The organism is Aeromonas sp. R2-3 (genome assembly GCF_040908375.1).
GTDB classification, from domain to species: domain Bacteria; phylum Pseudomonadota; class Gammaproteobacteria; order Enterobacterales; family Aeromonadaceae; genus Aeromonas; species Aeromonas veronii.
Map to the genome: position 1 here is coordinate 113,802 of NZ_JBFODP010000031.1, position 55,742 is coordinate 169,543.

62 protein-coding genes (2 of these 62 cut by a window edge) are annotated in these 55,742 nt (G+C 57.0%); 16 read left to right on the top strand and 46 right to left on the bottom strand.

The genetic code is table 11. The features are described 5' to 3' along the window. Both AB5Z02_RS16810 and AB5Z02_RS16815 read left to right on the top strand, forming a co-directional pair. A protein-coding gene (locus tag AB5Z02_RS16810) for a GspH/FimT family pseudopilin (protein WP_179903958.1) crosses the window boundary here: on the top strand, positions 1–152 show its final stretch. The gene continues 379 nt to the left of window position 1, outside the view; only the last 152 of its 531 coding nucleotides appear in the window; its start codon lies beyond the left edge, outside the window; the stop codon is at positions 150–152. Positions 153–250: 98 nt separating this feature from the next. Beyond that, positions 251–778 carry a GspH/FimT family protein gene (locus AB5Z02_RS16815; protein WP_201980486.1) on the top strand — a complete coding sequence of 176 codons (528 nt, stop codon included), beginning with the start codon at positions 251–253 and terminating at the stop codon, positions 776–778. 27 nt (positions 779–805) lie between these two features. Here the strand turns inward: AB5Z02_RS16815 and tapY2 are convergent, their stop codons facing one another. From tapY2 to murJ, 12 genes are all read right to left on the bottom strand, one after another. Then, on the bottom strand, positions 806–1,087 hold the full coding sequence (tapY2, locus tag AB5Z02_RS16820; RefSeq protein WP_043826141.1) for a type IVa secretion system protein TapY2: 282 nt from the start codon (positions 1,085–1,087) through the stop codon (positions 806–808). Next, the gene (locus AB5Z02_RS16825) at positions 1,084–4,746 is read right to left on the bottom strand and encodes a pilus assembly protein (protein ID WP_368216508.1); all 3,663 of its coding nucleotides are present in this window, start codon (positions 4,744–4,746) and stop codon (positions 1,084–1,086) included. The genes tapY2 and AB5Z02_RS16825 overlap by 4 nt, the downstream gene beginning before the upstream one ends. Positions 4,747–4,756: 10 nt before the next feature. After that, positions 4,757–5,194, bottom strand: a complete 438-nt coding sequence (tppD, locus tag AB5Z02_RS16830; protein WP_108614305.1) for a type IVa pilus pseudopilin TppD — start codon at positions 5,192–5,194, stop codon at positions 4,757–4,759. Further along, entirely contained in the window at positions 5,191–6,186 is a 996-nt protein-coding gene (locus AB5Z02_RS16835) for a PilW family protein (RefSeq protein WP_231720235.1), read from the bottom strand. Before AB5Z02_RS16835 ends, tppD begins: the two co-directional genes overlap by 4 nt. Continuing rightward, on the bottom strand, positions 6,183–6,752 hold the full coding sequence (pilV, locus tag AB5Z02_RS16840; RefSeq protein ID WP_231720236.1) for a type IV pilus modification protein PilV: 570 nt from the start codon (positions 6,750–6,752) through the stop codon (positions 6,183–6,185). The genes AB5Z02_RS16835 and pilV overlap by 4 nt, the downstream gene beginning before the upstream one ends. A 3-nt stretch (positions 6,753–6,755) precedes the next feature. Beyond that, the gene (locus AB5Z02_RS16845) at positions 6,756–7,160 is read right to left on the bottom strand and encodes a type IV pilin protein (RefSeq protein WP_231720237.1); all 405 of its coding nucleotides are present in this window, start codon (positions 7,158–7,160) and stop codon (positions 6,756–6,758) included. A gap of 110 nt (positions 7,161–7,270) precedes the next feature. Further along, a complete protein-coding gene (ispH, locus tag AB5Z02_RS16850; RefSeq protein ID WP_201906432.1) occupies positions 7,271–8,206 on the bottom strand; it encodes a 4-hydroxy-3-methylbut-2-enyl diphosphate reductase in 936 nt (311 codons plus the stop codon). Beyond that, entirely contained in the window at positions 8,206–8,658 is a 453-nt protein-coding gene (gene fkpB / locus AB5Z02_RS16855; RefSeq protein WP_005341354.1) for an FKBP-type peptidyl-prolyl cis-trans isomerase, read from the bottom strand. The genes ispH and fkpB overlap by 1 nt, the downstream gene beginning before the upstream one ends. Then, complete coding sequence (gene lspA / locus AB5Z02_RS16860) at positions 8,655–9,152, bottom strand: signal peptidase II (protein ID WP_005340447.1); 498 nt, start codon at positions 9,150–9,152, stop codon at positions 8,655–8,657. The genes fkpB and lspA overlap by 4 nt, the downstream gene beginning before the upstream one ends. Further along, the gene (ileS, locus tag AB5Z02_RS16865) at positions 9,152–12,013 is read right to left on the bottom strand and encodes an isoleucine--tRNA ligase (RefSeq protein WP_368216509.1); all 2,862 of its coding nucleotides are present in this window, start codon (positions 12,011–12,013) and stop codon (positions 9,152–9,154) included. The genes lspA and ileS overlap by 1 nt, the downstream gene beginning before the upstream one ends. Beyond that, positions 12,013–12,987 carry a bifunctional riboflavin kinase/FAD synthetase gene (gene ribF / locus AB5Z02_RS16870; protein ID WP_201953855.1) on the bottom strand — a complete coding sequence of 325 codons (975 nt, stop codon included), beginning with the start codon at positions 12,985–12,987 and terminating at the stop codon, positions 12,013–12,015. Before ribF ends, ileS begins: the two co-directional genes overlap by 1 nt. Before the next feature lie 155 nt (positions 12,988–13,142). Continuing rightward, positions 13,143–14,705, bottom strand: coding sequence for a murein biosynthesis integral membrane protein MurJ (murJ, locus tag AB5Z02_RS16875; RefSeq protein ID WP_064338809.1), 1,563 nt, complete (start codon positions 14,703–14,705; stop codon positions 13,143–13,145). Positions 14,706–14,896: 191 nt separating this feature from the next. On the opposite strand from murJ, the gene rpsT reads away from it, so the two are divergent. Further along, a complete protein-coding gene (rpsT, locus tag AB5Z02_RS16880; RefSeq protein WP_005308808.1) occupies positions 14,897–15,160 on the top strand; it encodes a 30S ribosomal protein S20 in 264 nt (87 codons plus the stop codon). A 49-nt stretch (positions 15,161–15,209) separates the two neighbouring features. On the opposite strand, the gene AB5Z02_RS16885 is transcribed toward rpsT, so the two are convergent. The 8 genes from AB5Z02_RS16885 to rppH all read right to left on the bottom strand — a co-directional run bounded on the left by AB5Z02_RS16885 (position 15,210) and on the right by rppH (position 22,808). After that, positions 15,210–15,512, bottom strand: coding sequence for an ArsR/SmtB family transcription factor (locus AB5Z02_RS16885; protein ID WP_368216510.1), 303 nt, complete (start codon positions 15,510–15,512; stop codon positions 15,210–15,212). A 51-nt stretch (positions 15,513–15,563) separates the two neighbouring features. Then, positions 15,564–16,496: a transcriptional activator NhaR gene (nhaR, locus tag AB5Z02_RS16890; RefSeq protein ID WP_368216511.1), complete on the bottom strand. Its 933-nt coding sequence runs from the start codon at positions 16,494–16,496 to the stop codon at positions 15,564–15,566. Next, positions 16,483–16,890, bottom strand: a complete 408-nt coding sequence (locus AB5Z02_RS16895) for a hypothetical protein (protein ID WP_368216512.1) — start codon at positions 16,888–16,890, stop codon at positions 16,483–16,485. The genes nhaR and AB5Z02_RS16895 overlap by 14 nt, the downstream gene beginning before the upstream one ends. Further along, entirely contained in the window at positions 16,887–18,077 is a 1,191-nt protein-coding gene (gene nhaA / locus AB5Z02_RS16900) for a Na+/H+ antiporter NhaA (RefSeq protein ID WP_005348917.1), read from the bottom strand. Before nhaA ends, AB5Z02_RS16895 begins: the two co-directional genes overlap by 4 nt. Before the next feature lie 223 nt (positions 18,078–18,300). Further along, positions 18,301–19,095 carry a thymidylate synthase gene (gene thyA, locus AB5Z02_RS16905; RefSeq protein WP_005340427.1) on the bottom strand — a complete coding sequence of 265 codons (795 nt, stop codon included), beginning with the start codon at positions 19,093–19,095 and terminating at the stop codon, positions 18,301–18,303. Then, positions 19,095–19,919, bottom strand: coding sequence for a prolipoprotein diacylglyceryl transferase (lgt, locus tag AB5Z02_RS16910; protein ID WP_031227775.1), 825 nt, complete (start codon positions 19,917–19,919; stop codon positions 19,095–19,097). Before lgt ends, thyA begins: the two co-directional genes overlap by 1 nt. Before the next feature lie 67 nt (positions 19,920–19,986). Further along, complete coding sequence (ptsP, locus tag AB5Z02_RS16915; RefSeq protein ID WP_231720241.1) at positions 19,987–22,266, bottom strand: phosphoenolpyruvate--protein phosphotransferase; 2,280 nt, start codon at positions 22,264–22,266, stop codon at positions 19,987–19,989. A 14-nt stretch (positions 22,267–22,280) separates the two neighbouring features. After that, on the bottom strand, positions 22,281–22,808 hold the full coding sequence (gene rppH, locus AB5Z02_RS16920) for an RNA pyrophosphohydrolase (protein WP_005357996.1): 528 nt from the start codon (positions 22,806–22,808) through the stop codon (positions 22,281–22,283). A gap of 733 nt (positions 22,809–23,541) precedes the next feature. On the opposite strand from rppH, the gene mutH reads away from it, so the two are divergent. Together mutH and AB5Z02_RS16930 are read left to right on the top strand one after the other, a co-directional pair. Beyond that, positions 23,542–24,216: a DNA mismatch repair endonuclease MutH gene (gene mutH / locus AB5Z02_RS16925; protein ID WP_042084339.1), complete on the top strand. Its 675-nt coding sequence runs from the start codon at positions 23,542–23,544 to the stop codon at positions 24,214–24,216. 80 nt (positions 24,217–24,296) lie between these two features. Next, positions 24,297–24,620, top strand: a complete 324-nt coding sequence (locus tag AB5Z02_RS16930) for an isoamylase early set domain-containing protein (protein ID WP_005348910.1) — start codon at positions 24,297–24,299, stop codon at positions 24,618–24,620. A 108-nt stretch (positions 24,621–24,728) separates the two neighbouring features. On the opposite strand, the gene rplS is transcribed toward AB5Z02_RS16930, so the two are convergent. The 5 genes from rplS to ffh form a co-directional block, all read right to left on the bottom strand. After that, the gene (gene rplS / locus AB5Z02_RS16935) at positions 24,729–25,076 is read right to left on the bottom strand and encodes a 50S ribosomal protein L19 (protein ID WP_005313505.1); all 348 of its coding nucleotides are present in this window, start codon (positions 25,074–25,076) and stop codon (positions 24,729–24,731) included. A gap of 32 nt (positions 25,077–25,108) precedes the next feature. Beyond that, positions 25,109–25,858 carry a tRNA (guanosine(37)-N1)-methyltransferase TrmD gene (trmD, locus tag AB5Z02_RS16940; RefSeq protein ID WP_005340400.1) on the bottom strand — a complete coding sequence of 250 codons (750 nt, stop codon included), beginning with the start codon at positions 25,856–25,858 and terminating at the stop codon, positions 25,109–25,111. Positions 25,859–25,892: 34 nt separating this feature from the next. Next, on the bottom strand, positions 25,893–26,414 hold the full coding sequence (gene rimM / locus AB5Z02_RS16945) for a ribosome maturation factor RimM (protein WP_005340394.1): 522 nt from the start codon (positions 26,412–26,414) through the stop codon (positions 25,893–25,895). Positions 26,415–26,438: 24 nt separating this feature from the next. Further along, positions 26,439–26,687, bottom strand: coding sequence for a 30S ribosomal protein S16 (gene rpsP, locus AB5Z02_RS16950; RefSeq protein ID WP_005340392.1), 249 nt, complete (start codon positions 26,685–26,687; stop codon positions 26,439–26,441). A gap of 177 nt (positions 26,688–26,864) precedes the next feature. Then, complete coding sequence (gene ffh, locus AB5Z02_RS16955) at positions 26,865–28,241, bottom strand: signal recognition particle protein (protein ID WP_005340391.1); 1,377 nt, start codon at positions 28,239–28,241, stop codon at positions 26,865–26,867. Positions 28,242–28,443: 202 nt separating this feature from the next. Here ffh and ccsA point away from each other — a divergent pair, with 202 nt between their 5' ends. Further along, a complete protein-coding gene (gene ccsA / locus AB5Z02_RS16960) occupies positions 28,444–29,232 on the top strand; it encodes an inner membrane protein YpjD (protein ID WP_005340390.1) in 789 nt (262 codons plus the stop codon). Positions 29,233–29,274: 42 nt separating this feature from the next. After that, a complete protein-coding gene (locus AB5Z02_RS16965) occupies positions 29,275–30,555 on the top strand; it encodes an HlyC/CorC family transporter (RefSeq protein ID WP_368216513.1) in 1,281 nt (426 codons plus the stop codon). A 40-nt stretch (positions 30,556–30,595) separates the two neighbouring features. On the opposite strand, the gene AB5Z02_RS16970 is transcribed toward AB5Z02_RS16965, so the two are convergent. Next, a complete protein-coding gene (locus AB5Z02_RS16970) occupies positions 30,596–31,066 on the bottom strand; it encodes an Rrf2 family transcriptional regulator (RefSeq protein WP_005340388.1) in 471 nt (156 codons plus the stop codon). A 111-nt stretch (positions 31,067–31,177) separates the two neighbouring features. On the opposite strand from AB5Z02_RS16970, the gene hmpA reads away from it, so the two are divergent. Further along, complete coding sequence (hmpA, locus tag AB5Z02_RS16975; protein WP_368216514.1) at positions 31,178–32,371, top strand: NO-inducible flavohemoprotein; 1,194 nt, start codon at positions 31,178–31,180, stop codon at positions 32,369–32,371. Positions 32,372–32,470: 99 nt separating this feature from the next. Here the strand turns inward: hmpA and AB5Z02_RS16980 are convergent, their stop codons facing one another. The 6 genes from AB5Z02_RS16980 to AB5Z02_RS17005 form a co-directional block, all read right to left on the bottom strand. Further along, positions 32,471–33,055: a tetratricopeptide repeat protein gene (locus tag AB5Z02_RS16980; protein ID WP_151286247.1), complete on the bottom strand. Its 585-nt coding sequence runs from the start codon at positions 33,053–33,055 to the stop codon at positions 32,471–32,473. 395 nt (positions 33,056–33,450) lie between these two features. Then, the gene (gene mdh / locus AB5Z02_RS16985; protein ID WP_069554449.1) at positions 33,451–34,386 is read right to left on the bottom strand and encodes a malate dehydrogenase; all 936 of its coding nucleotides are present in this window, start codon (positions 34,384–34,386) and stop codon (positions 33,451–33,453) included. Positions 34,387–34,613: 227 nt separating this feature from the next. Further along, complete coding sequence (gene artM, locus AB5Z02_RS16990) at positions 34,614–35,270, bottom strand: arginine ABC transporter permease ArtM (RefSeq protein WP_368216515.1); 657 nt, start codon at positions 35,268–35,270, stop codon at positions 34,614–34,616. Positions 35,271–35,273: 3 nt separating this feature from the next. After that, on the bottom strand, positions 35,274–35,924 hold the full coding sequence (gene artQ, locus AB5Z02_RS16995) for an arginine ABC transporter permease ArtQ (RefSeq protein ID WP_151286211.1): 651 nt from the start codon (positions 35,922–35,924) through the stop codon (positions 35,274–35,276). A 3-nt stretch (positions 35,925–35,927) separates the two neighbouring features. Continuing rightward, complete coding sequence (locus AB5Z02_RS17000) at positions 35,928–36,665, bottom strand: transporter substrate-binding domain-containing protein (protein WP_019445594.1); 738 nt, start codon at positions 36,663–36,665, stop codon at positions 35,928–35,930. Between the two features lie 24 nt (positions 36,666–36,689). Further along, complete coding sequence (locus AB5Z02_RS17005; protein WP_160881760.1) at positions 36,690–37,430, bottom strand: ATP-binding cassette domain-containing protein; 741 nt, start codon at positions 37,428–37,430, stop codon at positions 36,690–36,692. A gap of 201 nt (positions 37,431–37,631) precedes the next feature. Here AB5Z02_RS17005 and argR point away from each other — a divergent pair, with 201 nt between their 5' ends. Beyond that, entirely contained in the window at positions 37,632–38,102 is a 471-nt protein-coding gene (gene argR, locus AB5Z02_RS17010) for a transcriptional regulator ArgR (protein ID WP_005340378.1), read from the top strand. A 90-nt stretch (positions 38,103–38,192) separates the two neighbouring features. On the opposite strand, the gene AB5Z02_RS17015 is transcribed toward argR, so the two are convergent. The 5 genes from AB5Z02_RS17015 to glnK all read right to left on the bottom strand — a co-directional run bounded on the left by AB5Z02_RS17015 (position 38,193) and on the right by glnK (position 43,588). After that, positions 38,193–39,098 (bottom strand): Dyp-type peroxidase, encoded by a 906-nt coding sequence (locus AB5Z02_RS17015; RefSeq protein WP_064338814.1) that lies wholly within the window; start codon positions 39,096–39,098, stop codon positions 38,193–38,195. A 103-nt stretch (positions 39,099–39,201) separates the two neighbouring features. Then, on the bottom strand, positions 39,202–40,236 hold the full coding sequence (locus tag AB5Z02_RS17020; RefSeq protein WP_219265025.1) for an ABC transporter ATP-binding protein: 1,035 nt from the start codon (positions 40,234–40,236) through the stop codon (positions 39,202–39,204). Positions 40,237–40,318: 82 nt separating this feature from the next. Further along, positions 40,319–41,944 (bottom strand): ABC transporter permease, encoded by a 1,626-nt coding sequence (locus AB5Z02_RS17025; RefSeq protein WP_368216516.1) that lies wholly within the window; start codon positions 41,942–41,944, stop codon positions 40,319–40,321. Positions 41,945–41,983: 39 nt separating this feature from the next. Beyond that, positions 41,984–42,991: a Fe(3+) ABC transporter substrate-binding protein gene (locus tag AB5Z02_RS17030; protein WP_005340374.1), complete on the bottom strand. Its 1,008-nt coding sequence runs from the start codon at positions 42,989–42,991 to the stop codon at positions 41,984–41,986. Between the two features lie 258 nt (positions 42,992–43,249). Then, a complete protein-coding gene (gene glnK, locus AB5Z02_RS17035) occupies positions 43,250–43,588 on the bottom strand; it encodes a P-II family nitrogen regulator (protein WP_005341406.1) in 339 nt (112 codons plus the stop codon). A 201-nt stretch (positions 43,589–43,789) separates the two neighbouring features. Here glnK and arfB point away from each other — a divergent pair, with 201 nt between their 5' ends. Next, the gene (gene arfB, locus AB5Z02_RS17040) at positions 43,790–44,206 is read left to right on the top strand and encodes an alternative ribosome rescue aminoacyl-tRNA hydrolase ArfB (protein ID WP_111901080.1); all 417 of its coding nucleotides are present in this window, start codon (positions 43,790–43,792) and stop codon (positions 44,204–44,206) included. A gap of 29 nt (positions 44,207–44,235) precedes the next feature. Next, positions 44,236–44,727, top strand: a complete 492-nt coding sequence (locus tag AB5Z02_RS17045; protein ID WP_368216517.1) for a methylated-DNA--[protein]-cysteine S-methyltransferase — start codon at positions 44,236–44,238, stop codon at positions 44,725–44,727. A gap of 361 nt (positions 44,728–45,088) precedes the next feature. Here the strand turns inward: AB5Z02_RS17045 and AB5Z02_RS17050 are convergent, their stop codons facing one another. The 4 genes from AB5Z02_RS17050 to tapT all read right to left on the bottom strand — a co-directional run bounded on the left by AB5Z02_RS17050 (position 45,089) and on the right by tapT (position 48,702). Then, the gene (locus tag AB5Z02_RS17050) at positions 45,089–45,514 is read right to left on the bottom strand and encodes a hypothetical protein (RefSeq protein WP_005340360.1); all 426 of its coding nucleotides are present in this window, start codon (positions 45,512–45,514) and stop codon (positions 45,089–45,091) included. A 194-nt stretch (positions 45,515–45,708) separates the two neighbouring features. Further along, positions 45,709–46,482, bottom strand: a complete 774-nt coding sequence (yaaA, locus tag AB5Z02_RS17055) for a peroxide stress protein YaaA (protein WP_368216518.1) — start codon at positions 46,480–46,482, stop codon at positions 45,709–45,711. Between the two features lie 47 nt (positions 46,483–46,529). Continuing rightward, entirely contained in the window at positions 46,530–47,639 is a 1,110-nt protein-coding gene (gene tapU, locus AB5Z02_RS17060; RefSeq protein WP_231720296.1) for a type IVa pilus ATPase TapU, read from the bottom strand. A gap of 28 nt (positions 47,640–47,667) precedes the next feature. Further along, positions 47,668–48,702, bottom strand: coding sequence for a type IVa pilus ATPase TapT (gene tapT, locus AB5Z02_RS17065; protein ID WP_005340354.1), 1,035 nt, complete (start codon positions 48,700–48,702; stop codon positions 47,668–47,670). Positions 48,703–48,741: 39 nt separating this feature from the next. Here tapT and AB5Z02_RS17070 point away from each other — a divergent pair, with 39 nt between their 5' ends. The 5 genes from AB5Z02_RS17070 to AB5Z02_RS17090 all read left to right on the top strand — a co-directional run bounded on the left by AB5Z02_RS17070 (position 48,742) and on the right by AB5Z02_RS17090 (position 51,738). Then, positions 48,742–49,443 (top strand): YggS family pyridoxal phosphate-dependent enzyme, encoded by a 702-nt coding sequence (locus AB5Z02_RS17070; protein ID WP_368216519.1) that lies wholly within the window; start codon positions 48,742–48,744, stop codon positions 49,441–49,443. Between the two features lie 142 nt (positions 49,444–49,585). Then, entirely contained in the window at positions 49,586–50,410 is an 825-nt protein-coding gene (proC, locus tag AB5Z02_RS17075) for a pyrroline-5-carboxylate reductase (RefSeq protein WP_368216520.1), read from the top strand. An 11-nt stretch (positions 50,411–50,421) separates the two neighbouring features. After that, a complete protein-coding gene (locus tag AB5Z02_RS17080; protein ID WP_047436998.1) occupies positions 50,422–50,973 on the top strand; it encodes a YggT family protein in 552 nt (183 codons plus the stop codon). After that, positions 50,973–51,275: a DUF167 family protein YggU gene (yggU, locus tag AB5Z02_RS17085; RefSeq protein ID WP_005340341.1), complete on the top strand. Its 303-nt coding sequence runs from the start codon at positions 50,973–50,975 to the stop codon at positions 51,273–51,275. The genes AB5Z02_RS17080 and yggU overlap by 1 nt, the downstream gene beginning before the upstream one ends. A gap of 43 nt (positions 51,276–51,318) precedes the next feature. Continuing rightward, on the top strand, positions 51,319–51,738 hold the full coding sequence (locus AB5Z02_RS17090) for a DUF4426 domain-containing protein (protein ID WP_005340339.1): 420 nt from the start codon (positions 51,319–51,321) through the stop codon (positions 51,736–51,738). 101 nt (positions 51,739–51,839) lie between these two features. Here the strand turns inward: AB5Z02_RS17090 and AB5Z02_RS17095 are convergent, their stop codons facing one another. The 5 genes from AB5Z02_RS17095 to AB5Z02_RS17115 form a co-directional block, all read right to left on the bottom strand. Beyond that, on the bottom strand, positions 51,840–53,036 hold the full coding sequence (locus tag AB5Z02_RS17095) for a NupC/NupG family nucleoside CNT transporter (RefSeq protein WP_042656242.1): 1,197 nt from the start codon (positions 53,034–53,036) through the stop codon (positions 51,840–51,842). A 182-nt stretch (positions 53,037–53,218) separates the two neighbouring features. Next, the gene (locus tag AB5Z02_RS17100; RefSeq protein WP_005340335.1) at positions 53,219–54,154 is read right to left on the bottom strand and encodes a LysR family transcriptional regulator; all 936 of its coding nucleotides are present in this window, start codon (positions 54,152–54,154) and stop codon (positions 53,219–53,221) included. 82 nt (positions 54,155–54,236) lie between these two features. Further along, positions 54,237–54,773: a glutathione peroxidase gene (locus AB5Z02_RS17105; RefSeq protein WP_076495785.1), complete on the bottom strand. Its 537-nt coding sequence runs from the start codon at positions 54,771–54,773 to the stop codon at positions 54,237–54,239. 58 nt (positions 54,774–54,831) lie between these two features. After that, positions 54,832–55,395 (bottom strand): NnrU family protein, encoded by a 564-nt coding sequence (locus AB5Z02_RS17110; protein ID WP_042053314.1) that lies wholly within the window; start codon positions 55,393–55,395, stop codon positions 54,832–54,834. Between the two features lie 232 nt (positions 55,396–55,627). Beyond that, positions 55,628–55,742, bottom strand: the 3' end of a protein-coding gene (locus AB5Z02_RS17115; protein ID WP_368216521.1) for a glycerate kinase. The gene runs 1,019 nt beyond the window's last position; the window shows 115 of its 1,134 coding nt (coding positions 1,020–1,134); the start codon falls outside the window, past its right edge; it ends in the stop codon at positions 55,628–55,630.

The window sequence follows — 55,742 nt, forward strand, 5'->3', positions numbered from 1 at the left end:
CACAGGCGCTGCGCTTCACCCCAGATGGCACCATTACGTCTGACAGCGAGGTCATCTTTTCACTCTGTGTAAGCGGCGAAAAGGGCGTTCAGATTGAAGTTATGCCTGCCGGGCGTGCCCATAGCCAGGCAAGTGGTGCTGTATGTCCATGACCAGCATTAACTACCGCGAAACACACACGAGCACAAAAGGATCCATTTCAATCCAGTAGCTATGCTTAGAGTCTCCTTTGAACAAGGACTCATACGCTATGGCACGAAATGGATTTACCCTGCTTGAGTTTTTAATATCTGCAAGCCTGACAACCATCCTGCTGACCTTGGGACTGCCGTCATTGGCAAATCTGCTGACATCTACCGACAGCGACATCTACACAAGAAACCTGCAGGACCACCTGATCTTCGGCCAACGGCAAGCTATCACACAGCAGCAACCCGTCACAGCCTGTCTTGCCATGCCTGTCATAAACTCCACAAAAGAAGGCTGTGTACTCGCAAATCAAACCGGCGCCCAGCGCATGCTTGTCTTTATCGACATCAATCAGGATCGCCAATTCGATATTGCAAGTGGCGATATCTTGTTATCAGCAACAGAACCCTTTCTTGAAAAACATACCGTGACGGCCAATCGACAATTTGTGCGATTCAGTCCAGATGGCACTGCGATTGGCACCAACATGACACTCCGGTTTTGTATCGACCAGGCACCTCGAGTCGATATCATCGTTTCCCCATCCGGCAGAAGCAGAAGCGAAAAAAAGGGGCTGAGTTGTTCTTAGCCCCTTTACACTACTCAATAACCAACGTTATCTGGGTTGGATTTCATCTTGTTTTTTTGCATCAGCCAGCGAAAAGGTGGCCGCCAAAGGAACGCACTCGATTACCTCTGTGACAAGATGCACCACCCCATCAATCTCATAACCTTTCTGTTTAAACACCCTGACCAGATTTGCCTTGCTCGTATCAGTTACCGGTTGCTGCAACACCATCTGCACGCCACCTTCCAGAGTGACATAACATTTTATGTCTTCCGTTTGGGCATGAACCAACAAGGGCAAGCCCACACACCAGAGCAGCATGCGTTTCATCCCTGTTCTCCTTCATAGAGATAGATTTTCTTGGGAGACATATCCATTTTTGCCTCTTCCGCACCTTGTGAGCATTCTCCTTCACCGGTACAGCGCTCAGGCTCTCCCTTCCCATCATCTTTGAGGATGACCTCCTTGCCGGGAGCACCACCTATAATCCTGATCCGGCCATCATCCCCACCATGAATAACCAGATCATCAGCAACCTTATTTTGCACCTCTACGTAACGCTGAATAACTTCCTGATTGTTGCTATCCAGTACATATTTGAAAGAAGTGCCATAGTGCATATCAATCATATATTGGCGCATGGCACCGATCGATTGAATCGAACATTGTTGGAAGTCCTGTACCTGAGGCAAGAAGGAGGTGAAATAGAGCTTGCCTTGCAACACCAAACCAGCCCCCATTGATTTTTCACCGCTTTCATTGAGCCAGAATTTCCATCCCAACTTGCTGGTCAACGCCTTGGTGGTGTTTACAATCTGCTCTTCATTCAAACCCGTAAAGGGATCGCTGGTCACATCATAGAGATCGTTCAGTGTGATACTTGATGGCACCGCTGGTTCAGACGTTGCCCCAAACAAGGTTGGATTAACATTGTAGTCACGTAGCATCACATACACATTTTGGGTTGTCGCCTCCGAGGAGGGGCGGTTTCTATCACCACTGCCTATCAATACGGCATCAAACGGACGCTCGCTGTAAAGATAATTTGTCCCATCATACTTCCAACCTTTATTGATGGTGCGCACCAATACCGGCTGGGTAAAGAAACGGCGATCATCTTCCAGCTTCTTGGCTGTTCCACTTAAATGTGCATTTCCCAAACTGGCAAACTTGATGGCCGTCCATTTGGATTTTTCTGTCCCCTTCATGTCGATGCGCCAGATCTGACCGCCGGTATCACCCGCATAAATCCGGTCAGATACACCATCTCCATCGCTGTCCAGCACAGAAACAGCGCCAGGCATGCTATAAACCATGCCTGCAACCTGTTTGTTGGTTGCACTGGCCACATCCGGGGTAAAGCTTAACAACAGCGTGCCGGCCTCAGCATCCACGATATAAATACCCAACCCTTCACTGTCTTCAGCCCCCTGGCCCAAATAGCTCTTGGCCTGATCATAACCTCCAGAGAATATCAGGACTGGCTTATAGGTTTTTTTACCATTGGTTTCTGTGTAATAACCGGGAATGAACGCAACCTCGGGGATCGACCAGGTCTCGCCCAGTTTGCTGAAACCGGCGCTGTTTTTATCCAACCGCCACATAAGCGAAGGGGAGTCCGGATCGGATATATTCAACGCATAATAGGCCTTGCCACCACCGCGCAACCCGGTAAATAACCACACTTTGTCACCTTGTGACGACTTGATATGACCATCTTTGACTTGCTCATTGACCAGCACAGTGGGCGATGAATCTACACCATATAGATGAGCCGATGAATCCAGGTTTTCTCGCAGCGCTTTCTGATTGGCAATAAATTGATAGGGCATAACGGCCCAGCTTTCATCAACCGTGGTGCCGCTGTCTTTAAACATATGCAAGAAGCCGGCATTACTTCCCATCACAATGCGCAAGTCAGGTGTACATGTAATCTGTCCTGTCGACTTTGTACAACCGTAGTTGATCACTAATGGCCGTGAATGCAGAGGGTCACCAAGAATATGCTCTCGAATATCCGTTTTTTCACCATCTTTATTTTCATCAAAAGCATCCATCCCCTTGATCCAATTAAGCAGTTCATCCATGCTATCCGCACCATCCAGCTTCATCACTGTGCGCAGCTCAGTAGCCCCACCTGCCATACTTTCAAGGGTTGACTTACTAAAGGAACTCAATTCACTTGTAGAAGGAGGAATAATATAAATATTACGGTTGGTTTTGGCTGCCAACATCTCTTGTACCCCCCCCTCGGCAACCTTGTTACCATCACTGGTGGATGACCAATAGGTTCTTGCTGACTCAAGAATTGTTCCATCACTGGATATCGCAGGTAAGCCACTCTGATCGACTACATAACCCTTATCTGGATTCAGAACCAGCTTTTTAAGATTGCCCTTCCATCGTGGACCAGAACCAGGCTCAAACATTGCATAATAAATATTATTCAGACTGCGAGTACGGTCAAAGTTATTAGTGGCAATGGCGGGGGAGACCAGCGAGGTATTCATTTTCAAGATAGCTAGTAATGATGATTTTAATGCTTCGTTAAGTTGGGTTGCATCGGTTGCCGGATAGTATTTACCCCCACCACGACGAGCGGTCTCTGCCAATAATGCACCGGCCCCCTTAATTGCTTCATCTCCAAAACCCACGGTGAATGTTGTGACTGTTTGTTTGCCAATAGCCGAGGTGTTTACATCATTGTTTTTCATATATCCGGCAAGTGCAGCAAGATAGCTTTTTTCACCAGAAGACCCATAACTAACCAAGCCGCCATAAGTAACCTTATCCTCTGTAGATAACGTGTTGATCAGGTTGGCGACAAGGGAATCTGCTGCTTTATCATTGGTTGGTTCACCATCTGTCATATAGATGATATAACCATTATTGGAGCATTTATCATAGGGGGTTTTATATATACCCGATGTTACTTCAGCATTGCTATCCCGCTTGGGAGTACGATTTACATCATCGTCACCAAAGTACACCCCCAAACCGCCAAAGTATCTATATGATTCATATAGTGTTTCACACAAGGGAGTCCAAGTGTCAGAGCTCAAACTATTTACCTTGTCAATCAAATCCTGCGCACCGCTTTTACCAGAGGTGAGGATGGCATCGTTACCTACAATATTGCGGATTATTCTTCCGCCATTTCTACTACCAGGTTCATTGCCATCATTGTAGTTAAAAACAGCCAGACCAAAATCGACAGCTGGCGTAGCCAAAACCAGTTCTTTGACTGCATCCTGAGCAACTTTCAATCGAGTTTGTGTTGACACACCTGTACTGCCGTAATACCAACGGACATAATTTGCCGTAAATAATGAGATCTGGGTAGAACTACCACTAGCAAGAGCATTGGCTACATTTGATGTGTAAAACCAGCTTCCCGTTGTGCGATTTGGCTTGTCAACGGGATAACCATCAACAATATATGTTGAATATGGGCCTGAATATTGATTGTTTGCGTTTTGCTCATCAATATCTTGCTGGCAATCTGCAATTATTATACTGTAAATATCAAAATCATTTAGAGAACGCCAACGCCCCTTTCTATTTTTATCATATATTTCATATCCCCAAACTCGTGACTGAAATCGGCCCACATTACTTAGAGGGCCTTTAGATGTCGCACATGCATTTAAATTCTCACTAAAACGTTTGGTACTGTTGATAGTGGGAACTTTTCCATCACTGGAGAAATAGATGAAGCGATTACTATTATTAACATCTGGATCATTAGCCAATGATGGATAACTTATCGATGAGTCATAAGGCTCTTTAGCAACTTCGGTTGTATTTTTCATACTCCCCGAGTTATCGAAAATAAAGAGCACCTTAGGGCGAAAGTCCCCCGCCTTGGCAAAGTCATAAATAAACAACTCGGTATCATCGGAATAACCAGTACCTACCGCCAAAGATGCCCCTGATATTCCGCAACACAATACCAGCAAGCTTGTAAACAAACAGTTCCTTATGTTCATCACCCGCCCCCTAATTGGCACTGAGCAGGGGCTGTTCTACCCCGGCGGTAAAGGTCATTTGGCTATTCACCTTGCCATAAGCACTGGATGTGGTGGCTTCAGCATAACGACAAGCTGGCGTTACATTCTGGCTACTGGCTTCAAATTTACGTTTGCATACACTTTCTGTATTGACTGTCAGAGTTGTAGCTGGAGTTGTAGTGCCTATTGCAGCTGAAACCCCAATAGCCTGTGTAGCAATTTGTGTTGAAAGAGAAGTATCGCTCAATGCAGACTCCAGAGTACCTTCAACTTCGTGCTCCGCCCGTTGCAAACTGGCACTAGAACCCGCCATCTTCAGACTCATACCACTGGATTGCATGACGACTACCGCAATCAGAGTCAAGGGAACCAGAATAACCAGTGCAACAATCAATGCTACACCCTGGTTTTTTTTAACCAATCTCATGTTCCACCTCGGGTGGTTATTTGTTGATTGCGTAATGCAATACTGCTTTCCAATAGCAGACGGCGATAACCATCACCACCACCATTAACCGTAATATTACCGAGTTGATAGCTATTGTTATTCTTATAGCGACTTGATTCCCGAGCGGCTCTAATCAGCAAGAAAAGCCGAGCACCCAATACTCGCCCCTCATTCCAGCGCTGTGTTGTCATTTGGTCCGTTGACATATATCTGTCTATGCGCCCATCAGGGATCAAGGAGTCGTCAACACCATACATCAACACCATATGTTCAACCCCTTCCGCCATGGCGCCACCAATCAGAGAAGAACCACCATTGACGGTCAAATAGCGCTTGCGTAAAACAGGAATACCATCTTCTTGTGACAGGTAATAAACGTAGTGCTGGTATTCCCAGATCTGGCTCTCATTATTGGCACCAAAGAGTGGTCTGGTTTCGCTTCCCTTGATGACTCTCGCCTCCTGACTATTGGTTGCCATATAAAAGCGGTTTGTATCCAATCCCTCTGATGCTGGTATAGGACGCCCTACCAGTCGCTTGATACTGATTACATCGGAGTTTGCCACTCGATCGTTGGCATCAATACAAGTAAAACCACTCAATCCTTTGCTTGCGGAGACCCGTGAAACCCAAAGCCCGCGAATTGGCCCAAGAGGTGATGGCAAACTACCGACAGAGCGCTCATCCAGACAATCGCTACTGGCAGGAACAATGCTGTCAGCACTGAGGCTCAGAGAAGAACCAACTTGTGTTGACTGACCAGTATAAGCTCCAAAAAAGCCAGCCCATTTGATATCCTGGCTAATCAACCGAATGGCCAATCGACCATTTTCCTGTAATTCACTTTGATCAAAGGCATCTTGAGAGCTGGAGCGAGACATCACAAAAACAGTGAATACCCCCGCCAACAAAAATAGACCGAGCAGCATAGCGACCAGCCACTCTACCAGCGTGAAACCGCGAGAATTCATAAAGTCGTCGTCAGAATAAACTGGCGCCTCGAAAGATTATTTGCTGTCGAGAGTTGACACTCATTGATCAGCGTTGCTGCGGCGGTGGCAGCCCCCCCATCAGATATCTCTTGCTTGCCAGCCCAGAATATCCCGACAGCCAATACATTATTGGCCCGCCGCACCACGCAGCCTATCGGTGAATTCAGGGAGGATGCAGCCCCCGAAACACTGGCCCCAAGCAGGGCTTGTTGCCAGTAGTGAAGGTCGGCATTACGTAAATCTGCAGCACTGCACGCGCTGATTGTGCCATCTGCGGCGGCGCATGTCGGACGTGGCAAGTTGGCGGCAAGATTAACGGTCACAGCACCGGATGCGGTCCAGCTATCGCGATTTATTCGTACTCGTTCAACCATATCGTTAGCCAACCAGCTGGCAATAGTGCGCTGACGAGCTTCATAACTGGCAAATTTTGAATGGGTTTGCAAAGCAACCAGACCAAGCAGCCCCAACGACAGGATGACTGCGGTGATCATCACCTCCAGCAGGCTGAATCCTCTCTCATGTGGTGAAACATGAATGACCATGGGCTATTCCCAACAGCTATTGCTAGCTGCACCGGAAGCACTTTTGACACCCAACTGATTAATGGAAAACACCGTGCAATCGGTATCTTTGGCTTGGGCTGTCGTCGAGCCAGCACTGGCTGACAAGGTGTAGGTGTTGCCTGATACGGCAATGGATAATTGATACAGACCATTCTCAGATGCACTACTGATACCAAGAGCAGCGGCAGAGGATGCATACTGATTGAAATCCATAAAATAGGTTTCTTGCCGATTGGCCGCATTCAACAGCATGCTCTTGGCTTCGACGCGCTGACTGGTCAGCACATATTGCTGATAAGCGGGATAAGCGATGGTGCCAAGAATCGCCACGATGGCGATGACAATCATCAACTCAATAAGAGAAAAGCCACGAAAGTATCCAATCATATCCCATCCTTGGTGACAGACTGTTTCATAAGTTTAACGCCGAGCCTGTCTCTTGAACAAACCCGGCGTCATTATCAACACACTTTATTCTTAAGCCTTCCTGGCTGCACTCAAATTATTCTAAGTTCGGGAGGAACCTCAAAGACTACGTTCTCTTCACGGCCAGGATGCTCGGCGACCACCTTGCCTCCCAGCTCCCGGAGGCGGGCAATAACGTTTTGCACCAGCACCTCGGGGGCGGATGCGCCAGCGGTGACGCCAATCGCCTTCACGCCTTCCAGCCAGCTCGCCTCAATCATCGACGCATCGTCGATAAGATAGGCTCTGGCACCCACCTTCTCGGCCAACTCGCGCAGACGGTTGGAGTTGGAGGAGTTACGCGACCCCACCACCAGCATGGCGTCCACCAGCCCCGCTATCTCCCGCACCGCATCCTGACGGTTCTGGGTGGCGTAGCAGATATCATCCTTGCGCGGCCCCTGGATCTTGGGGAAGTGCTTGCGCAGCGCATCGATAACATCAGAGGTCTCGTCCACGCTCAGGGTGGTCTGGGTGACAAAACAGAGGTCATCCGGATTCTTCACCTTGAGCTTGGCCACATCTTCCGGCGTCTCCACCAGATACATACCGCCTTCACGATTCTCGTACTGCCCCATGGTCCCGATCACCTCGGGGTGACCGGCGTGGCCGATGAGCACAGCCTCAGAGCCCTTACGGCTGGCGCGATGCACCTCCATGTGCACCTTGGTCACCAGCGGACAGGTGGCATCGAATACCTTGAGGGCGCGGGACTTGGCCATCTCGCGCACTGTCTTGGCCACACCGTGGGCAGAGAAGATGACGATGCTGTCATCCGGCACCTCGTCCAGCTCCTCGACGAAGACAGCGCCCGCCTCTTTCAGCTTGTTCACCACATAGCGGTTATGCACCACTTCGTGGCGGACATAGATGGGGGCACCGAACTTCTCCAGCGCGCTCTCGACAATACTGATGGCGCGATCGACACCGGCGCAAAAACCGCGAGGGTTAGCGAGCAGAATATCCATTAATGCACCTTCTCCTCATCATCAACGCCCAGGATCTCCACCTCGAAGGTGACGGTATGACCGGCCAGCGGGTGGTTGAAATCGACCGTGACCGACATCCCGGCTACCGCCCGGATAATGCCCGGCAGCTCGCTGCCATTGGGCTGATCGAACAGGATGATGGTGCCGACTTTTGGCTCCACATCGGCGCCAAATTTGGCACGGTCGAGATGGTAGATGTTGTCGGGGTTGGAGAGACCAAAGGCCTCTTCCGGCGCCAGAGTAAAACTCTTGCTCTCCCCTTCGCTCAGCCCCAGCAGACACTGCTCGAAGGTGGGAGTCAGGCTGCCATCGCCCATCCGCAGGCGGGCAGGTTTGCCGTGCAGCGCCGTGCTGTCGGCAACCGAGCCATCTTCCAGCTTGATGGAGAAGTGGAACAGCACGCTGCTGTTAGCGGTGATCTGCTGGCTCATGCCTGCTCCTTTTTCTCACCACGGAAACCGTCCAGCACAATCATGGCGGCCCCGATAAAGATAAAGCTGTCGGCCAGATTGAATGCCGGCCAGTGCGCACGCTGCCAGTAGAAGTCGAGGAAATCGACCACATGGCCCAACACCAGTCGATCAAAGACGTTGCCGAGGGCGCCGCCGATGATGAGTGAATAGGCGATACCGCTCCAACGCTGGGTCACCGACTGCTTGCGCAGCCAGTGGATCAGCAATCCACAGATGGCAAAAGCCAGCACCGCGAAGAACCAGCGCTGCCAGCCCCCCTGATCAGCCAGAAAGCTGAATGCGGCGCCCTTGTTGTAGACGTGAACCAGATTGAAGAAGGGGGTGATCTCCACCCCCGGGTAACCAAATGGCAGCAACTTGACCACGGCGAGCTTGCTCGCCTGGTCCAGAACAAAGGCCAGCACTGCCAGCCACAGCCAACGCAGGCCGCTTTTATGTTGAGTCATGTTCATCAGGCAAATTGACGAGTTTCGCCGTCACCCTCAACGTTGGTCACACAGCGACCACAGATCTCTTCGTGACCGGCTATGGTGCCCACATCTTCTACATGGTGCCAGCAGCGGTCGCACTTGGCGGCAGCAGACTGGGCCACGCTCAGCCACAGGTCATCACGCTCGGTCGCCACAGAGCCTTCCGGCGCAGTGTCAGCCTCAACCACATTGGCTTTGGAGGTGAGCAGCACGAAGCGCAGCTCATCAGCCAGGGCATTCAGGCGTGCAGCCAGCTCCGGCTTGGCAAACAGGGTCAGCTCGGCCTGCAGGGAGCCGCCGATGCGCTTCTCACCACGAGCCACTTCCAGCGCCTTGTTCACTTCACCGCGCACGGTGAGGATCTCGGCCCAGAACTCGTCGTTGAGGGTTTCACCCGCTTCCAGCCCGAACAGGCCGTCGTACCACTCTTCGGTGAAGACGAACTCGCCGCGCTCACCCGGCAGCAGGGCCCAGATTTCATCAGCGGTGAAGCTCATGATCGGCGCCATCCAGCGCACCATGGCCTCGGCGATGTGATAGAGGGCGGTCTGGCAAGAACGACGGGCCAGGCTGTCAGCCTTGGCGGTGTACTGGCGATCCTTGATGACGTCCAGATAGAAGGAGCCCATCTCGATGGAGCAGAACTGCATCAGCTTCTGGGTTACACCGTGGAAGTTGTACTCGTCGAATGCCGCCATGATCTCGGCCTGTACCGCTTTGGCACGACCCACAGCCCAGCGATCCACCACCACCATGTCGGCAGGTGCCACCATGTCGGTCGCCGGATTGAAGCCGTTCAGGTTGGCCAGCAGGAAGCGGGCAGTGTTGCGAATACGACGATAAGCATCGGCAGAGCGCTTGAGGATCTCGTCGGAGACAGTCATCTCGCCGGTGTAGTCAGTGCTCGCTACCCACAGACGCAGGATGTCTGCCCCCAGCTTGTTCATTACGTCCTGCGGGCTCACCACGTTGCCGATGGACTTGGACATCTTGCGACCCTGACCATCAACAGTGAAACCGTGAGTCAGCACCTGGTTGTACGGAGCCTTGTCTTTCATGGCCACGCCGATCATCAGGGAGGACATGAACCAGCCACGGTGCTGGTCAGAACCTTCCAGATACATGTCGGCCGGCTTGCCGTTGAACTCGGGACGGGCATCAACCACGGAAGCGTGGGTAGAACCGGAGTCAAACCAGACGTCCAGAGTGTCAGGCACCTTGTCATACATGTCGGCATCGCTACCCAGCAGCTCGGCCTTGTCCAGATCCCACCATGCCTGAATACCGGACTGCTCGACCCGCTTGGCGACTTCGTGCATCAGGCGCACGGATTCCGGATGCAGTTCCTGGGTCTCTTTGTGGACGAACAGGGAGATGGGCACACCCCAGGTGCGCTGACGGGAGATACACCAGTCAGGACGGTTCTCGACCATCGCCTGAATGCGGTTTTTACCCCAGGCCGGTACCCAGCCGCTCTGGCCTTGCTGGGCAATGCCGTCCTTCTCGATGCGCTCGATCTCTTCCAGTGCGCGCTTGCGCAGACCCTTCTGCTCCATGCTGATGAACCACTGCGGGGTAGCACGGAAGATGATCGGGGTCTTGTGACGCCAGCAGTGCGGATAGGAGTGGTTGAACACCTTGTGATGCAGCAGGGCACCGCGCTCGGTCAGCACTTCGATCACGGAGGCATTGGCCTTAAACACATGCTGGCCGGCAAACAGTTCGGTATCCGGCAGGTAAACACCGTTGCTGCCAACCGGGTTGGCCACTTCCAAACCGTACTTCTGACCGACCACGAAGTCTTCCTGACCGTGGCCAGGGGCGGTGTGTACGGCGCCGGTACCGGCATCCAGGGTAACGTGGTCACCCAGTACCACAGGCACGTCGAAGCTGTAGAAGGGGTGGTTGAAGCGCAGCAGCTCGAGCGCGGCGCCCTTGGCGTAACCCAGATTGTGGAACTTCTCGATACCGGCGCGATCCATCACATCCTTGACCAGCTCAGCGGCCAGAATCAGACGCTCGGGGTTCTCCCCTTCAACTTGCACCAGCGCATAGTCGAGGTCGGCGTGCATGGCGATGGCGCGGTTGGCTGGCAGGGTCCACGGAGTGGTGGTCCAGATCACCGCAGAGATCGGGCCCTTGCCGGTGTGGCCTTCGGCGCAGTCAAACTTGGCGGCAACGGTCGCCTCATCAACGGCCTTGAAGCGCACATCAATGGAGGGGGAGTTTTTGTCGTAGTACTCCACTTCGGCTTCAGCCAGCGCGGAGCCGCAATCGGTACACCAGTGCACCGGCTTGGAGCCTTTGTGCAAGTGGCCGTTTTCAACGATCTTGGCCATGGAGCGGATGATGTTGGCTTCGGTGCCAAAATCCATGGTCAGGTAGGGGTGTTCCCAGTCACCCAGCACACCCAGACGGATGAAGTCGGTCTTCTGCGCTTCGATCTGGGTCTTGGCGTATTTGCGGCACTCGGCGCGGAATTCGGCAGCGGAAACCTTCTCGCCCGGCTTGCCGACCATGCCTTCCACTTTCAGCTCGATAGGGAGACCGTGGCAATCCCAACCCGGCACATAGGGGGAATCGAAACCGGAGAGACCCTTGGACTTGATGATGATGTCTTTGAGGATCTTGTTGACCGAGTGACCGATGTGAATGTTGCCGTTCGCATAGGGGGGGCCATCGTGCAGAATGAAAGAAGGCTTGCCCGCTTTGGCGCGGCGAATAGCGCCGTAGAGATCCTGATCGTACCAACGTTTCAGCATGTTGGGTTCGCGCTTGGCCAGATCGCCACGCATCGGAAACTCGGTTTCCGGAAGATTCAGGGTGTGTTTATAGTCGCTCATCAGTCCTGGGTTCCCTTCTTTTCTAAAAGAGTGCTGGGTAAATTGAATTGTGGCAGCCCGAACCAGGCTCGGGCCGCCAGGGCATCTCGTTCGATCTGCTCTTTCAAGGCAGTGAAAGAGGCAAACTTCTGCTCTTCGCGCAGCTTGTGGCGAAGCAGCACCTTGACCTGCTGACCATATAGATCACCAGAAAAATCAAATAGATGTACTTCCAATCTGGCTTGTGTACCGCTCAAGGTCGGCCGTACACCCACATTGGCTACACCGGGGAAGGTCTTGCCGGAACATATCACTTCCACCGCAAACACGCCACCGACCGGGATCACCTGACGCTTGAGGGCCAGATTGGCGGTGGGAAAACCTATGGTGCGCCCCAGCTTGTCGCCGTGAGCCACCCGGCCGCTGATGGTGTAGGGACGGCCAAGCATCAGCTCCACTTCCGCCATCCGGCCCGCCTTAAGGGCTTCACGCACCAGGGTGCTGCTGACCCGCTGCCGTTCGAGCTGGAAGCTCTGGGTACTGATCACCTCGAACCCGAAGCGATGACCCGCCTCCTCCAGCAGGTGGAAGTCCCCTTCCCGCCCCTTGCCGAAGCGAAAATCATCGCCGACCACCAGATAGCGCACCCCGAGCTTCTCCACCAGCAACTGCTCGATGAAGGTCGAGGCACCCTGCTCGGCAAAGCGGTGGCTGAAGCGTACGCAGAGCATGCGATCGATATGCAGCCCCTGCAGCGCTTCGTACTTTTCCCGCAACCGGCTCAGCCGGGCGGGCGCTGCCGTGCCGGCAAACAGCTCCAGCGGCTGCGGCTCAAACAGCATGACGCAGGCGGGCAATCCCAGCTGGGCCGCTTTCTCCTTGAGACGTGCCAATACCGCATGGTGACCCTGATGAACCCCATCAAAGTTGCCAATGGTTAATACACATCCCCGGTGACGGGGCTTGAGATTGTGAATGCCGCGAATAAGCTCCATCAGTGCCTTGTGCGTTGCTGCCATGGAAATCGGCGGATTATATATCAGGCAGCAGGCAGGGTCAGCCCTCATAGCCTGATTTCAACTATCCGGGCCCAATCCCGCCCATCTGCGGCGTCATGAGGCACTATCCCCATGGCGCCGCAGGATCACGGCTACTGCTGCCCCGATTTAAGGTGACGCGGCCGAATGCCCAGCAGCAGCAACACCACGGCATAGACCCCGGCCCCCAGCGACAGCAGCATGGTCAGCTGCAAACTGGCCTTGCCCATGCTCCATGCGCCCCACTGGGCCAAGTCTGGCGACAGATAGGCGAGCACGCCCCCCATCAGCACGCTGGCGACCAGCAGCTTGAGGCAGAACACGCCGGTATGGCGGGAGGGACGATAGACGCTCTGCTGGTACAACCCCTTGAACAGCAAGGCCGCATTCAGAGTACCCGAGCAGGCGGTCGAGAGCGCCAACCCCACGTAACCGAGCGGGTAGATGAAAATGAGGTTGCAAACCATGTTGGCAATCATCGACATCACCCCGATCCGCACCGGCGTCTTGGTGTCCTGACGGGCATAGTAACCGGGCGCCAGCACCTTGATCAGCATCAGGGAGAGCAGACCGGTAGTGGAGGCCAGCAGGCTCGCGCTCGACATGCTCACTTCATGCAGGCCGAACTCGCCGCGCATGAACAGCACTCGCAAAATGGGCTCGCGCATCACCGCAATGCCTATCATGGCGGGCAGGCCGAGCAGCATTACCATCCGCACCCCCCAATCCATGGTGCGGGAGAAGTCGGCCGGATCGGCATCCACATGCTTCTTCGCCAGCGCAGGCAGGATCACGGTACTGATGGCCACAGCAAACAGACCGAGGGGGAACTCCAGCAGGCGATCCGAGTAGTAGAGATAACTGATGGCACCGGTCGCCAAAAACGAAGCCAGCATGGTGTTGACCAGCAGGTTGATCTGGCTGACCGATACCCCGAACAGGGCGGGGATCATTAGGGTGCGGATCTTCACCACCCCAGGGTGATTCCATCCCCACTTGGGCCATACCAGCATGTTGATTTGGCGCAAAAAGGGATACTGGAACAAAAACTGCACCAAACCGCCCAAAAAGACACCAATCGCCAGCGAGATCTCAGGTTTGTCCATCAGCGGTGCAATCCACCAGGCCGCCGCAATCATGGTGATGTTGAGAAACACCGGCGTAAACGACGAGACTGCAAAGCGGCCGAAGGTGTTGAGGATGGCCCCCGCCATGGCGGTAAAAGTGATAAACCAGAGGTAGGGGAAGGTGATTTTAAGCATCAGACTGGCGAGCTCGAACTTCTCGGCCGCAGGGCCGCCGTGCAGCCAGTCCCAGAACCAGCCCCAGCCAAACAGCGCGGTCAGCACACCCGACCCCAGCACCCCGAGCAGGGTGACCACAGTCACTATCCCCCCCAGCGTGCCCGCTACCGCCGCCAGCAATTCACGCACTTCCCCCTCGTCGCCATTTTTCTTGTACTCCGTCATCACGGGAACAAAGGCCTGGTTGAAGGCACCTTCGGCGAACAGACGACGCAGAAAGTTGGGAATGCGATTGGCAAAAAAGAAGACGTCGGCGGCCACCCCGGCACCGAGCAGATTTGCGATGACCACATCGCGAACCAAGCCCATTACGCGGGATGCCAGCGTCATTCCGGACACTATCATGCCGGATTTGATCAATTTCTTACTCAAGACGAGGCCTCTGGAACTGTCAGAATGAAAAGAATGCTGCTAGAATCGGCCGACAGTTTAACCGTCTCCCTACTGACACACCACCGGGAGGCGGTGTTTATTTGCACAAATCATTTGACAATATGTGGTTGGAAGGGCATATTTCCGGGCCTTTTCAATACACTCGCTAAGACAGTTTTAGGAGTTTTACCTTGGCTAACATCAAATCTGCTAAGAAGCGCGCTCTTCAGTCAGAAAAACGCCGTCAGCACAACGCCAGCCGTCGTTCCATGACCCGTACCTACCTGAAGAAAGTCATTGCTGCTATCGCCTCTGGCGACAAAGCTGCCGCGACTGCCGCTTTCGCTGTTGCTCAGCCGATCATGGATCGTATGGCGACCAAAGGCCTGATCCACAAGAACAAAGCTGCTCGTCACAAGAGCCGCCTGTCTGCCCAGATCAAAGCTATGGCTTAATCAGCTTCTGCTGATCAAAGCTGAAAAAACCGGCCTTAGTGCCGGTTTTTTATTTATCTGCGCTGCAATAAAGTCGATGCAGCAAACTGATCATTTCACGCACCTCATGGCTGCGCAGCGAATAGTAGACCGTCTGGGCCTCTTTGCGCGTCGTCACCAGCTCATCCCGCCGCAGCAGCGCAAGATGCTGTGACAAGGCCGACTGACTCAATCCCAGTCGCTCGTTGAGCTCCCCCACCGACAGTTCGCGCTCCAGCAACTGGCACAGAATAAACAGCCGCCGTTCGTTGGCCAGCGCCTTGAGCAAGGCCACCGCTTTACTCGCATTGACTTCCATCTCTTCAAGTTGCATCACATCTCTCCTCTACCACTCATCGTCGATGATACGTGGTGACGGGTCGTTTTAAAACGACAGGGTGGCCGGCTGGATGGCGGAGAAGTTCTCCTGGCCGGAAAAGAGAAAGGTAAAATCGCTCTCGCAGACCCGCTTCACCGCCGGATGCTGGATCATCCGCTCGGCGAAGATGACGTAATACTCCTCCATCAGATCCTGAGTTTCCCCGATCAGCATCACCCCCTCCCCCTCGAGGATCTCCTCCCGATAGATGGTGGGAGCCATAAAGATGCCCTGATTGAAGAAGCCAAACGCCTTCATCAAGGCGGCATCATCAAACTCGCCAAGAATGCTGGGGGAGACACCCTGCTGCTCGAACCACTGGGTTAGCTGACGCCCCATGGCGGTACGGCGACCGGGGATCAGCAGCTTGCGCTCTTCCAGACAGGCTGGAAAGGGCTTTTCAGGCAGCGGCTCCTTGCAGAAGAAGCTGACGCCACAGCCGCCCAGCCGTTTGGAGAGCAGCCCCGCATGTTGGCTGGAGTCCACCGGACAGTCGGAGAGGATCATATCGAGCTTGTGCTCGCTCAGCTGCTCCAGCAGTAGTTCGTGGGTCGATTCGAAACAGCACAGATGGATGGAACCATCATTGGGGATGACAGAAAGCAGCACGCGGCTGGCAAGGCGCTTGGAGAGGGCATCGGCGATGCCGACGTCGAACAGGATCTGGCTCTCCTTGCGGTAGTTGACGATATCGAGCATCTCGTAGGAGAGGCTGAACATCTTGTCGGCATAGCGAAACACCAGCTGGCCCAGCTCGGTCGCCTCAAGGGAGCGCCCCTTGCGTTTGAGTAGCTTGCCCCCGAGGCGCTGCTCCAGCAGCTTGATCTGACCGGTGACGGTTTGCGGGGTCAAAAAAAGGGCTTCCGCAGCCTGGGTAACGGAGCCCTTCTTCTGAGTCATCCAGAAATAGTAGAGATGGTTGTAGTTAAGGTGTGACATCCGATGGGGTTCCCGCTTGACGCGGACTCCGGTAGCAGCTGAGTTCAACCGCCAGAATGTCATACATGTCGCTAACCGAGTCAACCTTGTTCGCGCCAAACTGCTCCATCAGACTGGCCTTGAGGCGTGCTTTGTCCGGCATTCGGTCAGCGCAATAACGCTTGTTGGAACGCTTGACCATCTCCCCTGCCCGGCTGCTCAACGCCCGCTCGGAGAAAGTCTCGCCAAAGCGCGCCTTGGCTTGCTTGTCCCCCAGCAGCAGGGCGCTGTCTACCACCCCGTTCAGATAGGCAGAGCAGTTCGCCGAAGCTGCGTCCTGCTTGCAATCCTCCAGCCCGCCGGCCCATGTCGCGGGGCTCAACAACAGCATCAACAACCCTGTATGCAGCTTCATAGTCCCTCCGTACTCTGTTCCCCTTCACCCTTGGGAAGGGCCATGCGCAAGGCCAGATAGCCGACTACCGCCGCCATGGTGGAGCCCACCAGGATCCCGAGGCGAGAGTAGCTGCCGTAATCCAGCCCACCGTGCTCGAAGGCGAGCGACGCGATAAACATCGACATGGTGAACCCGATGCCACAGAGGATGCTGACCGCAAAAATCTGCTTGAAGTTGACCCCGGGCGGCAACTGGGCGATGCCCAGCTTGACCGACAGCCAGCTGATGGTGAACACCCCGAGCGGCTTGCCGATAAACAGCCCCAGCATGATCCCCATCGGTACCGGACTCAGCAGGGAGGAGAGACCAATCCCTTCCAGCGATACCCCGGCGTTGGCAAAGGCAAACAGAGGCAGGATCAGATAGGCACTCCAGGGGTGCAGTTGATGCTCCAGATACTTGAGCGGCGAGGCGTAACGCTTGCCGTTAAGCGGAACCATAAAGCCCACCACTACACCCGCCAAGGTCGCATGGACGCCAGACTTGAGCACCGCAACCCAGAGCACCAGACCAACCAACATGTAGAGGCTGATCCTGTCCTCACCACGGCGATTCATCCAAAGCAGAGTGAGGGTTGCCAGAATACCGATGGCCAGCGCCTCAAGCGACAACTGCTGGGTATAGAAGAGCGCGATGATGATGATGACGCCGAGGTCATCCATGATGGCCAGCGCCAACAGGAATACCTTGAGGCTCACCGGCACCCGCTTGCCGAGCAGCGCCATCACCCCGAGGGCAAAGGCGATGTCGGTCGCAGCCGGGATCGCCCAGCCAGCGCGCGCCACTTCATCCGAATAGTTGAAAAAGGCGTAGATCAAGGCCGGAGCCAGCATGCCGCCCACCGCCGCAATAGCCGGGAAGGTCGCCTGAACCCTGGTCGAGAGCGCCCCTTCCAGCATTTCACGCTTCACTTCCAGACCAACCAGCAGGAAGAAGATCGCCATAAAGCCATCGTTGATCCAGAGCAGTAGCGGCTTGTTGATGTCGAGAGCCGCGATGCGCACCTGCACCGGCGTGTCGAGAAACGCCTGATACCCGCCAGCCAGCGCGGTATTGGCTAAAATCATTGCCAGCATGGCAGCCATGATCAGAATAATTCCGGAGGCGGCCTCCAGCTTCAGGAACTTTTTGATTACGTCACTCATGGTTAAATTTTCCACCGTATTGCTTTGGTTTGAGTCTATCTCCTGCAACAACCAATGGAAAATCGTTTCTTGCTGCTCAATACAACGAAAAAACCGAAGGCAAAATAGAACATACCTGCTATAAGCAGGTTTTTCCTCGTCTCTGGCTACCGTCTGATTAATCAATAAAATGAATTTTCAATTATTAAACTGCATAAAAAAGGCGCCCTGAGGCGCCTTTCTATCAGATGGCGACGGGCGCCTTGATGCCGGGGTGGGGGTCATAACCCTCGATCTCGAAATCCTCGAACTTGTAGTCGAAGATGGAGTCAGGTTTGCGCTTGATCACCAGGGTCGGCAGCGGGCGCGGCTCGCGGGAGAGCTGCAGAGCTGTCTGCTCCATGTGGTTGGAGTAGAGATGCACATCACCGCCAGTCCAGACAAAGTCACCCACTTCCAGATTGCACTGCTGGGCCATCATGTGGGTCAGCAGGGCGTAGCTGGCGATGTTGAACGGCAGGCCGAGGAACACATCGCAACTGCGCTGGTAAAGCTGGCAGGAGAGCTTGCCGTCCGCCACATAGAACTGGAAGAAGGCGTGGCAGGGAGCCAGCGCCATCTTGTCCAGTTCGCCCACGTTCCAGGCGGATACGATGATGCGGCGCGAATCAGGGTTGTGCTTGATGTCATCCACCGCCTTCTGAATCTGGTCGATGACAGAGCCGTCGGCTGCAGGCCAGGAGCGCCACTGCGCGCCGTAAACCGGCCCCAGATCGCCATTCTCGTCGGCCCACTCATCCCAGATGCTGACGCCATTTTCCTTCAGATAGGCGGTATTGGTATCGCCATTGAGGAACCAGAGCAGCTCGTGAATGATGGAGCGCAGGTGGCACTTCTTGGTGGTCACCAGCGGGAACCCCTCCGCCAGATTGAAGCGCATCTGATGGCCGAACAGGGAGACAGTACCGGTGCCGGTACGGTCTGACTTGACGGTGCCCTCATCGAGGATTTTCTGCATCAGGTCGAGATAAGCTCGCATTATTTCGCCTCCTTCACGGCATTACCGAACAACTGCGGACGCTTGTAGGCGGCCCAGATCATCAGGGCACCGGCGATAATCATCGGGGTGGAGAGGATCTGGCCCATGCTGATCTCCTGGAAGTAGAGACCGAGCTGGCTGTCCGGCTGGCGCACAAACTCCACCAGGAAGCGGAACAGGCCGTAGAACAGCAGGAACATGCCGGAGATGGCCCCACGCGGCGGATTCTTGCGCCAGAACAGGTTGAGGATGATGAACAGCACCACCCCTTCCAGCGCGAACTGGTAAAGCTGGGAGGGATGACGCGGCTCGGGGCCAGCCTCCGGGAAGATGATGGCCCAAGGCACATCGGTGACCCGGCCCCACAGCTCGCCGTTGAGAAAGTTGCCGATCCGGCCAACGCCGAGACCGAACGGAATGAGCGGTGCCACAAAGTCGGCCACGGTGAAGAAGTGGCGCTTGGTTTTGTGGGCAAACCAGATCATCGCGGTGATCACCCCGATCAGCCCACCGTGGAACGACATACCGCCGGTCCAGATCTTGAACAGATAGGTGGGATCCGCGAGGAAGAGATCGAAGTTGTAGAACAGCACGTAACCGACACGGCCACCGAGGATCACCCCGAGGAAACCGTAGAACAACAGATCCGACACCTCGTTGCGGGTCCAGCCGCTGTTCGGTGCATCGGCGCGACGGCCGGCAAGCCACATGGCAAAAGCGAAACCGAACAGGTACATGAGACCATACCAGCGTACCGATAGTGGTCCCAAACTGAATGCTACGGGATCAATCTGCGAGAAAACCCAATATCCATCGTGCTGCATATGCGGCCCCAGTCAAAATAAAAGCCGCATTTTCCGATCATTCGTCAGCAGGGACAAGGCATGATTATCAATCACTCTGTTTCGATTTATGACCGGCTCGCAGCAAACCGCCCAAACCATGCTCCTCCAGATAGCGGGCAAACAGGCCGCGCAGCACGTGGGGGTTATCATGTTTGAGGCCATCGGCCATCAGTTCGGTCAACTCGCTCAGGGTGGATTGACGCAGCACGTACTTGATCCGGGCGATGTTGTGGGTGTTCATACTGAAGCGGCGATAGCCCATGGCCAGCAGCAGCAACACACCGACCGGATCACCGGCCAGCTCTCCACACACCGACACCGGCTTCTGGTAGCGATGGGAGGCATCAACCAGCTGTTGCAGGGCGCGGATCACCGCAGGATGGAAGGCATCATAGATGTTGGCAACCCGGGAATTGTTGCGATCTACCGCCAGCAGGTACTGGGTAAGGTCGTTACTGCCCACCGACCAGAAATCGATGAGCGGCGCCATCTCCGGCAAGATAAAGAGGGCTGAGGGCACCTCGATCATCACCCCGAGGCTGGGGTAGCGGATCACCGCATCGCGGCTCGCCGCCTCTTCCGACACCTCTCGCCACGCCTGATCCAGCAGACGACGGGAGGCCTTGATTTCGCTGACGCTGCTGATCATCGGCAGCATGATGGCCAGATTGTCCAGCCCTTCACTGGCCCGCAGCATCGCCTTGAGCTGCACCAGAAACAGTTCGGGGTGATCCAGGGTGATCCGGATCCCCCGCCAGCCAAGGAAGGGGTTTTCCTCGACGATGGGGAAATAGGGCAACGGCTTGTCGCCGCCCACATCCAGCGTCCGCATGCAGACCGGCCGGTTGCGGTATGTCTCCAGAATGCCGCGATAACGGGCAGTCTGTTCCCACTCTGAGGGGAAGCTCTCCTGCAGCATAAAGGGGATCTCGGTGCGATAGAGGCCCACCCCGTCCGCCAGCTGGTTGAGGGAGATCTCGGTATCGGCGCTGAGACCGGCGTTGAGCAGTAGGGAGACCTTGGTGCCGTCGGCCGTCTCGGATGGCAGGTTGTCGACGCTGCGCACCAGGCTATCGAGCGCCCGCTCTTCGCTCAGCAGCTGACGATACTCGGTCAGAATCACCTGATTGGGTTCGATGAAGAGATCGCCGCTGTAACCATCGACAACCAGCATGCGACCACCGATATCACCAAGGGGCAGATCGACCCCCATGATGGCGGCCACCCCCATGGCACGGGCCAGAATGGCGGCGTGGGAGTTGGTCCCCCCCTTGAGCGAGACCACCCCGGTCAGATACTCGCGGGGCACTTCCGCCAGAATAGTGGCTGTCACCTCGTCGGCTACCAGCACCACAGGTTCGCCGATGGAGATATGCTCCGGTTCATTCTGCACCAGTCGGCTGATCAGCCGCTGGGCAATATCCTTCACGTCGGTGGAGCGCTCCTGCAGGTAAGGATCCTTCATCCCCTTGAACTGCTCGATCAAGCGATCGCTGATGAGCTTGACCGCAGATACCGCAGTCCAGTGCTCCTTGCTCACCTTGTTGCGAATGGGCTTGATGTAGCCGGGATCGTTCAGCAGATGGAGATAGATATCGAAGATCGCCACCGAATCCTGGCTGTAGCTCTCGCGAAAACGCAGCGCCAGACTCTCCAAGTCGTGCCGCACTTCCTCAACCGCCAGCTCCAGCCGCGCCAGCTGGCTGGCATGGTCTTCATCCTTGCGCGGGGTAATGGACGAGAGCGCCTTGCGGGGCCGCCACACCCAGGCCTTGGCCATGGCGATGCCGCTGGCACCGGCAATACCGCGCAGCGGCTTGCTCCAGTCGGTCTTCTGCAACCACCCCTTGGCCTGCGCCTGAGCGATCCGCGCCGCCAGCTGGGCCGCCAGGGTGACCATGAAGGACTCTTCCCCCTCATCGAAGCGGCGGCTCTCCTTCTGCTGCACCACCAGAATGCCGACCACCTGACGCTGATGCATGATGGGAGCGCCGAGGAAGGAGCGGAACGCCTCTTCGGCAACATCGGGCAGGAATTTGAAACTGGGATGCGCGGGGGCATCAGCCAGGTTGATCAGCTCTTCCCGCTGACCCACCAGACCGACGATGCCCTGCTCGTAGGGCAGGGTCACCTTGCCGACTGCGGACGGGGCCAAGCCGTCGGTAGCCGCCAGGCGATAGCGGCGCACCTCGGGTTCCGAGACATAGACGGAGCAGCAGTCCACTGCCATGGCGTGCCGAGTCTGGCTCACCAATGCCTGCAAGGCCTGCTCGAGGGTATTGGCCTCGGCCATGCTCTCGACGATACGTCTCAGTTCCGTTAACAACTAATCTGTGCTCCTTAACGGGCGCGGTTGCGCCGCCCATCCTTCTTGTTGACCTGCACTACCGGCACTGGCATCGCCAGCGGGGCAAACTCTTTCATGACTCGGCGGTAAACCTCCCGCTTGAACGAAACGACCTGACGCACCGGATACCAGAAGCTGACCCAACGCCAGTCGTCAAATTCGGGATGGCCATGACAGCCGAACTGGATCCGCGACTCCTTGCCCGAATTCAGCTGCAACAGGAACCATTTTTGTTTTTGGCCAATACAGACCGGTGAACTGTCCCAGCGGACAAGACGTTTGGGTAAACGGTACTTTAGCCAGTTACGACTGGTGGCCATGATGGTCACATCTTCGGGCTTGAGGCCAATCTCCTCATACAGCTCTCGATACATGGCCTGCTCTGGCGTTTCACCATCATCAACCCCCCCCTGCGGAAACTGCCAGGAGTGCTGCCCATAGCGTTTAGCCCACAACACTTGTCCTTCACGGTTACAGATCACGATACCGACATTGGGACGAAATCCGTCGCCATCAATCACGTGATCACCTTATAAAGGCTGAATCTATAAGGAGATTGTTCCACATTCACTCCGTGGCAGCAAACAAGGAGTGAATCCCCTGTTTCATGAATAACTTTCAATTTCAAACATACTTATAAACAAATCCAAGGATCCGCTACCCCAAGTTGCCCACCCAGGCTGTGCATAAAGCTGTTAGCAAACGGGTATATACAGTACTTTTAAACTGTACGCGAAAAGTAACTCTTCGTATCACCACGCGACATTAAATATAAAAAATCATTATTTTTCATAATCTTGACATAAAACAACTGGATCTAGATCCATGTTCCCCCAAGAGCCTTATCCATGATCCGGATTGTGAACAAGTTCAACTGCTCAAAGATCCACCGCGGCGAAATTACCCACAGGCGTGGCACAATATCTACCCCGTTTAGCCTGTAAAAATGGGGTGGCATTCACAATTTTTTGTAACATATCAGCGACTCCACCCACTTTCATCCACTTATCCAAGATTTCTGTGGATAACTGTGTGTAACATCATGCACAAACCCTTGGACAACTATTTCGAGGTCAAACCAGACCTGGCTTACTGCTCGATAAAACAGACAAAATCCTTTAAAATCATAATGATGAACTGATAGCCCCCAAATTCTCTGCATTTGATCTTATCCACTCAGGAACGGTTATAAAAACAGCGATCCTTCTCGGGATCCTCCCCTGTTAGAATATGGCGAGCAAGATGGAGCCAACTATGCCAAGCAATCCCCAATCCGAGCAGGAGTTATTGAGCCGCGCCTATGCCATGGCAGGCTTCACGCTGGCGCAGCTGGCCGCCGAGGCTGGTGTCGCAGTGCCCAAAGACCTGCGCCGTGACAAGGGGTGGGTCGGTCAGTTGATCGAGCTGCAACTGGGGGCCAGCGCTGGGAGCAAGCCGGAGCAGGACTTCCCGGAGCTGGGGATCGAACTCAAGACGATCCCCGTGGATCCTCAAGGCAAACCGCTGGAGACCACCTTCGTCTGCGTTGCCCCGCTGATCGGCGTCAGCGGCCAGCGCTGGGAGGAGTCCAACGTACGCAACAAGCTCTCCCGGGTGCTCTGGATCCCGGTGGAAGGCAGTCGCGAGATCCCGGTTGGCGAGCGGCGAGTCGGCATGCCGCTGATGTGGAGCCCGAATGAAGAGGAAGATCGGCTACTGCGTCAGGACTGGGAGGAGCTGATGGACATGATAGTGCTGGGAGAAGTGGAGCAGATCAGCGCACGCCACGGCCAGGTGATGCAACTGCGGCCCAAGGCGGCCAACAACAAGGCGCTGACTCGCGCCATCGGCCGCGATGGTCAACCCATCATGACCCTGCCCCGCGGCTTCTATCTCAAGATCGACTTCACCCACAGTTTGCTGCAACGCTATTTTGCCTTGCCGACTTGATCTGCCTTATCAACATCTTTGTCATATGGTGGTATAAAAATAGACAGGAGCCATTTTTAACTCACAGACAAGGAGGCGTCATGCCACTGATCAAACAGTTTTTGAAGTCCAAGCCCGAGGTCAAGGTGACCTTTGCCGTAGAGAAAGAGGCGGCTGCAGGAGCGGAACAGGTGATGCTGATCGGCGAGTTCACCCAGTGGCAACCGGTCGAGCTGAAACGCATGAAGAGCGGCGAGTTCAAAGCCACCCTCAATCTGCCGACCGACGGCCCGGGGTACTTCGAATATTGCTACCAGCTCATCACCCCGGCAGGGGAAACCCTCTACGAGAATGACTGGGCAGCGGATGACTATGTGCCAGGCCCCTTCGGGCGCGACAACTCGGTAGTTCGGGTCATCCAGTAACGGCAACCAGATAGTCCATAGACGGATACAAAAAAGGCTCGCCATTGGCGAGCCTTTTCACTACCTGTCGAGCTATTTGCCGACATACCGACACCAATTCGAATCGAATTAGTTGAGCTTCTCTTTGATACGAGCAGCTTTGCCGGACAGGTTGCGCAGGTAGTACAGTTTGGCGCGGCGAACATCACCACGACGCTTCAGTTCTACACTGTGGATCAGCGGAGAGTGAGTCTGGAATACACGCTCAACACCTTCGCCGTTGGAGATCTTGCGAACGGTGAAAGCAGAGTGCAGACCGCGGTTACGCTTGGCAATAACGATGCCTTCGAAAGCCTGCAGACGCTCTTTACCACCTTCTTTAACACGAACTTGAACACGTACAGTGTCGCCCTGGGCAAAAGCCGGGATGTCGGTACGCAGTTGCTCTTGTTCAAGCTGCTGAATAATCTTGCTCATTGTCTTTCCTTACCTAGGATAAACTGAAAACTCTACTTAACGCTGTCACGCACTTCGCGGACATACTCGGCAAGAAGTGATTCTTGCTCGTCAGTCAGAGCTAGGTTGTTAATAAGTTCCGGCCTTCTTTGCCAGGTCCGTCCGAGCGATTGCTTGAGACGCCAGCGTCGAATCACTTCGTGATTGCCGCTTGTCAGCGCTTCGGGCACCGCCAATCCATCCAACACCTCCGGCCGAGTGTAGTGGGGATGATCCAGCAAGCCATCCGTAAAGGAGTCTTGCTCGGCACTGGCCTGATCACCCAAAACCCCGGGGACCAGACGCGAAACCGCATCGATCAGGGTCATGGCAGGCAACTCGCCACCACTTAACACGTAATCCCCGATAGACCACTCTTCGTCGACTTCGGTTTGTATCACGCGTTCATCGATACCTTCGTATCGACCGGCTACCAGAATCAGTTTCTGATTCGTCGCCAACTCGGTTACGCCCGCTTGAGTCAGCTTGCGTCCCTGAGGAGAGAGATAGATGACTTTCGCCCCGTCTCCCGCCGCTTGCTTGGCTGCATGAATCGCGTCACGCAGCGGCTGAACCATCATTAACATGCCGGGCCCACCACCATAAGGACGATCATCGACCGTACGGTGTTTGTCGTGGGTAAACTCCCGGGGGTTCCAGCACTCAATCTGCAGCAGGCCACTCTTGACGGCCCGACCCGTTACCCCGTGCTCGGTAATGGCTCGGAACATTTCAGGGAAGAGGCTAATAACCCCAATCCACATAAGAAACCTCCGGCACCCGTGTTAGCGCGGGAAACTAGAAACCAGGATCCCAATCAACTTCGATTGTTCGAGCAGTCAGATCAATATTCTTGATCACCTGCTCTTCCAGGAACGGAATCAACCGCTCCTTTGCACCAAAGGCATCTTTTACATTGGCCTCAACCACCAACACATCGTTGGAGCCGGTTTCCATCAATTCGGTCACCTTGCCCAGGTCGTATCCCTTGGTGGTCACCACGGAGCAACCAATCAGGTCACGCCAATAGAACTCACCTTCAGGCAACGCAGGCAACAGATCGGCGGGTACGCCAATCTCGACATTGGTCAATGCCAGGGCATCTTCGCGCACATCGATACCATCGAGTTTGCAGATCAGACCCTTGTTGTGACGTTTCCAGGATGAAACCCGAATTTCACGCCACGCCCCGTTCTGATTAATCAGCCAGGGGTTGTAATCGAAAATCGCTTCGGCAACATCGGTGAAGGAGTTCACTTTAAGCCAGCCCTTGATGCCATAAACGGTACCCAGGGTGCCCAGAACTACAGGTTTTTCCACCTTAACTCCTTACCGTTGGGCTGATTAAGCAGCTTTTTTAGCGTCTTTGATCAGCTTGGCAACGCGGTCAGAAACAGCGGCACCAGTAGCAACCCAATGCTCGATACGAGCCAGGTCCAGGTTCAGCTTTTCAGCTTGACCAGCAGCAACCGGGTTGAAGAAACCAACGCGCTCGATGAAGCGACCGTCACGGGCGCAACGGCTGTCAGAAACTACTACCTGGTAGAACGGACGCTTTTTCGCGCCACCACGTTGTAAACGAATGGTTACCATATCGTCCTCATTAACATCTAATGAACAAGGCCCGCAAACACGCGGACCCTAGCTTAAAATAAGCCGCGTAATTCTACTTGGATTCGTAATAATTGCAACCAAGCCAGCCATTTTTTGCGCAGAGCGGCAATTAAAAGGGGCCTGCAACTGCAGACCCCCATCAACACGCAGGCCGGATCAGAACGGGCCGCGACCGCCACCGAAACCGGGGGGCATCATGTTCTTCATCTGGCTCATCATCTTGCGCATGCCGCCTTTCCCGGACATTTTCTTCATCATGCGCTGCATCTCGGTGAACTGTTTGAGCAGCTTGTTCACATCCTGCACCTGCATGCCGGAACCTGCGGCGATACGGCGTTTGCGGGAACCCTTGATTAGATCGGGGTGGGCGCGCTCCTTCGGCGTCATGGAGCTGATGATGGCCTCCATCCGCACGGTGAGCTTGTCATCCATCTGATCTTTCACGTTATCCGGCAGACCGGACATGCCGGGCAGCTTGTCGAGCATGCCCATCATGCCGCCCATGTTGCGCATCTGGGCCAGCTGCTCGCGGAAATCTTCCAGATCGAAACCCTTGCCGCTCTTGACCTTGCTGGCCAGCTTGGCCGCTTTCTCTTTATCGACGTTGCGCTCCACCTCTTCGATAAGAGAGAGCACATCGCCCATACCGAGGATGCGGGAGGCAAGACGATCCGGGTGGAACGGCTCCAGCGCATCGGTTTTTTCGCCCATACCGATAAACTTGACCGGCTTGCCGGTGATGTGGCGCACCGACAGGGCGGCACCACCACGGGCGTCACCATCCGCCTTGGTGAGGATCACACCGGTAAGCGGCAGCGCTTCGTTGAACGCCTTGGCGGTGTTGGCGGCATCCTGACCGGTCATGGCATCCACCACGAACAGAGTCTCGACCGGCTTGATGGTGGCATGCAGATCCTGAATCTCGGCCATCATCTCGCTATCGACGTGCAGACGACCGGCGGTATCGACGATCACCACGTCATAGAATTTCTTGCGCGCCTGATCGATGGCTGCGGTGGCGATGTCGACCGGCTTCTGGCTGGCATCGCTCGGGAAAAAGTCGACGCCGATGTCGCTCGCCAGGGTCTCCAGCTGCTTGATCGCTGCTGGGCGATAAACGTCAGCACTGACCACCAGCACCTTCTTCTTGCTGCGCTCTTTGAGCAGCTTGGCCAGTTTGCCAACCGTGGTGGTCTTACCGGCCCCCTGCAGACCGGCCATCAGGATGATCGCAGGCGGCTGGGCAGCCAGGTTGAGCTGTTCGTTGGCCTCCCCCATCACGGTGACCAGTTCACCATGCACAATCTTGATGAATGCCTGGCCCGGGCTCAGGGATTTGGCCACTTCCTGCCCGACTGCGCGCTCTTTGACACGCGCGACGAAATCACGCACTACCGGCAGGGCGACATCCGCCTCGAGCAGCGCCATGCGGACTTCACGCAGGGTTTCCTTGATATTGTCTTCGGTCAGGCGACCACGGCCACTGACATTGCGCAAGGTGCGCGAGAGTCGTTCAGTCAAATTCTCAAACATGACGGATTCCGGTTCTTGGCGTAATAAATTGGGGGCATTATAACCCAGAGCGGGCGCGAGGACGATTATTCACCGCACCGCAGCAGCAGGGACCTTCTCCCTATATATGGGCAGATCGGCCGTTGCACAACTGGCGAGCACTTCTCGTGCAAGGTATACTGCCCCTCTTACCCTCAAAAGCTTGTGCAACAACGACCTGGTTATGATCGTAATCTCTGTTCTGGCCCTGGCGTTTTATCTGCTGGCCATCATCGCCTCCCTGCATCTGTTACTGAGCGCCAAGCCGGTGGGACAGCGCTCCCTGTTTGCCTGTATCGGATTGGCCCTGATCGCCCACGCCAGCGCCCTCGGTTCAGAGGTATTGCAGAGTTACGGCCAGAACCTGAGCATGCTCAACGTTGCCTCGCTGGTCAGCCTAATCATCAGTTGCTTCATGACCTGCGTGACCCGCCGCTTCAACGGCTGGATCCTGCTGCCGGTGGTCTACAGCTTCTCGGCCCTGTTGCTGGCTGCCAGCGCCTTGATCCCGGGTCGCTACATAACCCATCTGGAGGCCCATCCCCAGCTGTTGCTGCACATCGGCCTAGCCCTGATGGCCTACTCGGTATTGATGATCGCCTGTCTGTTTGCGCTGCAGCTCGCCTGTCTGGACAAGCAGCTTAAATCTAGAAAAATCAGTAACCTACCAGCCATGCCGCCACTGATGACAGTGGAAAAACGGCTGTTTCAGTTGATCTCTGCGGGAGTGCTGCTACTGACACTTTCCATCGCCTCCGGCCTCTTCTTCCTCGAAGATATGTTCGCCCAGGGCAAGTCTCACAAGGCAGTGCTCTCCATCCTGGCATGGTGTGTCTACGTGTTGCTGCTGTGGGGTCATCACACCTATGGCTGGCGCGGCCGCAAAGTCATCACGCTCAGTCTCATCGGCAGCTTCATCCTGACTCTTGCCTACTTTGGCAGTCGCTTCGTCAAAGAAGTGCTGTTGAGCTGACACCTATACTCTTTTAGCCATACCATCCAACAGGAGCCCTTTTTGGACAGCATCTCAACGAGTACATTACTGATTGTTCTCGTTATCTTGATCCTTCTTTCCGCCTTTTTCTCCAGTTCCGAAACCGGCCTGATGTCCATCAACCGCTACAAACTGCGGCATCTGGCACAGACCAAACACAAAGCCGCACATCGCGTCGAGCAACTGCTCGCCCGCCCCGATCGCCTGCTGGGGCTGATCCTGATCGGCAACAATCTGGTCAATATTCTCGCCTCCGCCATCGCCACCATCGTCTGTATCCGGCTGTTTGGTGATCTCGGGGTCGCCATCGCCACCTTCGGCCTGACCCTGGTGGTGCTGGTATTCGGTGAAGTGACCCCCAAGACGCTGGCAGCCATGTTCCCGGAGAAGATCGCCTATCCCGCCTCCTGGATCCTCAAGGGGCTGATGGTGCCGCTCTCGCCGCTGGTCTGGCTGATCAACGGCATCACCAGCGGCCTGCTCAAGATGCTGAAGATCAACCCCAACAAGGATGACTCTCTCAACACCGAGGAGCTGCGCACCATAGTCAATGAGGCGGGTAACCTGATCCCCCAGCGTCATCAGGAGATGCTGCTGAGCATTCTGGATCTCGACAAGATGCTGGTCGAGGACATCATGGTGCCACGCAGCGATATCTACGCCATCGACATCAACGATGACTGGAAGAGCATCCAGCGCCAGCTAGCCCACTGCGCTCACACCAAGATCCTGCTCTATCGCGACAATATCGACGACGTTGTCGGCTTTTTGCACGCGCGCGATGCCCTGCGGCTGGTAGCCAAGGATCAGTTCAACAAATCGAGTCTATTGCGTGAAGTGGACGAGATCTACTTCATTCCGGAAGGAACGCCGCTCAACGTGCAGCTGGCCAAATTCCAGCGCAACAAGGAGCGAATTGGCCTGATCGTCGACGAATACGGCGACATTCAGGGGCTAATCACTCTGGACGATATTCTGGAAGAGATAGTGGGCGACTTCACCACCTCCATGACGCCAGCGCCGAGCGACGAGATCCACCCCCAGTCAGATGGTTCTTATCTGGTCGAAGGCTCAGCCAATATTCGTGAGCTGAACAAGGAGATGAATTGGCACCTGCCCATCGACGGCCCGCGTACCCTCAACGGTCTGATCCTCGAATATCTGGAGGAGATCCCCCAGCCCAACATCGGGATCCGGTTGGCCGGTTATCCTATCGAGATCCTCGATGTGGAGAACAATATGGTCAAGATGGCGCGGATCATGCCTGCATCGTACCGGGCGGAGTCGGATTCACAAGATTGAAAAAGGGCTGCCAGTGGCAGCCCTTTTCTATTGCTCATCGTCATTGCTCATCTTCATCATCCGGCTCCAGCACCAGCGTCGGGATCAACTCGCCAAACACCCGTTGCAACTCGTCGCGGTTGGCCAGCAGGTCTTGCAGCGTATAGCTGTCCATCACCGCCAGAAACGCATCCATCGCCTCTTTCAGCGCACTCTTGAGCAAACAGACAGAGACGATGTGGCAAGCGGGCGAGCCGCAGTCAATGCCGTCCAGATTGCCTTCCAGCGCCCTGATCACCTGCCCGATATTGATGGTGGCGGGATCGCAAGCCATGCGAATACCGCCATTCTTGCCCCGCTGGGATTGCAGATAGCCCAGCTTCACCAACTGATTGACCACCTTCACCATGTGGTTGCGGGAAACGCCATACAGGGCCGATACCTTGGCAACGCTCGACAACTCCCCTTCCGGCAGGGTGGCAAGATAGAGCAGGGCTCTCAATCCAAAATCTGTATAACTGGTTAGTCTCATAAAACCTGATTAGCGCGATGCGAAAAGTGGAGTATTGATTCAAATCAAATAAACATCTAGGATGCCACTTATTAAATGACATTTTATATGTTCAATTAGAACGAGGCCCCTATGCTAGATCAAACCACCGTTGCCGTCATCAAAAGCACCATTCCGCTGCTCGAATCGGCAGGCCCTGCCCTCACCCAGCACTTCTACCAGCGGATGTTCAGCCATAACCCGGAGCTGAAAGATATCTTCAACCTTGCCCACCAACGAAGTGGCGGCCAGCCGCTGGCCCTGTTCAATGCAGTCGCCGCGTATGCCAAGAATATCGACAATCTGGGGGCTCTCGCCGGTGCAGTCGAGCGGATTGCGCACAAACATACCGGATTCCTGATCCAGCCGGAACAATATCACATTGTAGGTAGTCATCTCTTGGCCACGCTCAAAGAATTGGGCGGAAGTGCGGTCACCGACGAGGTGCTGGAGGCATGGGGCAAGGCGTATGGCGTGCTGGCCGACATCTTCATCGGCCGCGAGCGGGAGATCTATCAGGAGAAGGCCAATCAGGATGGCGGCTGGCAAGGTACCCGCACCTTCATCATCAAGGAGAAGCGAGCCGAGAGCGACCTCATCACCTCCTTCCTGCTGGCGCCGGAAGATGGCAAGCCGGTACTGACCTTCAAACCGGGCCAATACCTCAGCATCAAGCTGGTTCACCCCGAGCTGGAATATCAGGAAATCCGCCAATACTCCCTCTCCGATGCACCCAATGGACAGGATTACCGCATCAGCGTCAAACGCGAGCCACAGGGTCAGGTCTCCAACCTGCTGCACGATCACCTGCAGGCGGGTGACAAGATCGAAGTGATGCCCCCCACCGGCGATTTCTACCTGAAAGCCGACAGCCATACCCCGGTGGTACTGCTCTCCGCCGGTGTCGGCGTGACACCGATGATGAGCATGCTCAACCAGCTGCTGGCGAGCGGCCATCAGGCTGATATCACCTGGCTACACGCCTGCGAACAGGGTGCTGTACACGCCTTCCGGGAGTATATTCAGCAAAAATCCCGTCAGCATCCCAACTTGCTGAGCCGGGTCTGGTATAGGGAGCCGGAGGCCAGTGATGTGCAGAGCGAAGATTACGACCTGGCCGGCACCATGGATCTGACTGCCGTGAAGGAGCGCATCACGCCGCAGGCCCACTACTACTTCTGTGGCCCTGTCGGCTTCATGCAAGAGATCAAGCGGCAGCTGCTGGCTGCTGGGGTACCAACGGGGCAGCTCCATTACGAAGTTTTTGGCCCCCATCAAGATCTCTAAGGCTCGGGCAGCCATATAACAGAGGGAGGTTCCGGCCTGTCATGGCACGGCGGCTGGAACCGGACCCACAGGTGCAGACCTGTGGGTCATTTTTTTGGATCAGTGCATCGCCTTGGCGCGGGCCACCACGTTGGCCGGCATCCGGTTGCCAAGACGGTTGAGCAGACTCGCCGCCTTCTGGTGCAGCGCCTTGTCACCTATGACAGCGCCATGGAGCCAACGGTAGGCATCCTCATAATCAAGCGGACTGCCCATCCCCTGCAACAGCATCTCGACCCACTCGATGCGAGCCCGCAGAAAACCGAGGCTGGCCGCCTCGCGCATCAGTGTTTCGGCTCGCACCAAATCCTTCTGCACCAAAGTTCCTTTCCAGTAGTAGCGACCCAGTTGCTCCAGCGCCGGCGCCAAACCCTGATTGGCCGCCTCCCACATATATTGCACCCCGATCTCGGCATTGGGTTTGGTACAGACACCCCACGCCAGCATATCCCCCCAGAGGAATTGATAGGCCGGGATCTTCATCACCGAGGCGCGCGCTTCGATATCCTGAGTCAGCTGACAGCGATCCTGCTTCACCTGAGTGAGGTGGCGCCCCTGCTCAATCCAGTTGAGCAGCTCGTCCTGACGATAGAGCGGCACCGCCTGCAACTCGCCTGCGGCCAGAGGTGCGGGAGGCGCAACCACAGCGGCAGGCTCAGCCGGTTTTGGCAGCGGCGCGGCCCCCTCGCCACTGCTGGCAACGGGTGTGACCGGCTCGGCCGGAAGCAAGACGGGGACTGCCTCAGAGGGCGCTGGCGTAGCAGCAGAGACAGGGGCCGTTGCCACCGCAGCACTGCTTGCTGTCGGTGCCGATGCACTTGCTGCAGGCGCATCGCTCGATACGGCAGCCGATACCGCCTCGGCACCATAGAGGGGCGCGGTGAATGCACCGACAAGAACGAGAAGGGTAAGGGGTTTCATCATAAGGATCTCCTGCTGCACTCTGTTATCGGCACCAAGCCCCATCCCCTTAGCCTGCCGGGCGGCTCTCATCAATACAAAAGGGAGCCGAAGCTCCCTTGTTGGCACGGTTGACCCGCTTACTTGACGAAATCGACACCCAGCTGGATATCTGCTTTCAGGGTAGCCAGCATGCCTTCCATCGCTTCCTGCTCGAACGCGCTCAGCTTGCCGTAATCAAGTACGGTTTCGACGCCATTCTTGCCCAGCAGTACCGGCTGTGCGAAGAAGGTGGCGTGCTCGCCGTTGCCTTCCACGTAGGCGCACTCGATGACATTGGCTTCGCCCTGCAGACCCTTGATGAGGGAGAGACCGAAACGGCAAGCCGCCTGACCCATGGAGAGGGTCGCAGAACCGCCACCGGCCTTGGCTTCCACCACTTCGGTACCGGCATTCTGGATGCGCTTGGTCATGGCAGCCACTTCTTCTGCAGTGAAGGAGGCGCCTTCAATCTGGGAGAGCAGCGGCAGAATGGTCACGCCACTGTGACCACCGATCACGTTGACGCGTACTTTGTCGATGTTCAACCCTTTGGCAGCGGCCACGAAGGTCTCGGCGCGGATCACGTCCAGGGTGGTGACACCAAACAGACGACGCTTGTCATAGACACCGGCTTTCTTCAGCACTTCGGCAGCGATGGCAACGGTGGTGTTGACCGGGTTGGTGATGATGCCGATCAGTGCTTTCGGGCAAGTGGCCGCGCACTTCTCGACCAGATTCTTGACGATACCGGCGTTGATATTGAACAGGTCGGAGCGATCCATCCCCGGCTTGCGTGCCACACCGGCGGAAATCAGCACCACATCGGCCCCAACCAGCGCAGGAGTCGGATCTTCACCGCAGAAGCCCTTGATGGCGACGTCGGTAGGAATATGACTGAGGTCAACGGCCACACCCGGAGTAACCGGGGCGATGTCATACAGGCTCAGCTCGGAGCCAGCCGGCAGACGGTTTTTCAACAGCAGAGCGAGGGCTTGACCGATGCCACCAGCGGCACCCAGAACGGCAACTTTCATGATCAACTCCATGTTTAAGCGTAGGTTTAAGGTTGTTTGTTGTTGTGCGCCCAACCTTAATGGATCCCCCCATAAAAAACAATCTGATAACAGTTGCAGTCACGGGTTCTGTGAGCCACGAAACATGCGGGAGCAAAAATTGGAGGGAAATACAAAAAGTTGGAGGAGAAGCACAGTTTTTCTGCACTTCCCCCTACCATAAAGAGGTAGATCTGAGGGTCTCAGGATTAGAATGCCAGCGCCCGTTTTTCACACCAGCGAAAACCAATTGTTAACAATCCGTTCATCGCCAGATAAAGCCCGCCAGCCACCCCGAACACCGCCAGGGTATCGTAGGTCTGGGCATTCAACCCCTGCGCCAGCCCCATGATGTCCATGATGGTGATAGTACTGGCGAGGGAGCTCCCCTTGAGTACCAGGATCACCTCGTTGGAGTAGGCAGGCACCAGATGACGGGCGGCATGGCGCACCTTCATCCACAAGGTCTGGCGGCCGTTAAAGCCAAGCGCACGACACGCCTCTACTTCACCGGCCGGGATGGCATCGAGCGCCCCCTTGAACAACCGGGTGGAGTAGGCCGCCGTGTTGAGACCCAGCGCCAGCACGGCGCAGAACCAGGGCTGCTTGAGCAGCGGCCAGAGCGGGCTGGCTTTCAGCCACTCAAACTGGCCCGGCCCGTAGTAAATCAGGAAGATCTGAATGAGCAGCGGCGTGCCGGTAAAGAGCAGCACCCACAGCTGCACCAGCTGGGTCGCCACCGGCAGGCGCAGCTCCAGCACCCAGGTCATCAGGGCTGCCAACACAATCCCCAGCAGCAGGCTGAACAGGGTCAGCTCCAGCGTGGTGACAAGACCGCCCAGCAACGTAACGAGATACTCTTGCATCAGTTAGCCTCCGTAGCGGCGGGTGTAGCGGGCAGCCAGCCCGAGGCCATATTCACTCACCAGACTGATGGCCAGATAGATGAGGGCCGCGGCGGCATACCAGGTGAACGGCTCATAGGTACTGGCCGAAGCCATCTGCGCCTGACGCATCATCTCGTTGACCCCGATAAGCGACACCAGCGCGGTATCTTTCAGCAATACCAGCCACTGGTTGCCGAGGCCCGGCAGGGCATGACGCCACGCCTGCGGCAACACGATGCGAAAGAAGATGTTGCTCTTGTTCAAACCCAGCGCCAGCGCCGCCAGCCGTTGACCTGAAGGCACCGCATTGAGCGCCGCCCGCAGGGTCTGGGTCGCATAGCTGGCGAACAGCAGGGAGAGCGCCAGCACGCCACAGGCGAACGGGCTGAACTCCACATACTCGCCAGTGATGAGGAACAGCACCTGGGTCGAGCCGAAGTAGATGAACAGCACCACCAGCAACTCGGGCAGACCACGGATCAGCGTGGTCAGAGTGGCCACCGGCCACACCAGCGCACGCTGCTTGCTGAGCTCGGCGGCACTAAACGCCAGTGCCAATACCATGCCCCCGACCAGTGATGCCAAGGCCAGCCCGAGGGTCATCCAGGCTGCATCCAACAACAGGCTCAACATGGCTTACTGCGCGAAGTATTTGTCGAAGATTTTCTGATAGGTGCCGTTGGCCTTGATCTCGGCCAGCCCCTTGTTCAGCTGGGTCAGCAGCTCCTGATTGCCCTTGGCGACCGCGATGCCAAAGCCGGTACCGAAGTACTTGGCATCGGTCACTGGCGCACCCACCACCGCATACTCCTTGTGCTGCTTCAGCCAATCGGCAGCAACGGCGGTATCAGCAAACACACCGTCGGTACGGCCATTCATCATGTCGAGGAAGGCGCTCTGGTAGCTGGCGTACGGTACGGTCAGCAGGCCCTTGCTCACCCAGTTATCCACCAGATAGGACTGGTGAGAGGTACCGTTCTGCACGCCGACTGTCTTGTCGACCATCTCTTCCGGCCCCTTGAAGGCCCCTTTCTTGGCGACGAATACTGCCGAGTTCTCGTAGTAGATGTCAGAGAAATCGACCTGCGCGGAGCGCTCAGGGGTTACGTCCATGGCGGCGATGGCAGCATCGTAGCGACGGAATTTCAGGCTGGGGATCAGGCTGTCAAAGGCCTGATTGTGGAAGCTGCACTCCAGCTTGGCCTGCTCGCAGATGGCGCGGGCCAGATCGATGTCAAAACCCTGAAACTCGTTCTTGTCATCCAGGTATTCGAACGGCGCGTAGGTGGCCTCGGTGGCGAACTTGATCTCTTTGGCCATGACGGAGGTACTCAACAGGCCCATGGCAGCAACCAACAACAGACTCTTTTTCATGACAGCTTCCTTATCGATTCAATATCAATGCATCAAGAATTCGGCAAACCGGCTGGTTTGCGGGGATTGGAAAATGGCAGCGGTGCCGGATTCGATGATCCGCCCCTTCTCCAGATAAATCACCTGACTGGCTACCTTGCGGGCAAAATCGACCTCGTGGGTCACCACCACCTGGGTAATGCCGGTCTGGCTGAGGTTACGGATGATCTCGGCCACCTCCTTGGTGATCTCGGGATCGAGGGCAGCAGTCGGCTCGTCAAACAGCAGCACTTCCGGGTCCATCATCAGGGTACGGGCAATGGCCACCCGCTGCTGCTGACCGCCGGAGAGACGTGCAGGCCAGGCATCGCGCTTGTCGGCCAGTTGCAGCTGGGCCAGCAGATAGGCCCCCTTCTCGATGGCGGCCTCCTTGCTCATGCCGAGCACCTTGACCGGCGCTTCAATCAGATTCTCCATCACAGTGAGATGTGGCCAGAGATTGTACTGCTGGAACACCATGCCCACCTTGCGACGCAGCAGTTGGGACTGGCGGTTGAATTCGGCAGCTGAGAGGGAGATCGGGAAAGAAAATTCACTTTCGCCAATCCGCAGAACACCCGCATCCGGGGTATCCAGCAGGTTCATCATCCGTAGCAGGGAACTCTTGCCAGCACCGCTCGGGCCCAGCAACACCAAGGTTTCACCGGGGGATGTCCGAAAGCTGACCTGTTGCAGAACCGGCACCTTGTGCCAGGACTTCTCGATACCTATTAATTCAATACCCATACAGCCCAATTGAATAAGTTTTCAAAATTTCATCCCGATTCTATCCCTAATAAAGGTTGATGCAAGCCATTTTTGAATCAATATGCAGAACAAGCGCCGCTTCCTTGCAAAAAACGGCATATGAATGCAAAATGGCCCCGCTGTTCGTATCTGCCGCCTGTATCGCACAGGCCGCCACACCTCCTCATTCGTGAGACCAAGATGAAACACAACGACAAGCAAGAAAAACTGGCCAAGGCCTTTAAAGCCTTGCTGAAAGAAGAGCGCTTTGGCTCCCAGGCAGAAATCGTCACCGCCCTGCAAGAGCTTGGCTTCGAGAACATCAACCAGTCCAAGGTATCGCGCATGCTGAGCCGCTTCGGCGCCGTTCGCACTCGCAATGCCAAGATGGAGATGGTCTACTGCCTGCCGGTGGAACTGGGCGTGCCCACCACCTCCAGCCCGCTCAAGAATCTGGTACTGGACGTCGATCACAACGGCGCACTGGTGGTGATCCACACCAGCCCGGGTGCCGCCCAGCTGATCGCCCGCCTGCTCGACTCCCTCGGCAAGGCAGAGGGGATCCTCGGCACCATCGCCGGTGATGACACCATCTTCATCACCCCGACCAGCGACACCGATATCGAAGAGCTCTACCTCTCCGCCCTCGAGCTGTTCGAACAGACGCCATAATGGCCGCTACCGCATCATCGCGGTCACGCCAAAACGAAAAATCCCGGCCAAGGCCGGGATTTTTGTTTTCTGAGTCTTCGTCAGGCGGGCTTATTTGCCCTGCGCCATCAGAAAACCCTCCGATGGGGCGAAGAAAGCCGCGCCGGTCACTGCTTTGGTGAAGCGCAGCAGGTGATCGAAGTGGCTGCCCTCTCCCTTGTACATGCTGGCCAGCATGGCGTTGAAGTGCTGCGGTGTGCGGCAGCAGGAGATGAAGTAGAGTCCCTGCTCGGTCATGGTGCCCCAGGGCATGCTCTGGCGCAGGATCTCCATGGACTCTCCCTTCGGAGTCTTGAGATTGACCCGCTTGATGTGGGCGGTCAACGGCTTGGCAGCAGACTCATATTCGATGTTGTCGGGCTTGGTGCGACCGATAATGTCTTCCTGCTCTTTTTGCGCCAGCTTCTCCCAGTCACTCATGGCGTGGACCCAGCGCTGGACATGAATGTAGGAGCCACCGGCAAACTCGCCTTCCGCCAGCAACGCCACTTCGGCACGGTGTTCATCCTGCGGGTTCTCGGTGCCATCAACGAAACCGGTCAGGTCACGGAAATCCAGATTGCGGAAGCCACGCACCTCTTCGGCCAGCTCTACCAGTCCGGCCAGCAGTGCCATCACACGGTGACCGGCGTGGTGCAACACATCCACCCGATCGGCGCGCAGCTGAATAAAGAGATCAAACGGGGTGTTGGGGGCTTCCTGACCGTTGGCGGATTGCGCCATAAAGCTGCGGAACTGGGGCGGACGGGCGGCAGGGTAGAGACCATCCCAGGCATCGGCGCCAACGGCAACCAGACCGCTGAAACCGGCATCGGGGAAATCGGCGGCGACCGCCTGCCACAGGGCGGGCAGTTTAGCCAGACGGCCGACCAGTTCGGCGGCATCGCCGGTACGATTGAACATCAGATAGAGGGCGTGCAGATTCGGCTCTGCGCAGATCCCGGCTTGGGCTTTCATATATCTCTCCCCTGAGTAGGCGTTAGCGTTACGGGCTATTTGCGTTGCGCGATTATAAACCAGAGTGGATCCAGTTCTTTGATTTCACGACGATATCACGCGTTCAGGACAAAGGGTCAAACAACACCAGCCCATGGGGGGCAACCTTGATCCGTGCCCGCATCCCATCAAGGGGCTCGCCAATGCTCGCCTCCAGCTGCAGATCGCCACACTCGAACAGCACCCGGCAGTGGTGGCCGAGGAACTGCTGCTCCACTACCTTGAGCTCCCCATCTGCGGCGCTCTCCAGCAACAACTGCTGGGGTCTGAGCATCAGTTGCAACTGCTCACCCACCGCCCGGCCATGGGGCTCACTGCCACAGATGACCCCGAGCGCCGTCTGTACACAGTGGCTGTCCACCACCTCGGCGGCCAGATAGTTGACCCCGCCGAGAAACTCCGCCACGAAGCGGTTTTGCGGGCGGCGATAGAGCTGCTCCGGCTGGCCCACCTGCTCGATGTGACCGGCGCGAAACAGCGCCAGCCGATCGGCGAAGGCGAACGCCTCCTCCTTGCTATGGCTGACGAAGATGGCGCCAATCCCCTGCTGCTTGAGCAGGGTGCGGATCTCGAGGATCAGCTTCATCCGCACCTGGGTATCGATGTTGGAGAAGGGCTCATCCAGCAGCATCAGCCGCGGCTTGCACACCAGCGCCCGGGCGATAGCCACTCGCTGCTGCTGGCCACCGGAGAGCTGGTGAGGATAACGATCCCCCAGCCCCTGCAGATTGACCAGCGCCAGCGCCTCGTCCACCTGCTGCTGGCGGGCGCGGCGATCGAGTTTGGTCAGGCCAAAGCCGACATTGTCGGCCACCGTCAGGTGGGGAAAGAGGGCGTAATCCTGAAAGATCATGCCGATGTTGCGCGCCTCGGGCGGCACGCTGGCACCCGGCCCGTCGAGCAGGGTATCGCCGAGGCGAATCGAGCCCTCTGCCAACGGCAGCAGCCCGGCGATGGCCTTGAGCAACGTGGTTTTGCCGCAGCCACTGGCTCCCAGCAGGCAGACGATCTCGTTGTCTGCCACCGTCAGGGAGAGCTGCTCCAGCACATTGCGACCGTTGTAACGGCAGCTGACATTTTCAACCTGCAAACAGGACAAGGCTGACTTCCTCTCGTTTCTGGCGGCGCGCAGCCTTTTGGTTCAGCGCACCGCATGCAATTTCATTGGCCGACGTGGCGACTCAGTGGCCCGGACTGTCCAGACTGCGGTTGACCCAGATCAGCGGCAACAGCCCCACCAGCACAATGACGATAGCCCCCAGCGCGCCACGCTCCAGCATCTCGTCCGAGACAAACTGATAGACGTGGGTCGCCAGAGTATCGAAGTTGAACGGCCGCAGCAGCAGGGCGGCGGGCAGCTCCTTCATGGATTCGATAAACACCAGCATGGCACCGGCAAACAGACCGCGGCGCACCAGCGGCAGATGGACCCGGCGCAGCATGCCGCCATCCCCCTGCCCCAGGGAGCGGGCAGCCATGTCGAGACTGGGGGAGATCTTGCCCATGCTGCTCTCCACCGAGCCGATGGCGATGGCCACGAAGCGTACCAGATAACCGAACACGATGGCGGTGATGGTGCCGGTTAGCAGCAAGCCCGGGCCCTGACGCCCGAGCCACTCGGCCAGATCGTTGATGGCAAAGTCGAGGGCGGTTAGCGGCACCAGCACACCGATGGCGAGCACGGTACCCGGCATGGCGTAGCCCATGGCGGCTATGCGCAGGGGCAACAAACTCTTTATCCCGCCATCGAGGCGACGGAAGAAGCCGAGCAGCAGGGCGATGCCCATCGCCAGCAGAGCGGTCAGCGCCGAGATAGCCAAGCTGTTGCCGGCAAAGCGGACAAACTCCGGCGTCCATGACAACTCGAAGTAACGCACCCCGTAATCGAGCAGGATGACGAATGGCAGGCCAAAACCGGCCAGCACCAGCCCCCAGCACCAGAGACAGGCCAACCAACGGCCAATCCCCTTGAGCGGATAGCGCAGCGGCTGCTCATGGCCCATGGACTTCTGGAACACCTGCTGCCGACTGCGCGAGCGGCGCTCCAGCGCGATCAGCAGCACCACAGCCAGCAGCATCAGGCAGGAGAGTTTGGCCGCGGTGGCCAGACTGCCATAGCCAAGCCAGGTGTCGTAGACCGCCGTGGTCAGGGTGTTGATGGCAAAGAAGTGGACGGTGGCGAAATCGGCCAGCGTCTCCATGGCCACCAACGATACCGCCACCATGATGGCGGGGCGCGCCAGCGGCAGACTGAGACGGCGAAAGCTCTGCCACGGGGTGCAGCCGAGCAGGCGGCTGGAGTGGATCAAGCTGACTGACTGCTCGAGAAAAGAGGCGCGGGTCAGCAGATAAACATAGGGGAACAGCACCAGCGCCAGCACCCAGGCGGCGCCGCCAAGGGAGCGAATGGCCGGAAACCAGTAATCGGCTGGACTGTTCCAGCCAAAGAGTGCTCGCAACCCGGCCTGTAGGGGGCCCGAATAGTCGAGCAAGTCGGTATAGACGTAGGCGACGATATAGGAGGGCATGGCCATTGGCAGCATCAAGGCCCACTGCAGGGCACGGCGCCCCGGCACCTGACACATGGCCACCAGCCAGGCGGTGGGCACGCCAAATAGCAGGCTTAGCAATACTACGCCGACCACCAGCCCCAGGGTATTGCCCAAATAATTGAGCAGCACGGTATCGGCGAGGTGGCGAAACAGCTCCCCCTCAGCCGAGAAGGCAGAGAAAAGCAGGGCTATAACCGGTAAACCCAGCAGCAGGGCGGTGGCCCAGCTGCCGGTCATCCATCCAAAATTTTTCATGAGACCACAGATATTGATGGGGCCGTTGGCCCCATCTGATTACAAGTCGAACTTCACTTCATCCAGCAACTGCAAGGCGTCCTTGCGATGCTTGGCGTAATCGCTGACCGGTAGTGCGTCAGACTTGAAACTGCCCCAGGACTTGACCATGGCGGAAGGCTCGACCCCGGCCTTGACCGGATATTCGGCGTTCACGTCCGCATACATGTGCTGGGCGGTGTCGCCAGCCAGAAACTCCATCAGCTTCTGGGCCTCTGCCTTGTTCTTGGCATACTTGGTCATGGCCACGCCGCTCACGTTGACGTGGGCACCGCGGTCAGCCTGGTTCGGGAAGTTGATATAGACCGCATCCGCCCAAGACTTCTGCGCAGGATCTTTCAACATGGCGCCCAGATAATAGCTGTTGCCGAGCGACACGTCACAGATACCATCCTTGATCGCCTTGACCTGATCCCGGTCGTTGCCCTGCGGCTTGCGCGCCAGATTGGCCTTGACCCCTTCCAGCCAGGTTTTGGTCTCAGCCATGCCGTGATGGGCAATCATGGAGGAGACCAGCGCCACATTGTACTCATGCTTGCCGCTGCGGGTGCAGATTTTCCCTTTGAATTCCGGTTTGGCCAGATCTTCGTAGCTGATGGTATCGAGCTTGCCGAGGCGATCCTTGCTGGAGTAGATGGCGCGAACCCGGGTGGTCAGGGCGAACCAGCGATTCTCCGGATCACGATAGATGGCGGGGATGTTCTCCTGCAGGATCTTGCTGTCCACCGGCTGCACCAACCCCTTGTCCACCAGATCGGTCAGACGGCTGATATCGACGGTCAGCATCAGGTCGGCCGGAGAGAGCTTGCCTTCCCGCTCCAGACGCTCGTTCAACCCCTCTTTGGCGAACACCACGTTCACCTTGATGCCAGATTCCTTCTCGAACTGCTGGATGATGGGCTTGATCAGCTCATCCTGCCGGTTGGAGTAGACATTCACTTCCCCGGCCGCCAATGCCGACTGAGCTGCCAACGCAGAGAAAGCCAGTGCCAACATCTTCATTTTCATCATCCATTCCTTGATTAGCTATACAGAGTGATAACGATTGCCGTTTGCATTCTGCATACATCTTATAAGCGGATCAAGAAAGCTCGCCGTCGCCACATCACATATTTAATCGCCCATAAATGAAAAGGGCCGGATGGAATCCCATTCGGCCTCTTCTGAGCAAAACGTTATGTTGATCAGGCTTCAATAAGCGCTCACTCCATCGGGATTCCCCGAGATCGGGAGGTCAACAGATCTGTACGTCACGGATGCGGTTCATCACAGCGCCTCGTCGTCACTTTCGCCGGTGCGGATGCGCACCGCCTGCAGCAAGTCATAGACAAAGATCTTGCCGTCGCCGATCTTGCCGGTATAGGCCGCCTTGCAGATCGCCTCGATCACCCCTTCCACGTTATCATCGGCGGTAGCAATCTCCAGCTTCACCTTGGGCAGGAAGTCGACCTGATACTCGGCTCCCCGGTATAATTCGGTGTGTCCCTTCTGGCGGCCAAATCCCTTGACCTCGGACACGGTCAGCCCTTCCACCCCCAGGTTGGCAATAGCCTCGCGGACATCGTCCAACTTGAACGGTTTGATAATCGCACTAATCAGCTTCATCTGGTTGCTCCCAATCCATGGTGTGTCATGAATCGGGTTTCAATTCTTATGCCAAGTATTTTTATTGTTTTATTTCATATAGATAGAGTTTAATGCCTGCGCCATTCGTCAGGCACATCCCCATAACCGGCCAGCACGCCCCATAATGAGGCACCATGCTGCAGCGGTCAGCGGGTATGCACCAAACAAGAGCAAAACAGCATGTTAGTTATCTCCAACAGCGTCGCGATTCCCTGGCATGAGCTGCAATTTCAGACCATGCGGGCACAGGGCAACGGTGGACAGCACGTCAACAAGACCGACTCCGCCGTCTGGTTGCGCTTCGATTACCGCAACTCTCCCAGCCTGACGCCCCTCTACAAGGAGGGGCTCGACAAGCTGAGCGACAGCCGGGTGCATGACGGTTTTATCCTGATCCGGGTCGAGAGCCACCGCAGTCAGGATATGAACCGCAAGGAGGCGATGAGCCGTCTGGTGGAGTTGCTGAAAAAAGCAGCCTGGCGCCCCAAGGCCCGCCATGCCACCAAGCCGACCCGCAGCTCCCAGCGCAAACGGGTCGATGCCAAGAAACGCAAGGGGGATATCAAGTCCGCCCGCGGCAAGCCGGTGCTGGACTGAGCCCCCCAGCCCCCAAAGGATGTCAGCCGATGAGATACAGTTTTTGCGACAGCGCACGCGGCCCCCTGCTGGTCGCCATCGATCAAGATGGACTGCGCCACGTGGAGTTCATGCACGGGGAGCGGCCAGTCATGCCGCAAACTGACTGGCAACGGGATGACAAGGCGCTGGCCCCCTATCTTGCCCAGTTCACCGCCTATTTCGCCGGAAAGTTGCAGCAGTTCGATCTACCCATGGCAGCGAAGGGCACTCCGTTTCAGCAAACGGTATGGAACGCTTTGTGTGATATCCCCTATGGCGAGACCGTGAGCTATCTCGAGATTGCCCAGGCTATCGGCAACCCCAAGGCGGTACGGGCGGTGGGCGCTGCCAATGGCCGCAATCCGCTGAGCATCATAGTGCCCTGCCATCGGGTGATCGGACACAGCGGCGAGCTGACCGGCTATGCTGGCGGCATTCCCATCAAGCGCTGGTTGCTGGCTCTGGAACAGGCAGGCACAACATTCGAGCTGGTACCATGACACGATGAGCGCCCCCAAAGAGGAACGGGACAATATCGTGGCCAAAATGAAAAGGCTTTCAGCCAGTAGCCACGCTTTGCTGACAAGATGAACAGAAAATGAAGAATCGCCTCAGAACTACTTCAGATTGAGCTTGGCATGATAGCTCCATACTTGAATGGCACGGCTCATTCGCTGATTCAAGTAGCACCCATGTGACGCTTCCAATCTGTCTTTTTCCCCGCGCCTCCTCTGAGGCGCTTTTTTTGTGCCGACACAACAGGCCACCACCCAAGCTGAATGGCCTGAACGCCACAAAATCTGCCCCCGCCCAAAAACCAAGAGGCGAAGAATCATCCTTCGCCTCTGACGTAACAGCGGACTACTCGCTCTGGGGCAGGAACTGCAGTTCCGGCGCCGAGGAGGTCAGCACATCGGCACAATAATCCCAGGTCGAGATGCGATAGTGCTGCAGATCTTCATCCAGATGCAGGCCGTCCGACTCCTGATGGAACCAGCTGGCAAAACGGGATGGGGTGATGAGCTGGATCTGCTCTTCGATAGCGTGACTATCCTTCCCCTCGGCCAGATCGCAATCTTCGATAACACGCAGGGCGTAGATATGGCGAAAATAGACCCGGCAGAGGATTTGCGGGGGCAGATCGATGCTGCGCGCCCGACCCAGCATGATGGTCAGAGAGTCGCTCCAGAGATCCTGATGCAGCTCGGCAACGACCAGCCCGGGTGGGAGCTGGCGGGACGGAGCCCAAGGGACGGCAACCTGCCGAATGGCATTTTTCTGTTCCATATTCACCTCACGACGACTCGCTCCCTGTCTTGAGTCTATCTGAACCACATAGTCCCGGCGAAGGCAATCGATGGACAATAAAAACGGCAATAAAAAAGCCGACGTATCAAACGTCGGCGAATAAAAAGTGCTTACAACAGAGGATTCACATATTCAGACCCGCGGGTCGAAAGATTGGTTCCCTCTTTTTGTAATTAATTTTCGGCGCGTTTAAACATCAGGGTATTGGCGTCCGACTCTTCCGGCACAAAGTAGTAGCCCTCGGCGTTGAAACCGGTCAGCTGCTCCACCTCGTTCAGACGGTGCTTGATGATGTGGCGAGCCATCATGCCGCGCGCCTTCTTGGCGTAGAAGCTGATGATCTTGAACTGGCCGTTCTTCTCATCCTTGAACACCGGCGTGACAATCCGCCCTTTCAGGCTCTTGGGTCGTACCGACTTGAAATACTCGTCGGAGGCCAGATTGATCAGCACTTCATCCCCCTGCGCTGCCAGCGCGTCGTTGAGATGGTGAGTGATCACCCCCCCCCAGAACTGGTAAAGATCCTTGCCGCGACTATTGTCGAGCTTGGTCCCCATCTCCAACCGATAGGGCATCATCAGGTCGAGGGGGCGAAGCACGCCGTAGAGGCCAGAGAGCATCCGCAAATGTGCCTGAGCGAAGTCAAAATCGGCCTCGCTGAAATCCTCCACCGCCAAACCGGTGTAGACATCCCCCTTGAAGGCCAGCAGTGCCTGACGGGCATTGGCGGGGGTGAAATCTGGCTGCCACTCGGCAAACCGGGCGGCATTGAGACCGGCCAGCTTGTCGCTGATCTTCATCAGTGTGGCGATCTGGTCAGGGCTCAGTTGGCGGGCCCGGCTAATCAGTTCGGCGGAGTGATCCAGCAGCTCGGGTTGGGTGAAACGGGGTGTCACCAGCGGTGACTCGTAATCCAGCGTCTTGGCCGGGGAAACCACAATCAGCATAACGTTCCTTTATGGCGAGGGGCCGAATGGCAGAGCGGCCCCATGATTCATTCATCCAGCGTCACATTGTCCAGCGTACCGGTGCCGAGCCGCTCGCGACCGGAGAGCTTGATCAGCAGTCGCAGGTCGTTGGCCGAGTCAGCGTGGGCGAGTGCCTCACTGTAGCCAATCTGGCCGGCGCAGAACAGGCTGAAGAGCGCCTGATCGAAGGTCTGCATACCCAGCTCGGTGGATTTGGTCATCACCTCCTTGAGGCGATGCATCTCTCCCTTGCGGATGATGTCGGTGATGAGCGGGGTATTGAGCAGGATCTCGAACGCAGCGCAGCGCCGTTTGCCATCCATACTTGGCACCAGCTGCTGGGCGACGATGGCCTTGAGGTTGAAAGAGAGATCGAACAGGAACTGGCGGTGTTTGTCTTGCGGCACCAGATGGAGGATGCGATCCAGCGCCTGGTTGGCATTGTTGGCATGCAAAGTGGCGAGACAAAGGTGGCCTGTCTCGGCGAACTGCAGGGCAAACTCCATGGTCTCCTGACTTCGGATCTCGCCGATCAGGATCACGTCCGGCGCCTGTCGCAGCGAACTTTTCAGCGCCACATCGAATGACTCGGTGTCGATCCCCACCTCTCGCTGGGTCACCAGACTACGACCATGCTGATGGACGAACTCCACCGGATCTTCCACCGTCAGAATGTGACCATCGGCATGCTGGTTGCGATAGCCGATCATCGCCGCCTGGGTAGTCGATTTGCCCGCCCCGGTGGCGCCGACAAACAGCACCAGCCCCCGCTTGGCCATCGCCACCTCTTGCAGGATCTTGGGTAGCTGCAGATCTTCAAAGGTGGGAATGCGGGTCTCGATACGCCGCACCACCATGCCGGGCTGCTCCTGCTGCCAGAAGGCGCTGACCCGGAAACGACCAAGCACCTCGCGATAGATCGCGTAGTTGGCCTCCTTGGTGCGGATATAGCGCTCGAAGTGATCGCTGCTGAGGGTATCCCTGACCAGCGTCAGCGCCCCCTTCTTGTCAAGCGCTTCGCCCCCCAGCGACACCAGATGGCCATTCACCTTGAGGGTGGGCGGCGAGCCCACCGTCACAAACAGATCCGATCCCTTTCGCTCGACCAGCTCGCTCAGCAGATCATCCAGATTCATCATCTATCCCTCCCTGGGTGCGAGTCGCTTAAATGCTGTTGGGATCGACGGCCTTGGCCTTGGCATCGAGGGATGCCACCACACCGCGACTCACCAGCTGCTTGAGACTCTGATCCATGGTCTGCATGCCGTGGGTCATCCCGGTCTGGATCACCGAGTAGAGCTGGGCAATCTTGTCCTCACGGATGAGGTTACGCACAGCCGGAATGCCCATCATGATCTCGTGGGCCGCCACCCGGCCGCCGCCAATGCGCTTGAGCAGGGTCTGGGAGATGACCGCCCGCAGGGATTCGGAGAGCATGGAGCGCACCATGTCTTTCTCTGCGCCGGGGAAGACGTCGATGATACGGTCGATGGTCTTGGCCGCCGACGAGGTGTGCAGGGTGCCAAACACCAGATGGCCGGTTTCGGCGGCGGTCATGGCCAAACGAATGGTCTCAAGGTCGCGCATCTCGCCCACCAGAATGATGTCCGGGTCTTCCCGCAGTGCCGAGCGCAAAGCGTTGCTGAAGCTCTTGGTATCCCGGTGCACTTCCCGCTGGTTCACCAGACAGCGCTTGTTCTCGTGGACGAATTCGATTGGGTCTTCGATGGTGAGGATATGGTGATGGAAGTTCTCATTGATGTAGTTGACCATGGCCGCCAGGGTGGTCGACTTACCCGAACCGGTCGGGCCGGTTACCAACACCAGACCCCGCGGGAACTCGGCGATCTTGCGGAAGATCTCCGGCGCATCGAGATCCTCGAGGCTCAGCACCGTGCTGGGGATGGTACGAAATACCGCGCCCGAACCGCGCGCCTGCTGGAAGGCGTTGACCCGGAAACGGGCCAGATTGGGTACCTCGAACGAGAAGTCGACCTCGAAGTTCTCCTCCAGCTCCTTGCGCTGATGGTCGTTCATGATGTCGTAAATGAGGGCATGCACTTCCCGATGTTCCAGGGCGGGCAAATTGATCTTGCGAACCTCACCATCAACCCTGATCATCGGGGGAACCCCGGCCGAGAGGTGTAGATCCGAGGCTTTATGCTTTACACTGAAAGCCAATAACTCTGTGATATCCATAGACTTGTCATTCTCCCATCACAAGATCACTAACGAAATATGAACCAGATTGCCCAGCACCTGTTTCAGGTAAAGGAACGTATTGCCCAGGCCGCCGAACGGGCGAGCCGCAACCTGCAGCAGATCCGCCTGCTGGCCGTGAGCAAGACCAAACCTGTCGAGGCCATCATGGCCGCCCATGCCGCAGGTCAGCGCTGCTTTGGCGAATCCTACGCTCAGGAAGCAGCGGCCAAGATCGATACCTTGCGCCAGCAGCCGGAATATAGCGACATAGAGTGGCACTTTATCGGCCCTTTGCAATCGAACAAATCCAAACTGGTCGCCGAACGATTTGACTGGGTGCAGAGCGTGGATCGGGACAAGCTGATCGACCGCCTCAACAACCTGCGCCCAACTACAATGGCACCGCTAAATGTTTGTCTGCAAATCAATATTAGCGGAGAGAGCAGCAAATCCGGAACGTCGGAACAAGAGATTTTCCGCCTTGCCGAGCTGGTCTCCCACTGTGACCGACTGGTGCTACGGGGACTGATGGCCATTCCCGAACACACCAGTGACGAGAGCGTACTGGCCGCCCAAATGACCCGTATGCAGACTCTGTTCACCGAGCTTGCGCGACAATACCCCACGGTGGATACCCTCTCGATGGGCATGACCGAGGATCTTGAACTGGCGATAGCCCACGGCAGCACCATGGTGCGGGTCGGCACCGCCATCTTCGGCGCCCGTGACTACTCATAGGCAAGGCCAGCGGATAACCCATACGTCCGCCTCTTGCCGCGACTTCATCAACAGGAGCGTTTGATGGAACACCGAATTCTGGCGTCTGGTGGTGCAGGCAACACCCACCCCGCCGCGACCCCATGTGCTACAGGAGCATCTGATGCAGCATAGAACGCTGGCCTTTATCGGCGCGGGCAACATGAGCCGAAGCATCATCGCCGGACTGGTCAAGGCGGGTTATCCCGCCGGGCAGATCACTGCAGCCAACCCCAGTCTGCCCAAGCTGGAGGCTCTGGCGAGCGAACATGGCATTCGCATCACCCAGAGTAATGCCGAGGCGGCCCGCGACGCAGAGGTGATCGTGCTGGCGGTCAAACCGCAGCTGATGGCCGGCATGCTGGCAGCACTGGTTGAAGAGTTGGGCTCCCTTGAGGGCAAGCTGCTCATCTCCATCGCGGCTGGCATCAAGGTGGCGCGCCTTGGCGAGATGGCCGGTGGCCATGACCGCATCATACGCACCATGCCCAACACCCCTGCCCTGCTGGGTCTGGGCATGACCGGTCTCTATGCACCCAAACATATTGCCGCCGCGGATCGCGACTTTGCCGAGCTGATGATGCAGGCGGTCGGCAAGACCCTCTGGGTGGAGCAGGAGTCCGGCATCAACGGCATCATCGCCGCAGCTGGCAGTGCCCCGGCCTACTTCTTCCTCTTTATGCAGGCGATCGCCGAAGAGGCCGAAGCGATGGGTTTCTCGCCCGATCAGGCACGCCTGCTGGTGCAGCAGACCGCGCTGGGCGCAGCCGCCATGGTGGAGCAAAATCCCGAGCTGGCGCTGCAAACCCTGCGTGAGCAGGTCACCAGCAAGGGCGGCACCACAGCTGAAGCCATCAAGACATTCCAGCAGCAGGGACTGATGCCGCTGACTGCGCAAGCCATGCAGGCGGCCGTTGCTCGTGCCACCGAAATGGAAACTCTTTTCTGACAGGAGCCCAGATGAACACTGCTTACTTTCTGATTAACACCGTTTTCGATCTCTACCTGATGGTTATCCTGCTGCGCGTCTGGCTGCAGTGGGCCCGCGCCGACTTCTACAACCCGATGAGCCAGATGGTGGTCAAGCTGACCAATCCGCTGGTGATCCCGCTGCGCCGCGTTATCCCGGGCTTGGGCGGCATCGATCTCGCCTCCGTGGTGCTGGCGCTGGCCATCGCCTTCGCCAAGCTGGCCCTGCTCAAGAGCATGAACGTACTGCTGGCGGACTGGCTCAGCATCAGCCTGTTCGCCGCGCTGACCGTGCTGAAGAAAGCGGGCTCGATGATCTTCTGGGTACTGCTGATCCGCGCCATCCTGAGCTGGGTCAGCCAGGGCCGCAACCCCATCGAATACGTGATGCATCAGCTGACCGAGCCCTTCCTCGCCCCTATCCGCCGCGTACTGCCGGCACTGGGCGGGCTGGATCTCTCGGTGCTGGTCGCCTTTATCGGCCTGCAAGCCATCAACTACCTGCTGGGTGACCTGTTCGGCCAGCTGTGGTGGATGATTTGATGCCAGCCGTCCTGCAACAAGGGGATGAACTGGTACTGCATCTGGTGATCCAGCCCAAGGCGAGTCGGGATCAGATCATCGGATTGCATGGCGAAGAGCTGAAAGTGGCCATCACGGCACCGCCGGTCGATGGCCAGGCCAACAGCCATCTGATCAAGTTTCTAGCCAAGCAGTTCAAGGTGGCCAAGGGACAGATCACCATAGTGCGGGGCGAGCTGGGGCGACACAAAACCGTCGCCATCGACAGCCCCAAACAGTTGCCGCAAGAAGTGAGTGCGCTGCTGAATGACACGCAAGGCTGAATGAATCGGCCTGCGCCAACCGTAGATATGAGAGGGATGACAGATGAAAACAGCCTGGATGAGTGGCCTGCTGGCACTGCTGATGACCCTACCGCTCAAGGCAGAACAGATGAAGGAGCTGGGGCCCTGGCTGGTGCACTACAACGCCTTCAACTCCAGCTTCCTCACCCCCGAGGTCGCCAAGGCGTATGGACTGGAGCGCAGCCGCTACAACGCCATCATCAATATCGCGGTACAGGACAAGCAGAAAGTGGCGCAAGCCGTGGGGATCACCGGTGAGGCTAAGAACCTGACCGGCACCATCCGCACCCTGAACTTTCAGGAGGTAAAAGAGGGCGATGCCATCTACTATCTGGCGACCCTCCCCTACCGCAACGAAGATACCTATCAGTTCACCCTGAAGATCATGGGCGGTGGGCAGCAACAGAACCTCAGCTTCCAGCAGACCTTCTACGTCGACTGAGCCGCAACAAGAAGCCCCGACCAAGGCCGGGGCTTCATTTTATCCATATGACAAGGGCGCCATTAGGGCGCCCTTGTTGCATCTATTCCGTACCACTGCGGTTACAGGGCGAGGAACAGACCGGCCAGACAGGCACTCATCAGGTTCGCCAGCACGCCGGAGAGAATGGCGCGCATGCCGTAACGGGCGATGAAGGATTTGCGCTCCGGCACCATGGAGCCCAGACCGCCGATCAGGATCGCCATGGAGGAGATGTTGGCAAAGCCGCACAGGGCGAAGGTCACGATGGCCTTGCTCGACTCGCTCAGGGTCTGATCCTGCACCAGACCGATAAAGGCGACGAACTCGTTGACCACGATCTTGGTACCGATCAGGGCGCCAGCGGCTTGCGCCTGCTCCCAGGGTACACCGATCAGCCAGGAGACGGGGGCAAACAGCCAGCCCAGAATGATCTGGAAGCTCAGATCCAGCCCTACCAGACCGCCAGCCCAGCCGAGCAGGCCATTGAGCATGGCGATCACGCCAACGAAGGCCAGCAGGGTGGCACCGACCGCCACCGCGATATTGAGGCCGGACATGGCGCCATCGGCCGCCGCTTCAATCACGTTGGTAGCGCGGGGGATCTCCACATCCTGATGGTGATCGACCTCTTCAGCTCCCGGCGGCACCAGGATTTTGGCCATCGCCAGACCGGCAGGGGCCGACATGAAGGCGGCAGCGATCAGGTATTTCAGCTCAACCCCGAGGCTGGCATAGCCCACCAGGGTGCCACCGGCGACGGAGGCGAGACCACAGCTCATCACTGCGAAGAACTGGGAATCGGACATCTTGGAGAGGTAGGGTTTGACTACCAGCGGCGCTTCCACCATGCCGACGAAGATGTTGGCAGTCGCGGAGAGGCTCTCGGCACGGCCGGTGCCCAGCAGCTTCTGCAAGCCACCACCCAGCAGGGCGATCACCCGAGGCATGATGCCGATGTGGTAGAGGATGGCGATCACCGCGGAGAAGAAGATGATGACCGGCAACACGTTGAAGGCAAAGATGAAGCCCAGCTTGAACTTGGCCAGATCGCCGAACAGGAAGGCGATCCCCTCCTGACCATAACCAATCACGCTGCTTACGCTCTCGCTGACCCCGTTCAGCACGTGCTGACCGGCAGGCAACCAGAGCACCAAACCGGCAAACATGATTTGCAAGCAGAGGGCAAGACCAACTGTTCGCAACGGGATACGACGACGATTATCAGAGCAGATGACGGCAAGCGCCAGGATACTCAGGATGCCGAGCAGGGCAATCATAGGGACTCCATCAGGTGGGGCAAAAGATGGGCGCGGATTCTGCGCCTCTCACCCCGTCACTGCAAGTCCGCTTGGTTACAAGCCTGTTAGAAAAAACGTTTGCACGATATCGGTTGCGCCAACTGGCTGATTTGGTTCGATTTTAGTATCAGGAGAAATCGAGAGTTCTTATATGGAAACAATTATTCCTCACCGCCGGACAATTTACCCCCGAGCCAGGGGGCCAGTCGCTGCTCCCAATAGGGTTCGGGGCCAAAGCGGGCCTTGAGGAAATCGATGAAGAGACGGATCTTGGGATCCAGATGTTCACGCCGGGCATAAACGGCGTGTACCGCCATCTGCTGGTTCGGTCGCCACCCTGGCAGCACAGGGATCAGCTTGCCGCTCTGTAACTCCTTGTCCAGCAAGTAGTTGGCGATATAGGCGATGCCGAGCCCGGCCAGTGCCGCATCCCGCACCGCCTCCGCCATATCCACCCGATAGTTGCCCGCCACCTGCACCGTCTGGCGCTCCTTGCCCTGGCGAAACGACCACTGGTGATAGCGCCGCTCCCGACTCTGGTAAGTGATGCAGTTGTGCTGGGCCAGATCCTTGGGATGAAGCGGCGTGCCGTGGCTCAGCAGGTAATCCGGCGACGCCGCCACCACGAAGCCGATGTCGGCCAGCCGCTGTCCCACCAGCCCTTCCGGCTTGTCCTCATAGGTGGTGAGCCAAAGATCCAGCCCCTCATCCACCAGATTGGTTCTGTGGTCAAACAGCGAGACCTCCAGCTCCAGCTCGGGATAGCGATCCTGAAACGCCTTGAGATGAGGAATGACGTGCAGACGGCCGAAGGATTGGCCCACCCCGAGATGGAGCACGCCGCTCACCTTGCCACGCCGCTCGGCGATCATCGAGTCCGCCTCCTGCGCCACCGCCACCAGCGCATGACAGTGACGGGCATACTCCTGACCCAGCTCGGTCAGGACGAAGCGGCGGGTGGTGCGCTGGACCAGCTGGGCGCCAAGGGTGGTCTCCAGCAGCGCCAGCTGCTTGCTGATATGGGATTTGGAGACCCCGAGACGACGGGCGGCGGCAGAGATCCCCTGCTCGCGCACCAGCGCATCGAAGATCACCATTTGAGGAAGACGTTGCAGCACAAGATAACCGGATTGAGTGGCGGGAGCCCATTATTCCAGAGCCGCCCGCCAAGGGGTAGGGTCAGAGCCCCAGCGCCCGGGTGATCTGCAGTTTGAGGGGGTCGTCAGCCGGATTCTGGTTGGCGCCGTAGCTGGCGATCAGCTTGCCATCGCGCCCCACCAAATACTTGTGGAAGTTCCAGTTCGGCTCATCTCCGTCAGCGGCCGCCGCCAGCCCCTTGAACAGCGGTACCGCATCGGAACCCCGCACCGCCACCCGATTGAACATCGGGAAGGTGACGCCATAGTCGCGGCGGCATACCTCGGCGGTCTTGGTCTCGTTGCCCGCCTCCTGCCAGAAATCGTTGGAGGGGAAACCCAGAATAATCAGCCCTTTATCCTTGTAGCTCTGGTAGAGCTGCTCCAGATCGCGGAACTGACCGCTGTAGCCGCAGTAGGAGGCGGTATTGACTACCAGTACCACCTTGCCCTCGGTCAGCTGACAGAGGTTATGGCGCTGAGAGTTGTTTAGCTCCCGCATCTCCACATTGAAATAATCGGGGCACGCCGCAGAGGCCGCGCCAGCCCCCAATAACAGCAACAGAGTGAACCATTTCATCGCCAAGACTCCTTTTGTTTTGTCCATCATACGCGGTTACCAGAGCCGCAGTTCACTCTCAATGCAATGGAATGCCGGTCAGCCAGCCGTGGCCCCAGAACACCAGCAGTGCGGTGGCAGCCAGGCCCGCCCCGACGCTGATGCCTGTGCCAGTCCAGTTGGCCGCCGGACGGGGATATCGCTGCCAGTCCCGCACCGAAATCCAGACCATGCTCACCAGCGCCCAGAGCCCGATGCCGCCAAACAACACCAGAGAGCGCGCCTCGCTGTTGACCAGCAGATGGGCCACCGCCCAGAGCAGGGTACCGAGCAGTTGGGGATGCACCAGCCAGCGGCGCAGATGGTTGGGCCCCTGGCCGGAGAAGAAGAGGATCAGCGCAAAGGGCATCATCACCGTCATGGTCATCGGCCCCCAATCCGGCAGGAAGTAGAGCGGCAGCGAGCTGGCCGAGCGCCAACCGGCGATGATGCAGGCAATGGCGACAAACACCAGCAGGGAGAAGAGCCCCTTGTAGCGATTCTCCCCCAGCCGCTCGCGCAGCCGCGCCCGATGGGCCACCGCAAAACAGGGGTAGAGATGGATCAGGGTAAACAGCGCAACCCCCAGGGTCAGCAGGAACATGAGTCTCTCCTTGTACTTGGTACGACCACTATGCCGTAAAGGGAGATGTGCGCCTATCAAAACCGCGCTGACCCATGGAGTCAAAAGTGTGGCAAGACAAAGGAGCAGAAAGAAAAGAGCCGATCACGATGGATCGGCAAATAAGTGCCAGGGCAGTCAGACATCTCGCGAGATGGGAGATGCCCCAAACGGGGATATTGAGTGGCCGATGGGGCGCATCGGCCGAACCGGATCAGCCCTTGAGCTGATAGAGCGCTGCTACGTTGCGCGCAGTGAGTTGAATGTTGGTGCTGGCGCTCTCCAGCGCCTCCGGCAGAGACATGGCGCGGTTGACCACGGCGAATACC

Excerpts from the sequence above, each read along its gene's own strand:
- AB5Z02_RS16815 (WP_201980486.1), top strand. The coding sequence starts at position 251 with ATGGCACGAAATGGATTTACCCTGCTTGAGTTTTTAATATCTGCAAGC.
- tapY2 (WP_043826141.1), bottom strand. The coding sequence starts at position 1,087 with ATGAAACGCATGCTGCTCTGGTGTGTGGGCTTGCCCTTGTTGGTTCAT.
- AB5Z02_RS16825 (WP_368216508.1), bottom strand. The coding sequence starts at position 4,746 with ATGAACATAAGGAACTGTTTGTTTACAAGCTTGCTGGTATTGTGTTGC.
- tppD (WP_108614305.1), bottom strand. The coding sequence starts at position 5,194 with ATGAGATTGGTTAAAAAAAACCAGGGTGTAGCATTGATTGTTGCACTG.
- AB5Z02_RS16835 (WP_231720235.1), bottom strand. The coding sequence starts at position 6,186 with ATGAATTCTCGCGGTTTCACGCTGGTAGAGTGGCTGGTCGCTATGCTG.
- pilV (WP_231720236.1), bottom strand. The coding sequence starts at position 6,752 with ATGGTCATTCATGTTTCACCACATGAGAGAGGATTCAGCCTGCTGGAG.
- AB5Z02_RS16845 (WP_231720237.1), bottom strand. The coding sequence starts at position 7,160 with ATGATTGGATACTTTCGTGGCTTTTCTCTTATTGAGTTGATGATTGTC.
- ispH (WP_201906432.1), bottom strand. The coding sequence starts at position 8,206 with ATGGATATTCTGCTCGCTAACCCTCGCGGTTTTTGCGCCGGTGTCGAT.
- fkpB (WP_005341354.1), bottom strand. The coding sequence starts at position 8,658 with ATGAGCCAGCAGATCACCGCTAACAGCAGCGTGCTGTTCCACTTCTCC.
- lspA (WP_005340447.1), bottom strand. The coding sequence starts at position 9,152 with ATGAACATGACTCAACATAAAAGCGGCCTGCGTTGGCTGTGGCTGGCA.
- ileS (WP_368216509.1), bottom strand. The coding sequence starts at position 12,013 with ATGAGCGACTATAAACACACCCTGAATCTTCCGGAAACCGAGTTTCCG.
- ribF (WP_201953855.1), bottom strand. The coding sequence starts at position 12,987 with ATGGAGCTTATTCGCGGCATTCACAATCTCAAGCCCCGTCACCGGGGA.
- AB5Z02_RS16885 (WP_368216510.1), bottom strand. The coding sequence starts at position 15,512 with ATGCAACTTGAAGAGATGGAAGTCAATGCGAGTAAAGCGGTGGCCTTG.
- nhaR (WP_368216511.1), bottom strand. The coding sequence starts at position 16,496 with ATGTCACACCTTAACTACAACCATCTCTACTATTTCTGGATGACTCAG.
- AB5Z02_RS16895 (WP_368216512.1), bottom strand. The coding sequence starts at position 16,890 with ATGAAGCTGCATACAGGGTTGTTGATGCTGTTGTTGAGCCCCGCGACA.
- nhaA (WP_005348917.1), bottom strand. The coding sequence starts at position 18,077 with ATGAGTGACGTAATCAAAAAGTTCCTGAAGCTGGAGGCCGCCTCCGGA.
- thyA (WP_005340427.1), bottom strand. The coding sequence starts at position 19,095 with ATGCGAGCTTATCTCGACCTGATGCAGAAAATCCTCGATGAGGGCACC.
- lgt (WP_031227775.1), bottom strand. The coding sequence starts at position 19,919 with ATGCAGCACGATGGATATTGGGTTTTCTCGCAGATTGATCCCGTAGCA.
- mutH (WP_042084339.1), top strand. The coding sequence starts at position 23,542 with ATGCCAAGCAATCCCCAATCCGAGCAGGAGTTATTGAGCCGCGCCTAT.
- AB5Z02_RS16930 (WP_005348910.1), top strand. The coding sequence starts at position 24,297 with ATGCCACTGATCAAACAGTTTTTGAAGTCCAAGCCCGAGGTCAAGGTG.
- rplS (WP_005313505.1), bottom strand. The coding sequence starts at position 25,076 with ATGAGCAAGATTATTCAGCAGCTTGAACAAGAGCAACTGCGTACCGAC.
- trmD (WP_005340400.1), bottom strand. The coding sequence starts at position 25,858 with ATGTGGATTGGGGTTATTAGCCTCTTCCCTGAAATGTTCCGAGCCATT.
- rpsP (WP_005340392.1), bottom strand. The coding sequence starts at position 26,687 with ATGGTAACCATTCGTTTACAACGTGGTGGCGCGAAAAAGCGTCCGTTC.
- ffh (WP_005340391.1), bottom strand. The coding sequence starts at position 28,241 with ATGTTTGAGAATTTGACTGAACGACTCTCGCGCACCTTGCGCAATGTC.
- ccsA (WP_005340390.1), top strand. The coding sequence starts at position 28,444 with ATGATCGTAATCTCTGTTCTGGCCCTGGCGTTTTATCTGCTGGCCATC.
- AB5Z02_RS16970 (WP_005340388.1), bottom strand. The coding sequence starts at position 31,066 with ATGAGACTAACCAGTTATACAGATTTTGGATTGAGAGCCCTGCTCTAT.
- hmpA (WP_368216514.1), top strand. The coding sequence starts at position 31,178 with ATGCTAGATCAAACCACCGTTGCCGTCATCAAAAGCACCATTCCGCTG.
- mdh (WP_069554449.1), bottom strand. The coding sequence starts at position 34,386 with ATGAAAGTTGCCGTTCTGGGTGCCGCTGGTGGCATCGGTCAAGCCCTC.
- artM (WP_368216515.1), bottom strand. The coding sequence starts at position 35,270 with ATGCAAGAGTATCTCGTTACGTTGCTGGGCGGTCTTGTCACCACGCTG.
- artQ (WP_151286211.1), bottom strand. The coding sequence starts at position 35,924 with ATGTTGAGCCTGTTGTTGGATGCAGCCTGGATGACCCTCGGGCTGGCC.
- AB5Z02_RS17000 (WP_019445594.1), bottom strand. The coding sequence starts at position 36,665 with ATGAAAAAGAGTCTGTTGTTGGTTGCTGCCATGGGCCTGTTGAGTACC.
- AB5Z02_RS17005 (WP_160881760.1), bottom strand. The coding sequence starts at position 37,430 with ATGGGTATTGAATTAATAGGTATCGAGAAGTCCTGGCACAAGGTGCCG.
- argR (WP_005340378.1), top strand. The coding sequence starts at position 37,632 with ATGAAACACAACGACAAGCAAGAAAAACTGGCCAAGGCCTTTAAAGCC.
- AB5Z02_RS17015 (WP_064338814.1), bottom strand. The coding sequence starts at position 39,098 with ATGAAAGCCCAAGCCGGGATCTGCGCAGAGCCGAATCTGCACGCCCTC.
- AB5Z02_RS17025 (WP_368216516.1), bottom strand. The coding sequence starts at position 41,944 with ATGAAAAATTTTGGATGGATGACCGGCAGCTGGGCCACCGCCCTGCTG.
- AB5Z02_RS17030 (WP_005340374.1), bottom strand. The coding sequence starts at position 42,991 with ATGAAAATGAAGATGTTGGCACTGGCTTTCTCTGCGTTGGCAGCTCAG.
- glnK (WP_005341406.1), bottom strand. The coding sequence starts at position 43,588 with ATGAAGCTGATTAGTGCGATTATCAAACCGTTCAAGTTGGACGATGTC.
- arfB (WP_111901080.1), top strand. The coding sequence starts at position 43,790 with ATGTTAGTTATCTCCAACAGCGTCGCGATTCCCTGGCATGAGCTGCAA.
- AB5Z02_RS17045 (WP_368216517.1), top strand. The coding sequence starts at position 44,236 with ATGAGATACAGTTTTTGCGACAGCGCACGCGGCCCCCTGCTGGTCGCC.
- AB5Z02_RS17050 (WP_005340360.1), bottom strand. The coding sequence starts at position 45,514 with ATGGAACAGAAAAATGCCATTCGGCAGGTTGCCGTCCCTTGGGCTCCG.
- yaaA (WP_368216518.1), bottom strand. The coding sequence starts at position 46,482 with ATGCTGATTGTGGTTTCCCCGGCCAAGACGCTGGATTACGAGTCACCG.
- tapU (WP_231720296.1), bottom strand. The coding sequence starts at position 47,639 with ATGAATCTGGATGATCTGCTGAGCGAGCTGGTCGAGCGAAAGGGATCG.
- tapT (WP_005340354.1), bottom strand. The coding sequence starts at position 48,702 with ATGGATATCACAGAGTTATTGGCTTTCAGTGTAAAGCATAAAGCCTCG.
- AB5Z02_RS17070 (WP_368216519.1), top strand. The coding sequence starts at position 48,742 with ATGAACCAGATTGCCCAGCACCTGTTTCAGGTAAAGGAACGTATTGCC.
- proC (WP_368216520.1), top strand. The coding sequence starts at position 49,586 with ATGCAGCATAGAACGCTGGCCTTTATCGGCGCGGGCAACATGAGCCGA.
- AB5Z02_RS17080 (WP_047436998.1), top strand. The coding sequence starts at position 50,422 with ATGAACACTGCTTACTTTCTGATTAACACCGTTTTCGATCTCTACCTG.
- yggU (WP_005340341.1), top strand. The coding sequence starts at position 50,973 with ATGCCAGCCGTCCTGCAACAAGGGGATGAACTGGTACTGCATCTGGTG.
- AB5Z02_RS17090 (WP_005340339.1), top strand. The coding sequence starts at position 51,319 with ATGAAAACAGCCTGGATGAGTGGCCTGCTGGCACTGCTGATGACCCTA.
- AB5Z02_RS17095 (WP_042656242.1), bottom strand. The coding sequence starts at position 53,036 with ATGATTGCCCTGCTCGGCATCCTGAGTATCCTGGCGCTTGCCGTCATC.
- AB5Z02_RS17100 (WP_005340335.1), bottom strand. The coding sequence starts at position 54,154 with ATGGTGATCTTCGATGCGCTGGTGCGCGAGCAGGGGATCTCTGCCGCC.
- AB5Z02_RS17105 (WP_076495785.1), bottom strand. The coding sequence starts at position 54,773 with ATGAAATGGTTCACTCTGTTGCTGTTATTGGGGGCTGGCGCGGCCTCT.
- AB5Z02_RS17110 (WP_042053314.1), bottom strand. The coding sequence starts at position 55,395 with ATGTTCCTGCTGACCCTGGGGGTTGCGCTGTTTACCCTGATCCATCTC.